Raw genomic sequence first — 55511 nt, forward strand, 5'->3', positions numbered from 1 at the left:
CGGTGTCCCCGAGGGCCGCCGGGACGATGTGGGGCAGTTTCTGGAACGTGACGCGTTCCTCGACGGCCGCACGCAGTGGTGTGAACAAGGTTTCCCCGGCTTCGGCGAGACCGCCACCGATGATGAGCGTGCCCGGGTCGAGGAGGGTGAGCGCGGTGACGAGGCCGGCGGCGAGCGCGTCGATCGCGTCCTGCCAGACCCGGACCGCCGCCGGGTCGCCGGACTCGACGGCCTTCGCGCAGTCCGCGGCGTCCGCCTCGGGGTCCCCGGAGGCGGCGGCCCAGGCCCGGGTCACCGCGGCGGCGGAGGCCAGCGTCTCCAGACAGCCGCGCTGGCCGCAGCTGCAGTCGGGGCCGTCCGGGCGGACCACGACATGGCCGATCTCGCCCGCGTCCCCGTGGGCGCCCGCCTCGATGGCGCCCGCGATGCCGATGGCGCCGGCGATCCCGGTGCCCAGCGGGACGAACAGGAAGCGGTCCGTGCCCCGCCCGGCCCCGATCCGTCCCTCGGCGAGCCCGCCGGTGCGGACGTCGTGGCCGAGGGCCACCGGGACGCCGAGGCGCTCGCCCAGCAGGGCGCGCAGCGGTACGTCGCGCCAGCCCAGGTTCGCGGCGTACACCGCGACGCCCTTCTCGGCGTCGACGATGCCGGGCACGGCGACCCCGGCGGCGACGGCGCTCTCGCCCAGGTGCTCCTCGCCGTAGGCGCGCAGATCCGCCGCGAACGCGAGGATCGACTCGACGACCGCGTCGGCGCCGCGCTCCCGGCCGGTGGCCCGCCGCGCCTCGTGGAGGAGCGTGCCGTCGGTCCCGACCAGTGCGGCCTTCATTCCGGTGCCGCCCACATCGAGGGCGATGACATGTCTCACGGGAGACAGTTTCGCCCGCCGACCCCCAATAGGTCTAGTCCACTAGCGTGGTTTGTTGCGCACGCATACAAAATGAGGAACGCGTGAAGGTGGGTGCTTTTGTGATGGAAAGCGACTAATGGGGAGCCTGGATCTGCGGAATCCGGACCAAAGGTCTGGACCAAGATACGGGCTGGAGGCCCCGACTGTCAGTATCCGCACGCCAGTTGTGGCCCCCGGGACCCCCATACGTTGCCGAAGCGATACGCCGGTGGTGTAGACCGCTGGTTCTGCAATGGGGGAAAATCGCAGTTCGTCCGGATGGTGTCGGACAGGGGGCGGTGCCGCGGCCGGACAGGAGGCCGGGGGCACGCCGACGCACACCGTTCGTGAGATGGCTGGATCAATGAGGATGGGCGAGGCTGTGCAGCGGCGCTTTTTGGGTCTGACCGCGGTGGTGGCCGCGCTGGGAATGACGGCAACGTTGTCGGGCTGCGGCGGTGAGACCGGTTCGGGCGACGTCACGCTCAAGCTGGTGGCCGCCGACTACGGCACGGGTCCGGCCAACAGCTCCGAGAAGTACTGGAGCGGGGTCGCGGCGGGCTTCGAGAAGGAGCACCCGGACATCAAGGTCGATGTGACCGTCCTGTCCTGGAAGGACGTCGACCGCGAGGTCGCCGAGATGGTCAAGACCGGTGACGCCCCGGACATCGCCCAGATCGGCGCGTACGCGGACTACGCCAAGGCGGGCAAGCTCTACACCGCCGACGAGACGCTCGCGATCCGCACCGCGGCGAACTTCCTCCCCTCGCTCACCGACGCGGGCAAGGTCGGCGGCACCCTCTACGGGCTGCCCTTCGTCGCCAGCACCCGGCTGCTCTTCTACAACCAGACGCTCTTCGACCAGGCCGGCCTGGACGCCCCCGAGACATGGGACGACATCCGGAGCGACGCCACCGCGCTCAAGGCGAAGGGGGTCGACTACCCCTTCGCCCTGCCGCTCGGCGAGGAGGAGGCCCAGGCCGAGACCCTGATGTGGCTCCTCAGTGGTGGCGGCGGCTACACGGACGACGTCGGCGCGTACGACATCGACTCGGCCGAGAACGTCGCCACGTTCCGCTGGCTGCGGGACAACCTCGTCGGCAAGGGCCTCACCGGCCCGGTCGCGCCGGGCAAGCTGGACCGGGCCAAGGCGTTCGAGGCGTTCGCCGCGGGCAAGGTCGGCATGCTCAACGGCCACCCCACGCTGATGGACGAGGCCGAGGCCAAGGGGGTCAAGGTCGGCATGGTGCCGCTGCCCGGCGCCGACGGCCCGACCACGGGCTCCATGGGCGTCGCCGACTGGATGATGGGCTTCAAGGAGAACGGCAACCGCCGGGCGATCGGCAAGTTCTTCGACTACGCGTACTCCGACGAGAACGTGCTGGAGTTCGCCGAGGAGTACGACCTGCTCCCGGTGACCGGCAGCGCCTCCGCCGCGATGGAGTCCGACAAGAAGCAGAAGAAGCTGCACGAGTTCCTGGCCGCGCTGCCCAACTCGACGCTGCCCCCGTTCGGCAAGACGTCCTGGGCCACGGTCAGCGACGCGATCAAGAAGAACATCGGGAGCGCGGTCGCGCCGGGCAGCAACCCCGAGAGCATCCTCGGGGGGATAGCCGCCGAGGCGACCCGGGCCGAGGCCGCCGAGTAGCGGCAGCGGGCCACGGACGCGGTGTCGGGGGTGGGCATTAGGTTGGTTGATATGACCGCCCCCGACCGAGGCTCCGCCCCCGACCACGGCTCCGCGTCCGACGATCCCGCCCCCGCCGACCCCGCGCCGGACCGGACCGTCGGGCTGTCCGTACGGGACCGGGCGCTGCTGGCCCTGGAGCGGCGGCCCTGGGCGGGGCCCGGGGCGAAGGAGCGGGCGATCCGCGAGCAGCTCGGGATCTCGCCGGTCCGCTACTACCAACTGCTGAACGCGCTGATCGAGGACGAGCGGGCGCTGCGCGAGGACCCGGTCACGGTGAACCGGCTGCGGCGGGTCCGGGCCGCCAAGCGCGGGCGGCGCTGAGCGCGGGGCGCTCAGGACGGGGAGCAGCCGATCACCAGCTCCACCGCCCGGTCCAGACAGCCCCGTTCGGGTTCGGTGAGGTGCGGGTTGGCCCGCTGGCGGGTGCGGGCGAGGGCCAGATCGGCGACCGACGCCCCGCCGTCGTCGGAGAGTTCCGACAGGAGCGCCGCCAGCAGGGGCCGTACGTCGCCCCCGGCCGGGAACGCCGGGTCGAGCGCGATCCGGGCCAGCGTCAGCGCCGACATCGCCCGGTCGAGACCGGGCGGGCCCTCCGCCGCGGTGGACCAGTCGATCACCACCGCGCCCCCCTCCGTCAGCATCACGTTCTCCGGATGCAGGTCCAGATGGAGCACGCAGTCCTCCGGGTTCGCCGAGACCCGGGGCGGTATGGCGTGGAGCTCGCGCAGCAGACGGGCGAGCAGCGCGCCCGCCTCGGCCGCCCCCAGCCGCCCCGCCAGCAGGGCCTCGGCCAGCGTCGGGCCGGTCAGCCGCTGGAGCACCAGGTCCGTGGGGCGGGCCCCGTCGGCGGGCGGGCCGATGCGCGGCACGGGAAACCCGAAGGCGCCGACGTACGACATCACGGCCAGCTCCTCCGTGGTGTCGGTGCCGTCCCGGTAGCGGCGAAGGACCCAGGAGCCGTCGAGTGCGTACACGTCGGCGGTGCGTCCCGAGCCCAGAAGTTGCCCTGTGTGCATGGGGCCGAACCTACCCGGGCGCCCCGCCGAAAGGGAGACGGCTTCCGGCTTCGCGCGGCCGGCCCGCGAAAACGGCCCCGCGCCCACCGCGCCGCGCCGCCGGAGCGCCTGCCGACGGGGCCCCATAACGCGGAGGGAGGGGGTGAACGGGATCTCCTGTGCGGGGCGTCGCCGCCGCTACGGTTTCGGCAATTCCCTGGTCCGGACCAACCCCCGCCGGACCCGGACACCCCCCTGAACCAAGGAGACCCCCGTGGAGAGAACCACGCTCCGCAGACGCGCCCTCGTCGCCGGCACCGCCACGGTGGCCGTGGGTGCGCTCGCCCTCGCCGGGCTGACCGGTGTGGCGTCCGCGGACCCCGCCGCCGGCGCACCGCCGGTGTCCGCCGACAGCCTGTCGCCCGGACTGCTGGCCGCCATGGAGCGCGACCTCGGCCTGGACGCGGACGACGCCCGGAGCCGGATAGCCAACGAGTACCGCGCCGCCGCCGTCGCCGCCGGGCTGGAGAAGTCCCTCGGCGCCGGTTTCGCCGGAGCCCGGGTCAGCGGTGCGAAGGCGGCCCTGACCGTCTCCACCACCGACGCCTCCCAGACCGCCCGGATCACCGAAGCCGGGGCGAAGGCCGAGGTCGTCGCCCACAGCCTGGACCGGCTCGAAGGCGTCAAGGAGGCCCTCGACCGGGCCGCGTTGGGCAGGGCCCCCAAGGACGTGCCCGTCTGGTACGTCGACGTCGCGGCCAACCGGGTCGTCGTGAACGCCGCGAGCACCGCCGCCGGAACGGCGTTCCTCAAGGCTGCCGGGGTCGACAGCGGCCTGGTCACCGTCGCCCGGTCCGCCGAGAAGCCCCGCACCCTCGCCGACCTCCGGGGCGGCGACGCCTACTACATGAACGGCTCCGGCCGCTGTTCCATCGGCTTCCCGGTGAAGCGCGGCACCCAGAACGGCTTCGCCACGGCGGGCCACTGCGGCCGGGTCGGCACGACCACCAACGGCTTCAACCAGCAGGCCCAGGGCACCTTCCAGGGCTCGACCTTCCCCGGCCGCGACTACGCCTGGGTCGCCACCAACGCCAACTGGACGCCGCGTCCGCTGGTGAACGGCTACGGGCGGGGCGACGTCACCGTCGCCGGCTCCACCGCGTCCGTCGTCGGCGCCTCGGTCTGCCGCTCCGGCTCCACCACCGGCTGGCACTGCGGCACCATCCAGCAGCTGAACACCAGCGTCACCTACCCGGAGGGCACCATCTCGGGGGTGACCCGTACCAGCGTCTGCGCGGAGCCGGGCGACTCCGGCGGCTCGTACATCTCCGGCAGCCAGGCGCAGGGCGTCACCTCCGGCGGCTCGGGCAACTGCTCGTCGGGCGGTACGACGTACTTCCAGCCGCTCAACCCGCTGCTCCAGGCGTACGGGCTGACCCTGGTCACCAGCGGTACGCCGACGGACCCGCCCACCACGCCGCCGACCGACCCGCCCACCGACCCGCCGGGCGGCACCTGGGCGGCCGGCACCGTGTACGCCGCCGGAGCCACGGTGACGTACGGCGGAGCGACCTACCGCTGCCTCCAGGGCCACACCGCCCAGTCCGGCTGGACCCCCGCCGCCGTCCCGGCGCTCTGGCAGCGGGTCTGACCCCGCCCCGGCCCGTGCCCGCGGCTTCGGCCGTCCGGCGTCACCGAACCTCCTGAACCTCTCCGCCTCCCCGCACCGAGGACTCCGAGGAAACCGTCATGACCCCACCCATGGACCACACAACCCCCCACGACCCGAACGCGTCCGACGAGGCGTCCGGGGACCGGCGGCGGATCAGCCGCAAAGGTCTCCTGAAGGCCGCGTTCGTCGCGAGCGCCGCGCCCCTGCTCGCCGGAGGGGGCGTCGCGCTCGCCCGGGACGCCGTCTCCACCGGGAACGGGACCCTGGCCCCCACCCCGGAGTGCGACGACGGCGACGACACGACCCCGCCGCAGATGGAGGGGCCGTACTTCAAGCCCAACTCACCGCACCGCACCAGCCTGGTGACCCCGGGCACCCCCGGCGTACCGCTCACCGTGAGCGGCTATGTCTTCGGCCGGGCCTGCCGGCCCGTTCCCGGGGCGCTGCTCGACTTCTGGCAGGCCGACACCAACGGGGCCTACGACATGGCCCGGTTCGCCTTCCGGGGGCATCAGTTCACCGGCACGGACGGGTCGTTCAGCCTCACCACGATCGTGCCGGGCCTCTACCCCGGCCGCACGCGCCACCTCCATGTGAAGGCGCAGGCGCCCGGCGGCCGCGTCCTCACCACCCAGCTGTACTTCCCGGACGAGCCGCGCAACAACACCGACGCCCTGTTCGACCCGGAGCTGCTGATGAACGTCCGCGGCGTCGGCAACGGACGGCAGGGCACCTTCGACTTCGTCCTGGACGTCGCCCAGACGCCCGGCCCGACCGATCCGCCCACCGATCCGCCCACCGAGCCGGGGACCAGCTGGTCCTCCGGCGCCTCCTACCGCGCGGGTGACCGCGTGACGTACGGCGGGGTCGTCTACCGCTGTCTGCAGGCGCACCTGTCCCGGTCGGGCTGGGAGCCGCCGCAGGTCCCCGCGTTGTGGGAACGCGGGTAGACCGCGGAGACAGCGAGCGCGCACCACCGCCCGCGCCCCGTCCACGCCGTCCGGCGCGTGGACGGGGCGCTTTCCCGCTCTCCCCGCCCCGCTCCCCGCCCCTCTCTCCCTCCCGTCTCTCCCTCCCGTCTCTCCCTCCCGAAAAAGTATTCGCGGATCGTCCGAAACATTTACCCCGCCCCGTCGCGTCGTACAGGGGAAGGGCGGAACGGATGGACGGACGGGGGAGGGTATGAAGGCGTCGCGCGCCGAGGAGTTCAAAGAATTCGCGGCCGGACGGGCCGGCCATCTGTTCCGCTCGGCATGCCTGCTGACCAGTGGCGATGTGCACCTCGCCGAGGACCTGGTGCAGGAGACGCTGAGCCGGATGTACGTCCTCTGGGGCCGGGCCCGCCGGATCGACAACCCGGCGGCGTACGCGCAGACCGTGCTCGTGCGGACCTTCCTGACCCACCGGCGGCGGCGTTCCGCGAGCGAACGCCCGCTGGCCGAACTGCCCGAGGCCGCACCCGCCGACCCCGACGACCCGGCGCTGCGGATGACGCTGCTGCGGGCGCTCTCCCAACTGGCGCCCAAGGACCGCGCGGTCGTGGTCCTCCGGTACTGGGAGGACCGGAGCATCGAGGAGACCGCCGCCGCCCTCCAGGCCACCCCCGCCGCCGTACGGACCCGCTGTGTGCGGGCGCTCGGACGGCTGCGTGAACTACTGGGCGGCAGCATCGCGGAGTTCGCCGCCCGCTGACTTCCGGGCGCCTGCCCACCCGGCCCTTGCGGGCCGCCGACTGTCGAGCATCCAGAACGAGAAGTGGTGGTTCCCCATGCCCTTTGAAGACGAACTCAGCGAGGAGCTCCGCCGGACCGGGGAGACCTTCGACCTGACCGGCCGCAGCGCGGTGGTGGACGGCGCGCTGGAGCACGGGCGGCGCACGCTCCGCCGCCGCCGCATCACCGCCGTGGCGGGCAGTGTGCTGGCCCTGGCCCTGATCGGGGGCGGCGGCGCCGTCGCGGCCGGGATGCTGGGCGGCCCCGGCGACGTGGCGAACGTCGCGGACAGCGGCCCGGTCACGCCGCCGGCCACCGCCACGCCCACACCGACGGCCGCGCCCACGGACGCCGCGACGGACGCCCCCACGGCCGAGCCCTCGGACGCGCCCCCGCCCACGGGCGGGCCGACGGCCCCCGCCAAGGACGCACCGCGCACCGAAGACCCCTCCCCGGACCCGTCGTCGCCCGAGTCGCAGGACCCCGGGGAGCCGGCGCCCGCGCTCGACTACACGCTGCTGATGCCCACCTTCCGCGCCCTGCTGCCCCAGGGGCTGACCGTGGGGGAGGAGACGGACAGCGGCGGCGAGTTCGCCTCGGTCGTCGTCGACGACGGCAAGGGCCGGACCCTCGTGCAGATCAATGTGCAGCCCGACATGCGGGACGCCGCCGAGGATCTGTACCGCGAGGCGACCACCCTGCCCGACGGCACCCTGCTCGCCACCTCGAAGGTGCCCGGCGAGAAGGGCGGGGCCGGAGTCGTCTGGTGGACGGCCGACACGATGCGGCCGGACGGCATGCGGGTCGTCGTCTCGGCCTTCAACTCCGGTGAGCAGTCGACGCCCGCCACCCGTCCGGAGCCCGCGCTCACCATGGACCAGCTGGTCGCACTCGCCACCAGCCCGCAGTGGCTGAAGCTCCAGCAGTAGCCCCTTCGCCGGTCCGCCCGGTCACTTCGCGTCGGCATACCGCTCCACCACCGCCGTCGTGAACGGAAACCGCACCGGCGTCTCCCCGAAGGCGGTCCGCCCGGCCAGCTCGCCCGCCGCGCGGATCGCCTCGGCGACGGCGGCGCTCTCCCCGGCCGGGCAGTGCACGATCACCTCGTCGTGCTGGAAGAACACCAGCTGCGCCCGCAGCCCCTGTGCGAAGAGCGACCGGCGCAGCGCGGCCAGGAGCAGCAGCGCCCAGTCGGCCGCGCTGCCCTGCACCACGAAGTTGCGGGTGAAGCGCCCCCGGGCCCGCGCCGGACCGCCGTCGGGCGCGGCCCCGGGGCCCTCGGGACCTTCCTGGGGGAGGCCCGCCTCCTCGTCCTGGCCCGCCAGCGTGACCGGCGGGCTGGTCCGGCCCAGCCAGGTCCGCACCACGCGCCCCTCCTCGCCGGCCCGCGCCGCGTCGTCGACATAGGCGACGGCGAGCGGGAAGCGGCGGCGCAGGGCGGCCAGGTTCTTCAGCCCGTCGCCGGACGTCTGGCCGTAGATCGCACCGAGCAGCGCCAGCTTGGCGTGCTCGCGGTCGCCCTGGAACGCCCGGTCGGACAGGGCCTTGTAGAGGTCGCCGTCGTGACCGGCCACCTCCATCAGGCCCCGGTCGCGGGAGATCGCCGCCAGCACCCGGGGCTCCATCTGGTCGGCGTCCGCGACGACCAGGCGCCACCCCTCGTCGGCGACGACGGCCTGCCGTATCACCTTGGGGATCTGGAGGGCCCCGCCGCCGTTGGTCGTCCAGCGGCCGCTGACCGTGCCGCCCGGCTGGTACTCCGGGCGGAAGCGGCCCTCGCGCACCCAGTCCTGGAGCCAGGACCAGCCGTGCGCCGTCCAGATCCGGTACAGCTTCTTGTACGCGATCAGCGGCTCGACCGCCGGATGGGCCAGCTCCTCCAGCTCCCACCGCCGGGTCGACTTCACCGGGATCCCGGCCTGCGCGAACGCCTTGACCACATCGGCGGGCAGATCGGGGCGGACCCTCCGGCCGAACGCGGCCGACACCTCGTCCGCCAGCTCGGCGAGTCTGCGGGGCTCGCCGCCGCCCGCGTACCGCTCGCCCAGCAGTCCGTCCAGCACCTCCCGGTGGACGTCGGCGCGCCAGGGCACCCCGGCCCGGTGCATCTCGGCGGCCACGAGCATCCCCGCCGACTCCGACGCGGTCAGCAGCCGCATCCGGTCCGGGTGCTCCGCCGCGTCGTGCCGGCGCAGCTGGTCCGCGTAGACCCGCAGGAGCCCCTCGAAGGGCACCCCGGGGCCCGACGAGGGCTCGAAGAGGGAGGACTGCGCGCCCGGTTCGGCGGACCGGGCGGGCGGGTCCGGCGGGACGGGGGCATGGTCCAGCCGGGCCAGCGCGGCGGCCGCGGACCGGGGCTCGCCGAGCCGCCCGGCGTGCCCGAGCAGCAGCAGCTCGGCGCACTCGATGTCGTAGCACCGCTCGACCCGGACCCCGGCGGCCAGCAGCCGGGGGTAGACCTCGGCGGTCGACCGCCACACCCAGCGCACCACATCGGGCCGGGAGCGGACCGCCTCGGCGAGGTCGGGCTCGGCCACGACGGGACCGGCGGGCGCGCCGTCCCGGGCCAGCGGCACGAGCAGCGCGCCGCCTCCCTCCGCCGTGGCCAGCGCCCACCGTTCGGTCATGGATGCGAGTCTGGCACCCGCCACTGACAGCGCCCCGGACCCGCGGCCCGGCCCGCCCCGCGAGCCGTGCCCGCCGAGTGGCCGGACCTCCCGGGGGCGACGAGGATCAGCCCATGGAAGCGATCGCGTACGAGGAGTTCGGCGGCCCCGGCGTCCTGCACCTGGTCCGCCGGGACCAGCCGCGCCCCGGCCCCGGCCAGGTCCGGGTCGCGGTGCGGGCGGCCGGGGTGAACCCGCTCGACCACAAGATCAGGAACGGCTGGATGGAGGGCGCCTTCCCCACGCCGCTGCCCGCCACGCCCGGCGCCGAGTTCGCCGGAGTGGTCCAGGAGGCGGGGGAGGGCGTCACCGCGTTCGCCCCCGGCGACGAGGTCCTCGGCTGGAGCGCCACCGGCTCCTACGCCACCGAGGCGCTGGCCGAGGCCGCCGCCCTCGCCCGCAAGCCGGAGGGGCTCTCCTGGGAGGAGGCCGCGGCGCTGCCGGTCGCGACCGACACCGCGTCCCGGGTTCTGGACGAACTGGCCCTGGCCGAGGGCGAGACGCTGCTCCTGCACGGCGCGGGCGGCGGCGTCGGCTCCGTCGCCGTACAGCTCGCGGTGGCCCGCGGCGCGACCGTCATCGGCACCGCTTCCCCGGCCAACCACGACTATCTGCGGGTGCTGGGCGCGGTCCCGGTGGCGTACGGGGACGGGCTGGTCGAGCGGGTGCGGGAGCTGGCCCCCGAAGGCGTGGACGCGGTGTTCGACGCGTCGGGGCGCGGCGCGCTGCCCGCCTCCATCGAGCTGCGCGGCGGCACGACCGACCGGATCGTCACCATCGCGGACGGGGACGCCGCCGAACTGGGCGTGGCCTTCTCCGGCGGTGGCGGCGGGCCCTCGCCCGAACGCCTCGCGGCCAACGCCCGGCTGGCGGAGGCCGGCGAGCTGCGGGTGGAGATCGCCCAGGTCTTCCCGCTCGCCGACGCCGCGAGCGCGCACGCCCTGAGCGAGGGCGGCCACGTCCGGGGCAAGCTGGTGCTGCTGCCGTAAGGGGCCGTTCGGGGAGCCGGGCGGTCCGCCTACCCTTGGCCGGATGGAATCGGTGATCGACCGGGCGTGCGCGGCGGCCCTCTACGCGGAGGGCGACGCCGCCCTGGACACCGGGGCCTCCCTGCTCGCCGCCGCCCCGGAAGCCGACGACGAGGCGCACCGGCGCGGCGAGGAGTTCGTGCGCCGGGCGTGGGACCGGGGCTGGCACCCCGCCGACCTGGTCCGGTTCGTCCGCCGGGAGCTGGACGAGCGGCGGGCGGCGCTGGCCGGGACCCTGATCGCCGCCGAGACCGCCCGGTACGCGACGCTGCCGCCCCGCTGGCGGCAGCAGCTCACCGAGCTTCCCGACCCCGTACCGCGCAACCGCCCCGACCGCTTCGGTTACGCCGGTGACCTGCTGGAGCTGTACCGGCTGCTGCTGCGGCTGCCCGCCGTCGAGCCCGTGGGTCCGCCGCCCGGCACTGCCGCCGACCACCTCCACCGCCCGCCCGCCGCCGACGAGCCCCGCATGCTGACCCGGATCCGGGCCCTGCTGGCGAAGGCGGAGGCGACCGGCTTCCCGGAGGAGGCCGAGGCGCTGACCGGCAAGGCGCAGGAGCTGATGGCCCGGCACAGCATCGACGAGGCCCTCCTCGCCGCCCGGACGCAGAGCCGCGAGAGTCCGGGCGCCTGCCGGATCGGGGTGGAGCCCCCGTACGAGAGCGCCAAGGCGATCCTGCTCGACGCCGTCGCCTCCGCGAACCGCTGCCGGGCCGTGTGGAACGACGACCTCGGCTTCACCACGGTCGTCGGCTTCGAGCCGGACCTGGAGGCCGTCGAGCTGCTGTTCACCTCCCTGCTCGTCCAGGGCACGGCGGCGATGACCCGGGCGGAGGCCGGGCAGCGCGCCGGCGGCCGCAAGCGGACCAAGACCTTCCGGCAGGCGTTCCTGATGGGGTACGCGCAGCGGCTCGGCCGCCGGCTCGCCGCCGGCGCCGAACGGGTCACGGCGGCCGCCGACGCCGAGGCCGGTACCGGAAGCGCACCCGGCGGCGGGCTGCTGCCGGTGCTGGCCGCCCGGGACGTCGCGGTCACCGACACCGCCGGGCGGATGTTCCCGAGGACCACGACCACCCGGGTCCGCGGCGTCAGCGACCTGGACGGCTGGACGCACGGCACCGAGGCCGCCGACCGGGCCCGGATGGGCGGCCCGGCCCGGGGGCCCGAGGGCGAGATCACGGCGTAGCGCCCGGCTGCGCTCCCGCTCTCACCTCCCGCCGCATCCCGTCTCGCCGGTCGTCGGTCGGGTCAAGCCCGGCTTGTCCGGAATTGCGGCTAGGCTCGGCCCATGAGCTGGCTCCGGGCGCTGAAGGAGACCGCCCGCTCGGGGCTGGAGATCGAGCGGCAGAGACTGGAACCCCTCATCGCCCTTCGCGGTGCGGCCGGCCTCGCCCTCGTCGTCGGAGCCGGCCTCGTGCTGTTCGGGCCGGAGATCGCGGCGAGCTCCGCGTTCGGCGCGTTCCAGGCGGCCATCGCCACCTTCCAGCGCAGCTGGCGACCGCGCCCCGTCCTCGCCCTGGTCTCCGGCGTGAGCCTCGCCGTCTCGACGTTCGTCGGCTATGTCAGCGGCGCGCACGTCGTGCTCTTCCTGTGCCTGCTCGGAGCCTGGACCTTCCTCGCCGGTCTCGCCTGGGCGGCGGGCCCCACGGGCGGCATCATCGCCTCGTCCAACGTCGCGATCATGCTGGTGACGATCACCCTGCCCACCTCGGTCGTGGACGCCGCCGCCCACGCGGGGATGATCGCCGTCGGCGGCTTCGTGCAGGCCGCGCTGATCGTCCTCTTCCCGGTCCGCCGATGGGGCGCGCAGCGCGACGCGCTCGCCGACGCGCTCGCCGCCGAGGCCGACTACGCCCGGCGGCTGCGCCACGACCCGGTCGCCCCCTTCGACCCGCTGCCCCTGATGACCGCCCGCAGCGCCGCGGCCGTCACCCCCCGCCAGGCCCGCCGCCGCCCCGCCGAACTGCACGGGGCCCGGGGCGTCGCCGAGCGGCTGCGCCCGGTGCTCGCCTCGCTCGCGGACCCGGCGATGGGAGCGCCGGGCGAGGGCCTGGAGCGGCTCTGGGTGAACGAGCTGCTGGGCGCGGCCGGATCGGTCCTGGACGCCGCCGCGCGAGCCGTCCGGCACGGCGAACCCGTCCACCTCTCCGCCACCGACCTGGGCGTCCTGAAGACCCCCGACAACGACGTGATCCTCGTCGGCCCCGCCCGCCGCGCCGCCGACCGGCTCGCGGCGCTGCTCGACGACGTCCTGGAGATCGCGGAGGGCACCGGGACCGACAGCGGGGTGCCCTCCGACCTCGCCCCCGACACCCGTCACCGGCCCACCCTGCTGAAACTGGTGCCGGTGGTGCTGGCCTCGATGCGCCGCGAGCTGCACCACGGCTCACCGATCATGCGGCACGCCATCCGGGTCGCGGTGGTCGCCGTCTGCGGGTACTTCGTGGGCGAGGCCGTGCCGCTCGGCCACGGCTACTGGGCGCCGATGACCGCCGTCATGGTGATGCGGCCCGAGTTCTCGCAGACATACGCCCGTTCCGTGGCCCGCTTCGGCGGCACCCTGGTCGGCGTCGGGCTCGCCACCGCCGTCGTGCAGACCGCCCACCCCGACGCCCGGCTCTCCGCGCTTCTCGCGGTGATCTGCGCCGGGCTGATGTACCTGCTGATGCGCACCGGCTACGCGGTCGGCCAGGTCTGCGTCGCCGCGTACGTCGTCTTCCTGCTCGGTATGGCCGGCGACGACTGGTCCCAGACCGTCACCGAACGCATCGTGCTGACGCTCGTCGGCGGACTCCTCGCGATGGTCTCGTACGCCGTCTACCCGGCCTGGGAGACCCCGCGGCTGCGCAACCGGCTGGCCGACTGGCTGGTGGCGGACGGGCGGTACGCGGCCACGGTGGTCGACCGCTACGCGGACCCCGCCTCGCGGGACGCCGAGGACGTCCGGGACGCCCTGATCGCCACCCGGGAGGCCCGTGTGGCGTGGCAGGAGGCGCTGGCGACCGCCCAGCACGAACCCGTACGCCACCGGGGCATCTCCCGGGCCGCCGCCACCGATGCCCAGCACGCGCTGGCCCAGCTGGGCCGGTCCGCGATGGTTCTGGAGGCCCATCTGCCGGCACGGTCGGCCGACCCGGTGCCCGGCGCCGCCCAGTTGGCCGAGGCGTTGCGCCGGGCCACCGAGAAGGGCGCCAAGGCGGTACGGGAGCGGCGGCTCCCCGACTGGCAGCCGGTGGTCGACGCGGTGGCCCACTGGGACATGCCCACGCCGACGGAGGACGGCACGACACCGGTCGGCGACCCGGTCGTGCGCCGGGGCGCGGCGCTGCTCCTGGACGCGCTGGAGGAGTTCACCCGCGCCCTGGACGAGCGCGGCGGCTCCACCCGGGTCAGCAGCACCCTCGCCGAGAGCTGAGCGGCCCCCGGCGGCCGGGCCTCAGGGCGCGGGCACGTCGGGCAGGTCCGGGAGCGAGGGCATGCCGGTCGGCAGCTTGCCCGGGTCGGCCTTGGTGAGGGTGTCCTTCACCCCGCCGTCCCACGAGAGGACCAGCTCGGTGCCGTCGTTCGACTCGATCGCGCCCATCGTGCGGTCGGTGCCCCCGCCGGTGCACTTCAGCGCCAGCATCGGCTCGCCGCCCATGTCCTTCACATCGCCCTGGCACACCGACTGGTCCGCGACGAGGGCGACCTTGCGCGCGGCGACGGACACGGTGACGTTCTTGCCGTCCGTCAGCCCCACCCAGGTGCCCTCCAGCGCCGCGGCGTCCGTGCCGGCGGACTCTCCGGAGCCCTCGTCACCGCCGCCCCCGGGTGTCGCGCCCGCCGTGGAGTCCGGGGCGGAATCCTTGCCCCCGTCCTCGTCGCTGCCGCACGCGGTCAGCGCCAGTGAGACGGCGAGACCGGCGACAACGACGGCGCCGGTGCGTATATACCTGGTCACGTGGAGTTCCCCCTAGCTGTTTTCCGGTCGAAAGACCGCGCCACGTTACCAAGGTCCGTACGGTTCAACTCCGGTAAGCGGGAGCGAAATAGGCGTGCCGTTCGTCTCTCTTCCTGGGAGGGTGCGGCCGGGGGCGTAAAGCCTGTAATCAAAGGAACACCCCGTGTGCACGTGCATCTGCTCATGCATTGGCATATGAACAGAGCTATGATCCGAGCTAGTTGAGACTTGCACCTTGCAACTCGGGGAGCGTCCGTGCACCACGTGTACAACGGCATGGCGGCCACAGAGCTTCGCGGAGTCGTCTGGCAGAAGAGCAGGCACAGCAACTCCCAGGGATCCTGCGTGGAGTTCGCGCGACTGCCCGGAGGGAATGTGGCGATGCGGAACTCCCGTCACCCCGACGGGCCCGCCCTCGTCTATACGCCCGCGGAGATCGAGGCGTTGCTGCTCGGCGTCAAGGACGGCGAGTTCGACCACCTGGCCACCGGCGCCTGACACCGGGCCCGGCTGGCGAGGGGCCAGGGCGCTACGAACTCGTTTTCGTGTTTTCCGAGAGCCGGAAAAGGGCCCAGACGACCTTGCCGTGCAGCTGGCCGCACGGCGGTTCTCCCAACGGAGCGGGGGAGGGGTGCCAGCCCCAGCTGTCGCTGACGCATTCCACCAGGAACAGTCCGCGGCCGGATTCGGCCGAATCCGCCGCCTCGCCGGCCACCGGGCTCTCCCGGCTGGGATCGCGCACCGCGCACACCAGTCGGGAGGTCCAGCGCATCAGATGCAGGCGCACCGGCGGGTCCTGGAACTCCCGCGGCGGATCGCCGGGCAGTGCGTGGCGCAGCGCGTTGGTGACGAGTTCGGACACCACCAGGGAGACATCGTCGAAACGGTCCCCCAACTCCCATCGCTCCAGCGTGGACCGGGTGAACTTCCGTGCCCCGCCGACCGCTTCGTAGCGTGCCGGCAGAGCGCAGGACGCCGATCCGGCCACCCCCGAGGGGTCGGTGGGGGGAAGCCCCTGCCGTAACGGCTCGAGCATCGTCGATCCATTCGTCCCCATACGAGGCACTCCCGGGATTCGCGGCTGTAGCGGCACTGCCTGTAGCGGTACTGCGGGGGGTACAGCGGCACAACACGAGCACGCAGGTGCGCGAGGACCATGGTTCCGAATGCGCAGGGCAGATGCAAGGGCAGATGCACGTGCACGCGCCGGACCTGCCCGATACCGTGGTGGTTCTTGGGCATTTCTTCCCGGGGTCAGTTTCGGAGCTTTCTGGACGTCTTCTCATTTCCGTAATCGAATGAGTACGGGCTGAAGCGTTTTGGTGGCAGAATCCGGCACTCGGGGTTCCGGTCCGGGGGGCTCCGGTGCCAGCGAGAGTGATGGGGAAGGTCGGACCAGTGTCGGCAGGCGAGTCGAGTGGATCGGTGGTGCGGCGCATACTCCTGGGCTCTCAGCTCAGGAGACTGCGGGAGTCGCGCGGAATCACCCGTGAGGCGGCCGGCTACTCGATCCGGGCCTCCGAATCGAAGATCAGCCGCATGGAGTTGGGACGGGTGAGCTTCAAGGCCAGGGACGTCGAGGATCTGCTCACGCTCTACGGAGTCGCGGACGAGGCGGAGCGGGACTCGCTCCTGGGCCTGGCCCGCGAGGCCAATGTGGCGGGCTGGTGGCACAGTTACGGAGATGTGCTGCCTGGCTGGTTCCAGACGTACATCGGTCTGGAGGGCGCGGCCTCCCTCATCCGTATCTACGAAGTCCAGTTCGTGCACGGGCTGTTGCAGACCGAGGCGTATGCGCACGCCGTCGTCTCGCGCGGCATGCGCGGCGGCTCGGCCGCCGAGATCGACCGCCGGGTGGCCCTGCGCCTGGAGCGCCAGAAGGCCCTCGTCTCCGAGCGTGCCCCGACGTTCCACGCCGTCCTCGACGAGGCGGCGCTGCGCCGCCCCTACGGCGAACGCGACGTCATGCGTGCCCAATTGCGGCATCTGATCGATATGTCGGAGCAGTCGAACATCACGCTCCAGGTCATGCCCTTCAGCCACGGCGGCCATGCCGGCGAGAGCGGCTCCTTCACGATGCTGCGTTTCCCGGAATCCGATCTGTCCGACATTGTCTATTTGGAGCAGCTGACGAGCGCGCTCTATCTGGACAAGCCCGAGGAAGTCGCGCAGTACGAAAAGGCCATGACGGGCCTCGCCGAGGACAGTCCGGCGCCGGAAGAGAGCCGGGATCTTCTGCGCGGGCTACTCCAACTGACTTAATTTCTCAGTACGATGACGTCGCATCAGGAGTCTGCGAACGCCTGCAGTAAGGGATTGCATGTCCTTCTTCCATGAACTGGCCCACCAGTACATCGACGGCGAGTGGCTGACCGGTAGCGGCTCGTGGGACATCATCGATTTCAATCCCTACAACGGCGAGAAACTGGCCGCTGTCACCGTGGCCACCGCGCTGGAGGTCGACCGGGCCTACCGGGCCGCCGAGCGGGCGCAGCAGGAGTGGGCCGCCGTCAATCCGTACGAGCGGCGTGCCGTCCTCGAACGCGCGCTCCGCATCACCTTCGACCGCGCCGAGGAGATCGCCGAGGCGATCATCGACGAACTGGGCGGCACCCGGCTCCGGGCGCAGTACGAGGTCCGGGGCGCGGCGGAGTTCCTGCGCGAGGCGATCGGCCAGGCGCTGCGGCCCACCGGGCGGCTGCTGCCCGCCGTGGGCGACGGCCGCGAGAACCGGCTCTACCGGCTGCCCGTCGGCGTCGTGGGCGTCATCAGCGCCTTCAACTTCCCCTTCCTGGTGACGATGAAGTCCGTCGCGCCCGCCCTGGCGCTCGGCAACGCGGTCGTCGTGAAGCCCCATCAGAACGCGCCCGTCGTGGGCGGCGGTCTGATAGCGAGGATATTCGAGGACGCGGGGCTGCCGGCCGGGCTGCTCAACGTGGTGATCACCGACAGCGCCGAGATCGGCGACGCGTTCATCGAGCACCCGGTGCCCAAGGTGATCTCGTTCACCGGCTCCGACCGGGTCGGCCGGCATGTCGCCGCCACCGCGGCGGGCGCCTTCAAGCGGACCATCCTCGAACTCAGCGGGAACAGCGCCCTGGTGGTGCTGGAGGACGCCGACGTCGACTACGCGGCCCGCGCGGCCGTCTTCAGCCGCTTCCTGCACCAGGGGCAGGTCAGCATGGCGGCCAACCGGATCCTGGTGGACCGGTCGGTGGCCGAGGAGTTCACCGAGCTGTTCGTCGCCGAGGTGGCCGCCCTCAAGACCGGCGACCCGAGGGATCCGGAGACCCGGATCGGGCCGGTCATCAACGCCTTCCAGGCCGATGCGCTGGACGCCCTGGTCGACCGGGCGGTCGCCGACGGCGCGACGGCGCTCGTCCGGGGCCGGACCGTCGGCAACGTCGTCGGACCGACCGTCCTCACCGACCTCGCGGAGGACTCCCCGCTGCTCGATCAGGAGATCCTCGGCCCGGTGGCCCTGCTGCTGACCTTCGACGGCGAGGAGGAGGCCGTGCGGATCGTCAACGACAGCCCGTACGGCCTGAGCGGCGCGGTGCACACCCGGGACGCGGAGCGCGGGGTGAAGTTCGCGCAGCGCATCGTCAGCGGGATGTTCCATGTCAACGACTCCACCGTGCAGGACGATCCGCTGGTCGCCTTCGGCGGCGAGAAGACGTCCGGGGTGGGACGGCTGAACGGCGATGCCGTGGTGGAGGCGTTCACCACGCAGAAGTGGATGTCGATCCAGCACGGTCGCTCGGTCTTCCCGTTCTGACGGGCGCTTCTTCCCCGCTCCGGTCCCCGGGCCCCCGGAACGTGGTGCGGTAGGCGCTCGGCGAGACGCCCAGCGCCGCGTGGAAGTGGTGGCGCAGGTTGGCCGCCGTGCCGAGCCCGGCGCGCGCGGCCACCTGTTCGACGGGGACGTCCGACTCCTCCAGCAACTCCCGCGCCAGTTCGATCCGTTGCCCGGTCAGCCAGTTCATCGGCGTCAGGCCGACCTCGTCGCGGAACCGCCGGGTGAAGTGCCGCACGCTCATCGACTCCCTGGCCGCCAGCTGCCCCAGCGTGATCGGGTCCTGGAGCCGCCGCAGCGCCCACGCGCGGGCGGCCGCGGTCCCCGGCGACGACCGGCCGGGCACCGGCCGCCGGATGTACTGGACCTGGCCGCCCTCGCGGTGGGGCGGCACGACCGTGCGCCGGGCCACGTCGTTCGCGACGGCCGTCCCGTGGTCGCGCCGGATCATGTGCAGGCACAGATCGATCCCGGAGGCGCAGCCCGCCGAGGTCAGGACGGAACCCCCGTCGGTGTAGAGGACGTCCGGGTCCAGGGCGACCTGCGGGAAGAGCCGGGCGAAGAGCTCCGTGTACCGCCAGTGGGTGGTGGCCGTGTGCCCGTCGAGCAGACCGGCCGAGGCCAGCACGAACGCCCCGGTGCAGATCGAGGCCACCCGGGCGTCGGGCCGGATCAGCGCGAAGGCCTCCGCGAGCGGGGCGGGGAGCACCGGGGTGTCCTGGACGTAGTCCTCGTACGACGACAGGACGATCACCGTGTCGGCCTCGGCCAGCGCCTCGGGGCCGTGCCGGACGGCCACGGTGAAGTCGCCGTCCGTGCGGACGTCCCCGGGCGCCAGGGAGCAGGTGGCGACCTCGTACAGCGGCTCGCCGTCCGCCGACGCCCCGTCTCTGGCCTGGCCGAAGAGCTGGTGCACGCTGCCCAGCTCGATGGGGAGCAGGACCGCGCGGGCGAGCACGGCGACGCGGTGCCGCCCGGGGTGGGTGAAGACCGTCATGGCCATATCCTTGCGCACCTGGTCCATCAGGACACTCGTGGGTCCGGGCCCCGCTCGCCAGGCTGCCCGTATGGCCCCTTCGACCCCGACCCCGCCCCCGACGCCCACCCCCACTTCTCCCTCCCGCCGGTCCTGTGCCCACCGCGCCTGGCTGATGGCCGCCGTCGCGGGCGCGGCGATCGTCACGGCCGGCGCGTTCACCACCGTGCCGGGCCTGCTGGTGACGCCCCTGCACGAGGAGTACGCCTGGGAGCGCGGGCAGATCGCGCTTGCGGCCTCGGTGAACATGGTGCTCTTCGGCCTCACCGCACCGTTCGCGGCGGCGCTGATGGACCGGATCGGGGCCCGCCGGGTGGTCATGGGCGCCCTGCTGCTGGTCGCGGCGGGGGCGCTGCTCACCGGCGTGATGACGCGGCCGTGGCAGCTGGTCGCGTACTGGGGCGTGCTGATCGGCCTCGGCAGCGGCTGCCTGACCATGACGTTCGCCGCCGGGGTGACCTCCCGCTGGTTCGTCCGGCGGCGCGGCCTGGTGACCGGTGCGCTCAGCTCCTCCAGCCACCTGGGCCAGCTGCTCTTCCTGCCCCTGCTGGCCTGGTCCGTCGGCCGCTTCGGCTGGCGTCCGCCGGTGGTGACGCTGGCGCTCGCGGCCCTGGCGGTCGCCGCCCTGGTGTTCCTGCTGCTGCGCGACCACCCCGCCGACGCGGGCGTCGAGCCGTACGGGGCGACGGAGTCCGTCCCCCGGCCGCCCCCGGCTCCCGGGGCGGCGGCCCGGACGCTGAAGGTGCTCCTGCGCGCGGCGCGTACCGGCCCGTTCTGGCTGCTGGCCGGGATGTTCGCCCTCTGCGGGGCGTCCACCAACGGCATCATGTGGTCCAACTGGGCCCCGGCCGCGCACGATCACGGCATGCGGGCCACGGCGGCGGCGTCGCTGCTGTCCCTCGTCGGGGTCTTCTCCGCCCTCGGCGCGCTCCTGTCCGGCTGGCTGACGGACCGCTTCGACCCGCGCCGCCTGCTGACCGTCTGCTTCGCCGTCCGCGCGCTCACCCTGCTCGCCCTGCCGCTGGTGTTCAGCTCCGCGGTCACGGCCCCGATGCTCCTGTTCGTGGTGGTCTACGGGCTCGTCGACGTCGCGACCGTGCCGCCCGTCATCGAACTCGCCCGCCGGGTGTACGGGGAGGACGGCCCCGTCGTCTTCGGCTGGACGAACGCGGCCCACCAACTGGGGGCGGGCGCCTCGGCCTTCCTCGGCGCCACCGCGCGGGACGCGTTCGGCGCGTACGACGTGGTGTGGGCCGCGCTGGCGGCCGGGTGCCTGGTCGCGGCGCTGCTGGCCCCGGCCGTCCGCGTGAGGGCACACCGCGGGCCCGCCGGCAAGCGCGCGGGCTACCCTAGTCAAAGTTGAATAGGAAGGTGGGTGTCATGTCCGCGATCCGGCTGCTCGTTCTCGGCGCCGTGCGCATGCACGGCCGGGCGCACGGCTATCAGGTCCGCAACGACCTGGAGTACTGGGGCGCGCACGAGTGGTCCAACGCCAAGCCCGGGTCGATCTACCACGCCCTGAAGCAGATGGCGAAGCAGGGACTGCTCCTCGCGCACGAGACGGCCCCCTCCACGGCGGGCGGCCCGCCGCGCACCGAGTACGAGGTCACGGACGAGGGGCTGGCGGAGTACCGCACCCTGCTGCGCGACGCCATCCGCGCCTACGACCAGAGCACGGACGTCCTCTCGGCGGCGATCGGGTTCATCGTCGACCTGCCCCGCGAGGAGGCGGTCGGGCTGCTCAGGGAGCGGATCGAGGGCATCGCGGGGTGGCGGGAATCGGTCACCGAGTACTACACGCCCGAGGACGGCCCCGAATCCCTCGGCCACATCGGCGAGATCATGAACCTGTGGGTGCACTCGGCCGACAGCGGCGCGGAGTGGACCCGCGGCCTGATCGCCCGCATCGAGGGCGGCGCGTACACCTTCGCGGGCGAGGGCGACCCGTTCGTCGGAGTGCTCGCCGCGGGCGAGGAGAACCCCTACGCCACCGGTGTCCCCGATCCCGGGGACCGCGACTAATCAAGTTTGACGAATGCCGGAACGGGGTTTACCTTCGAGCTGCTAGTCAAGTTTGACTACAGGAGGGTGCGGTAATCGTGACCGAAGCGATCGTCATGGACGGTGTGCACAAGCGGTACGGGGAGAAGCGCGCCCTGGACGGACTGGACCTGGCCGTCGGCAGCGGCACCGTGCACGGAGTCCTCGGCCCCAACGGGGCGGGCAAGACCACCGCCGTACGGATCATGTCGACGCTGCTGCGCCACGACGCGGGCCGGGTGACCGTGGCCGGCCTCGACGTCCGCGAGCGGGCGGGCGAGGTGAGGCGCAGGATCGGGCTGCTCGGGCAGCACGCGGCGGTGGACGAGCAGCTCGGCGGGCGGCAGAACCTGGAGATGTTCGGGCGGCTGTACCACCTGGGCGCACGCCGGGCGGGCAGCCGGGCGGACGAGCTGCTGGAGCGGTTCGGCCTCGCGGACACCGGGCGCAAGGCCGTCAAGCAGTACAGCGGCGGCATGCGCAGGCGGCTGGACCTGGCGGCGTCGCTGATCACCGATCCGGACGTGCTGTTCCTGGACGAGCCGACGACCGGCCTCGACCCGCGCGGCCGGGCCGAGGTGTGGGAGGCGGTGCGGTCCCTGGTCGGCGGGGGCGCCACGGTGCTGCTGACCACGCAGTATCTGGACGAGGCGGACCAGCTGGCCGACCGGATCTCCCTGATCGACGGCGGCCGGGCGGTCGCCGAGGGCACCCCCGACGAGCTGAAGGCCCTCGTCGGCGGCGACCGGATCGACATCGTCCTGCGCGACGCCTCCCGGCTGGTGGAGGCGGCCGCCCTGCTCGGCGGCGCGGACCTGGTGCTGGACGCCGACCGACGGCTGATCGGCGCGCCCGCCCCGGACCGGATGGCGGCGCTGACCCGGACGGTGCGGCTGCTGGAGGAGGCGGGCATCGAGGCGGAGGACATCGCGGTGCGCCGCCCGACCCTGGACGAGGTGTTCCTGTCCCTCACCGGCCGGCCCGCCGGCGAACGGACCGTACAGCAGACGGAGAAGGCGGAGGCGACGGCATGAGCGCGACGACGACGACGGCGGTCCCCGGACCGGGCGGGGCCTCCTCCCGCCTCGGCTGGGCGCTGGCCGACTCCTGGACGATGACCCGCCGCGAACTGGCGCACTGGGCCCGGCAGCCCGTCGCGGTCCTCGTCAACCTGGTCTTCCCGGTGATGCTGCTCCTGATGTTCACGTACCTGGTCGGCGGCGGCCGGGGCGTCGAGGGCGACCCCACCGAGTTCCTGGTCCCCGGGATGCTCGCGCTGACGATGGCCTTCGGCCTGGAGAGCACGATGCTCGCGGTCACCCAGGACCTCGGCAAGGGCGTCATCGACCGCTTCCGCTCGATGCCGATGGTCCCGGGGGCCGTTCTGGTCGGCCGCAGCGCCGCGGACATGCTCCAGTCGACGGCCGCGCTCGCGGTGATGACGGGGGTCGGGTACGCGGTCGGCTGGCGCTGGCACAACGGGGCCGCCGCCGCGCTGGGGGCGGTGGGGCTGCTGCTCCTGCTGCGGTTCGCGATGCTCTGGGTCGGCATCCAGCTCGCCATGGTGGCGGGGCGGCCGGAGATGGTCGCGGCGGTCCAGATCCTGGTCTGGCCGGTCGGCTTCCTCTCCAACGTGTTCGCCACCCCCGACTCGATGCCGGGCTGGCTGGGCGCGGCGGTCGAGTGGAACCCGATGTCGGCGACGGCCACCGCCGTGCGGGACCTGTTCGGCAACCCCGGTGGGGCGACCGGTTCCTGGGCCGCCGAGCACGCTCAACTCCTGGCGGTGCTCTGGCCGGTGGCCATCGTCGCGGTGTTCTTCCCGCTGGCGGTGGGCAGGTTCGCCCGCCTCAGCCGGTAGGGGGCCGGGGCGTCAGTGGTGGAAGGCCGTCGCGGTCGGCCGGTCGTGACTCAACGGGTGCTTCTGCGACCGCAGTTCGGGCAGCAGTAGCTTCAGGTCCTCGATCAGCAGCTCGGCCAGGTCGGAGGAGAACCCGTTGCGGCACACCACCCGCAGCACCGACAGGTCCTGCCGGTTGGCGGGGAAGGTGTAGGCGGGTACCAGCCAGCCGTGCTCCCGCAGCCGGCGCGAGACGTCGAACACGTCGTACGCGTGGACGTCCTCGTTCGTCGTGAAGGTGAACACCGGCAGCTCGTCGCCCCGGGTGAGCAGCCGGAAGTCGCCGAGGTCCGCCACCGCACGGGCCAGGCCGCGGGCCACGTCCCGGGAGGCCTGCTGGACCGCCCGGTAGCCGTCGTGCCCGAGGCGCAGGAACGTGTAGTACTGCGCGACCACCTGCGCCCCGGGCCGGGAGAAGTTCAGCGCGAAGGTCGGCATGTCGCCGCCCAGGTAGTTGACCCGGAAGACCAGCTCCTCCGGCAGCGCGTCCGCCGTACGCCACAGCGCCCAGCCGACCCCGGGGTAGACGAGGCCGTACTTGTGGCCCGAGGTGTTGATCGAGGACACCCGCGGCAGCCGGAAGTCCCACACCAGGTCCGGGTCGAGGAACGGCGCCACCATCGCGCCGGACGCCCCGTCCACATGGACCGGGATGTCGAGGCCGGTGCGCTCCTGAAGGGCGTCCAGGGCCGCGCACAGCTCGGCGATCGGCTCGTAGGACCCGTCGAAGGTGGAGCCGAGGATCCCGACGACCCCGATGGTGTTCTCGTCGCAGAGCTCGGCGGCGGCCGCCGGGTCCAGGTGGAACCGCTCGCCCTCCATCGGGACCAGCCGGGCCTCCACCTCCCAGAAGGCGCAGAACTTCTCCCAGCAGACCTGCACGTTGACGCCCATCACCAGATTGGGCCGCGCCGTCGCCGGATAGCGGTCCGCGTTCCGCTTCGCCCAGCGCCGCTTCAGGGCGAGCCCCGCGAGCATGCACGCCTCGCTGGACCCGGTGGTCGAACACCCCACGGTCGCCCTCGGATCGGGGGCGTTCCACAGGTCGGCGAGCATCGCCACACAGCGCCGCTCCAGCTCGGCGGTGCGCGGGTACTCATCCTTGTCGATCATGTTCTTGTCCCGGCACTCGGCCATCAGGACGCCGGCCTGCGGCTCCATCCACGTGGTGACGAACGTGGCCAGGTTGAGCCGGGAGTTGCCGTCGAGCATCAGCTCGTCGTGGACCAGCCGGTACGCCGTCAGCGGCGGCAGCGGCCCGTCGGGCAGCCGGTGCCGGGGCGGTGCGGTGTTCATCGCGGCCGTCGGGTCCGCCTCGCCGAAGAAGGGGTTCAGGGCGAGCCGGCGCCGCTCGTCGGAGGGTTCGTCCTGTTCCGGGTGGGCGCCTCGGTGGAGCGGCATGGGGGAGTCCTTCTCTCGGCTCGCTCGGCTTCGTGTCGCGTACGGCGTCCGGCCGCTCAGCCCTCGGCGGCCAGGCCCGCCTTGATGGCCCGGGTGAACTTCACGACCCGCTCGGCCTGCACGCGTGCGGCGGTGCGCGTCTGCTCGCCGACCGGGATGTCGCCCTGCCCGGCGACGTGGGAGGTGCCGTACGGGTTGCCGTCCACGAACTTCGTGGGGTCGGTGTACCCGGGGGCGACGAGGATGCCGCCGAAGTGGTGGATCGTGTTGTAGAGCGCGAGCAGCGTGGACTCCTGGCCGCCGTGGGCGGTGGCGCTGGAGGTGAAGCCGCTGTAGACCTTGTCGGCGAGCTGCCCGGCCTGCCACATGGAGCCGAGCGTGTCGATGAACTGCTTCAGCTGGGCGGTGATGTTCCCGTACCGGGTCGGCGAACCGAAGATCACCGCGTCCGCCCACGCCATGTCGTCCGCCGACACCTCGGGGATGTCCGCGGTCGCGGCGACGTTCGCGGCCCACGCGGGATTGGAGTCGATGGCCGACTGCGGGGCGAGCTCCGCCGCCCGGCGCAGCCGCACCTGTGCCCCGGCCCGCTCCGCGTCCTCGGCGATGGCCTTCGCGATCGTGGCGACGGTGCCGGTGGACGAGTAGTAGACGACGGCGACGTTGACGGGCGTGGGCATGCGGGGACCTCCGTCGAAGCAGCATCAGTGCAAAGCGGCGTAAAAGCGCACGAGATCGACGATACGGAGGTTCAGCGTGTCCGGCGCGCCGGACGGAGCCTTCGCCGTGACCGCGCGCGCCGCCGCCTCACCGCAGGGGCTTTCCGTCCCCGTCCAGCTGCATCTGGGCCCGCCCGGTGACCAGCAGCCAGGCGGGCAGGGTGGCCGCGCACAGCAGCGGCAGCACGGACGCGTCGCTGACCAGCACCGCCGCGGTGAACAGGCTCACCCAGCCCTGCCGGGTGACGGCGAGCAGGACGCCCAGCACCGCGCAGGACACCGCGAGCGCCGCCGGGACCGCGTCGACGAGCGCGTGGGCGCAGAGCCCGAGCGACACCCCGGCGAAGACCGCGGGGAAGATCCGGCCGCCCCGGAAGCCGCAGGTGGCCGCGATCACGAGGGCGGCCATCTTCACCACCGCCATCCCCGCGAACGCCCCGGCCGACCAGCCGTCCGGGTCCCCGGCCAGCTCCTTCACCTCGTCGAGCCCCTTGAACAGGGTGAGGTGGCCGCCCAGCGCGCCGAGCAGTCCCAGCACCAGTCCGCCCACCGTCAGGGCGAGCACCGGATGCCGCAGGGCCATGAAGAACCGGTGCGCGACCGGGAAGGCGTACACCGCCAGCAGGCCGAGGAGCGCGCCCGCCGAGGCGATCAGCAGGGCGGAGAGCAGATCGCCCCAGTGCGCTCCGGAGTACGCCGGGAGGGACAGGTCGAAGCTGGGGTGCGCGAGCAGCGACATGGTCAGCGCGCCGGCCGTGCCGGCCGCGAGCGGGGCGAACAGCCGGTCCCAGAACGCCCCCGGCCCCGGCTGCGAGGCCAGCGTCTCGGAGAGGATCAGCGCGGCGGCGATCGGCGTGCCGAAGAGGGCCCCGATCGTCCCGGCCGCGGCCAGGGACACCCACAGCTCGCCCGGCGCGCCGGGCGCGAACCGCCGGCCGAGCCAGAAGGCCAGCGCGATGTTGGCCGCGGTGATCGGGTTCTCCGGACCGAGGCTGACCCCGCCCGCCAGCGCCAGGACCGTCACCAGGAGCAGTCCGGGCACGATGCCGGGCCGCATCGGGGCGTCGACCAGCCCGGTGGTGGCCGGATCGGGGCCGCCGTGACCGGGCACGCCCCGCAGGACGAGGCCCACCGCGAGGCCGGTCGCGGTGAGCATCACGATCATCCACAGCGAGGAGAACCGCCCCACCCCGAGGGCGTCGGGCAGGGTCTCCCACAGCACGTCCTGGAGCCCCTCCGCCAGCAGGCTCACCCCGAGGAGGATCAGCGCGCAGACGACGCCGACGGCGATCGCGGGCAGGACGAGCGGCAGGAGCCGCCGGGCCGGGGCGGCCGGGGGGCGCGGCGGAGCGGGGGATTCTGGGGCCACCGACTCACCATAGGGTGACGAAACGGATAAAACGCCTCAATGGTGGCCCCAGCTGTGCCGCGTCACCCCTTGCTGATCACCGCCGCCGTCCCGTACGCGCAGACCTCCGTGCCGACGTCCGCCGCCTCGGTGACGTCGAAGCGCATCATCAGGACCGCGTTGGCGCCCCGGGCCCTCGCCTGCTCCACGAGTCGTTCCATCGCCTGGTTGCGGGTCTCCACCAGCGTCTTGGTCAGCCCCTTCAGCTCGCCGCCGATCATCGACTTCAGCCCGGCGCCGATCTGGCTGCCGAGGTGACGCGACCTCACGGTCAGTCCGAAGACCTCGCCGATGACCTGGGTCACCTGATAGCCGGGTACGTCGTTCGTGGTGACGACCAGCACGTCCGCCTGGGCGGCCTGGCCGCCGCCGAATTCCTCAATGCCCATGTTTGTGGCACCTCCTGTGATCACCTTCGGGCTGCTTCCCAGGATGCGCATTCCCGCCGTGCGCCACTGGAACCAAGGGCGTCCATCGGGCGTTGATAGCTTGGGGCGGCCACGCAGCCGCCATCGCACACATCCTGGAGCCCGGACCCTTGAATACGCTTGCGCTCGGACCGAGCTGGCTGGACCCGGACTATCTGCTCAACACGTTCGGACTCCCCGGCCTCCTCCTCATCGTCTTCGCCGAGTCCGGCCTCCTGATCGGCTTCTTCCTGCCCGGCGACTCGCTGCTGTTCACCACGGGGCTGCTGGTGACCACGGGGCAGCTGAAGTACCCGCTCTGGCTGGTCTGCACGCTGGTCGCCGTCGCCGCGATCGTCGGCGACCAGGTGGGCTATCTCTTCGGCCGCAAGGTCGGCCCGGCCCTCTTCCGGCGCCCCGACTCCCGCCTCTTCAAGCAGGAGAACGTGGAGAAGGCCCACGAGTTCTTCGAGAAGCACGGCCCGAAGTCCCTGGTCCTGGCGCGCTTCGTGCCCATCGTGCGCACCTTCACGCCGATCATCGCCGGCGTCAGCCGGATGAACTACCGCTCCTTCATCACGTACAACGTCGTCGGCGCGATCCTCTGGGGCGTCGGCGTCACCGTGCTCGGGGCGATGCTCGGCAAGATCGACTTCGTGCACGAGCACATCGAGATGATCCTCATCCTGATCGTGCTCATCTCCGTGGTGCCGATCGTGATCGAGGTGCTGCGGGCCCGCAGCCAGAACAAGAAGGCCGCCGCGGCCGAGGCGGCGGACGGCGACGACGGCTCCGGCCGCCCCCCGGCCGGCGGCAACGGCCCCTCCGGCCAGCGCGGCCGGCACGCCAAGCGCTGACCCCCGAGTACGGACGCGAAGAAGGCGCCCCTCCCGCAGATCTGCGGGAGGGGCGCCTTCTTCGCGTACACGACGCCCGGCGGGCTCAGAACCCGCGGGTCCGCTTCGCCGCCCGGCGGCTCGCCCCGCCGACCGCGCCCGGCACCCCCATGAACAACCGCGAGATCTCACTCCCCAGGTTCACCCCGATCGCGATGGCCAGCGCCGTCGCGACCGCCGTCGACAGCGAGGTCAGACCCCGGGTCACATCGTTCTGGGCCACGCCGAGCAGACCGAAGTACGTCGCCGAACCCGGCAGCAGCGGCCCGATCGCCGCCGTGATGTACGGCAGCGACGAGGTGAACCGGTAGCGCGAGAACAACTGGCCGAACAGGCCCACCAGGCCGGCCGCCACCGCCGTCGCCGCGACCGGCGAGATCTTCCCCGTCTGGGCCATCGCCCCGAAGACGATCCAGGCCACGCCGCCGTTGAGGGTGACCGCCAGCACCGTCGACCGCTCCTGCTGGAGCAGCACCGCGAAGGCCAGACTCAGCGACATCGACACCAGGATCTGGATCACCGGCCGGTCGTGGCCCACGAGCTGGGCCTCGGGATTGAGCTCGGCCCCCAGCTGCACCCCCAGGTACAGGATGATCAGCACACCCGCGACGATCCCGATGAAGAAGTACATGACCTCCAGCAGCCGGGCCGACGCGGTGATGTAGTAGCCGGTCAGCCCGTCCTGCACCCCCGCCACCAGCGCCCGCCCCGGCAGCAGAGCGAACAGCCCACCGGTGATCACCGCCGAGGGCCGGATGTCCGTCGAATGGGTCAGCGTCAGCGCCACCCCCATCGCGGCGGGAGGCATCGCGGCCACCGTGAACTGGTAGAACTCCGGCAGCCCGCGCCCGGCGCACAGCCACGCCAGCCGGTCGCCGAGCATCGCGCCCGCCGCCGCCACGATGAACACCAGCGCCCCACCGCCGACCAGCACGGAAGCCGAACCGGCCAGCAGCCCGGCCGCCGCCGTCAGCACCCAGCCCGGGTACGGGTGCCGATTACGGCGGATCTCCGCGAGCCGCCGGTAGGCCTCCTCCAGCGAGACATCGGCATCGGTGCTCGTGATGTCGTCGACCAGCCGGAACACGGCCGCCAGACGCGTGTAGTCGGTACCCCGGCGGCGCACCGTGCGACTCGCCGTCACCGGGTCGTCGACCAGCGACGGCTGGTGCGAGATGGACAGCAGCGTGAACGTCACCGTCGGCTCGCTGCGGTCGAGACCGTAGGACCGGGTCACCGCGAACATCGCCGCCTCGACGTCCTCGGCGCCCTCGCCGCCCGCCAGCAGCAGCTCCCCGATACGCAGCGTCAGGTCGAGCACACGCGGCACGGCGGGCCCCGTGTCGTCATCGGTGCGCTGGATCGCCTCCGGGGCCGGGCGCTCGGTCACCGGCATCCGCAGCATCGTGCGCATCCGGTCCTGCCAGGGCGCTTCCTTGGTCAGCTTGACCATCGGAATGCCCTGCGCCGGAGTGAACGCGGGCGGTGCGTGCTGGGCGTTGTACGCGCTCGGCGGGGTGAAAGCGGAACTCAGCGTGTCGGAGTTCCCACCGCCACCGGGGCCGCTGCCCGAGGGGGCAGGACCGCTCGCGTCCTGGTGCACGCCGGTCGGCAGCGCGAACTCCGACGTCGGATGGTCCTCCTCGGGCGGCGACGCCGGCTGACTCGTCCCCGCGGGCGGGGAGAAAGCACTGCGTGCCTCGTCGGACTGGGGCTTCTGGTCCTCCGGACCGCCCGATTCCGCCACCACTCGACCTCGCTCCTCCTCGGCTGCACACCCTTCGGCCGCACGTGTGCCCAGTATGGCCACCGTCATGGGCCCCGCACACGCGGTGACCGCGGACAGCGAAACGGGCGGCACACCCGCGAGGGTGTACCGCCCGTTCCGAGACGGCCGTCCGGCTCACAAACGGAACCGGAAGAGGGACGTCAGTGCGCGCCGCCCTGCGCCTCGAGACGCTTGTACGAGGCCTCGATCTCGGCCTCCGCCTCGGTACGGCCGACCCAGTCGGCGCCCTCGACGGACTTGCCCGGCTCCAGGTCCTTGTAGACCTCGAAGAAGTGCTGGATCTCCAGGCGGTCGAACTCCGACACGTGGTGGATGTCACGCAGGTGCTCCACCCGCGGGTCGGACGCCGGGACGCAGAGCAGCTTGTCGTCGCCGCCCGCCTCGTCGGTCATCCGGAACATGCCGATGGCACGGCACTTGATGAGGCAACCGGGGAAGGTCGGCTCGTCCAGAATGACCAGCGCGTCCAGCGGGTCGCCGTCCTCGCCGAGGGTGTTCTCGACGAAGCCGTAGTCGGCCGGGTAACTGGTCGAGGTGAAGAGTCGACGGTCCAGGCGGATCCGACCGGTCTCGTGGTCCACCTCGTACTTGTTCCGCGAACCCTTCGGGATCTCGATGGTGACGTCGAACTCCACGGGTGGCTCCTCCATGATCAACACATACGACTGGTGATTAAGTGTCCCTCACGCAGAAGAGTGCTCGCGAAAGGGGCTGGTCAACGGTGGCCGAGCCGGTGGAAAGACCGTCGATGCGCCCGTCGGACCCATGGGGCAGGCTGAAGATCCTTAAGGGCGGACCCCACGGGCTCCACACCTGGCAGGTCATCGCAGGCTCCGCAACGCTCGGCCTGGTCGTCGCCGCCGGTGCCGTCCTCGCCACCGGCCCCTGGGACAACGGTCAGCGTAAGGCCGAGCGGGAGCTGGCAGTCGCCGCGGACCGGACAGGTGGCGCACATCACGGACGCCCGACGCCCGACGGCCCCCGCCCGGCCCCCAGCGCCCCGCCCGTCCTGCCCGCCCTCGGCACCACCGTCCACGACGCCCCCCAGGACCCCGCCGGACTCCGCGACATCCTCGCCCCGCTCATCGGCGCGCCCGAACTCGGCACCAAGGTCGCCGCGTCCGTCGTCGACACCGCCACCGGCAAGCAGCTGTACGGACACGGCGCCACCGCTCCGATGACGCCGGCCTCCACCATCAAGATCGCCACCACCACCGCCGCGCTCTCCGTCCTGGGCCCCGACCACCGCATCGCCACCACGGCCGCGCTCTCCCCCGACTCCCGCACCCTCACCCTCGTCGGCGGCGGCGACCCCACCCTGAGCGCCGCCGCCCTGCGCACGATGGCCGCCGACGCCGCCGACGCCCTGCGCGAGGACGACCGGGCCTCGGTGCGGCTCGCCTACGACACCTCCCGCTACACCGGCCCCGTGCTCCACCCGATCAGCCCCAACGAGAACATCGCGCCCGTCACCGCCCTGATGGTCGACGAGGGCCGCCTCGACGACACGGACCGCGGCCCCGCCGACCGCACCGACGACCCCGCGGGCGACGCCGCCCGAGCCTTCGCCGCCGAGCTCAGGAAGGCCGGCGTCAAGGTCACGGGAACCCCCCGCGAGGCCCGCCCGGCCGCCGAGTCCCGCACCGTCGCCACCCACCGCTCGGCCCCGCTCTCCGCCCTCGTCGAGCGCACCCTCACCAACAGCGACAACGACATCGCCGAGGCCCTCGCCCGGCAGACCGCCATCGCCAAGGGCGAGAGCGCCGACTTCGCCGGAGTCCGCCGCGCCGTCACCAACGAACTGAAGAAGCTCCACATCCCGCTGGCCGGCGCCCACCTCGCCGACGGCAGCGGCCTGGACCGCGAGGACCGGGTCACCCCCGCCCTCCTCACCGCTCTCCTCGCCCGCGCCGCCGACCCCGAACGTCCCGGGCTGCGCCCGGTCCTCACCGGCCTCCCGATCGCCGGATTCAGCGGCACCCTCGACGACCGCTACCGGCAGGACTCCGAAGGCACCGGCCTGATCCGCGCCAAGACCGGCACCCTCAACGGCGTCAACTCCCTCGCCGGAACCGTCGTCGACTCCCGGGGCCGACTGCTCGCCTTCGCCTTCCTCGCCTCCGGCAGCCGGTCCGCGACCGAGGCCGAACCCGCCCTCGACGCCCTGGCCACCGCACTGGCCGGCCCGGCCTGACCGGCAGGACGCCCGCAAGACCCCACCACCGGACGACGGGCTCACGTACGGTTGACGCATGACGAGCATCGGTGGTGCCGAGATGGTCGACTGGAATCTCGCGGTGGCGACCGCGACCCGGCTCGTGCGGCCTGGGCCCGACATCAGCCGTGAGGAGGCCCGCGCCGTCGTCGCGGAGCTCCGGCGACACGCCAAGGCCTCGGAGGAGCACGTCCGGCTCTTCACCCGGATGATCCCCGAAGGGACCGAACCCGAGGACACCCCCGTCCTCGTCGTCGACCGGGCCGGCTGGATCAAGGCCAACGTCGCCGGCTTCCGCGAACTGCTGCGCCCCCTCCTCGCCAAGATGGAGAGCCGCCGCTCCGCCGGACCCGGCGGAGCCGTCCTCGGCGCGGTCGGCGGCAAGGTCACCGGCGTCGAGCTGGGCATGCTGCTCTCGTTCCTCGCCTCCCGGGTCCTCGGCCAATACGAGACCTTCGCCCCGGCCACCCGGGAGCTGCCCGCCTCCGCGAACGGCGGCGGCCGGCTGCTCCTCGTCGCCCCCAACATCGTCCACGTCGAACGCGAGCTGGACGTCGACCCGCACGACTTCCGGCTCTGGGTCGCCCTCCACGAGGAGACCCACCGCACCCAGTTCACCGGCGTGCCCTGGCTCCGCGACCACCTCCAGGGCGAGATCCAGACGTTCCTCGACGAGACCGACGTCGACCCGATGACCTTCGTGGAGCGCCTGCGCGAGGCCGCCCAGTCCCTCTCCGGCGCCGGACGGCCCGAGGGCGAACAGGGCGAGGACGGCGGCCGCAGCCTCGTCGACATCGTCCAGACCCCCGCCCAGCGCGAGGTGCTCGGCCGCCTCACCGCCGTCATGTCCCTCCTGGAGGGACACGCGGACTTCGTGATGGACGGCGTGGGCCCCGAGGTCGTCGGCTCCGTCACCGAGATCCGCGAGAAGTTCCAGCAGCGCCGGGCCCAGGGCGCGGGCCGCCTCGACCAGGCCCTGCGCAAGCTCCTCGGCCTGGACGCCAAGCTCCGGCAGTACAAGGACGGCGAGAAGTTCGTACGATCGGTCGTCGAAGAGGTCGGCATGGACGGCTTCAACCGCGTCTGGACCTCACCGAACACCCTCCCGACCAAGGCCGAGATCGCCAAGCCCGCCGACTGGGTCGCGCGGGTGCACCGTAAGGCCGAATCCTGACCATCAGGCCGCCCGCGGACGGAAATTGGCCCTCCAATCACCCATCCGAGGGACCATAGGGGCATGGGAAGGCGTGCAATGCTCGATGAACAGCTTGCCTCTGTCACCATCGACGCACTCTGAGTGACGGGACTCACGCGTTCCGGCGCTCGACGCTCCTCCCGAACTCCACGAAGGGCACCGGACATGGGTCCCCATCCTGCGGTCGCGGCGATACGCCTGGCGGTCCGCCGCGTACTCCACGACGTACTCACCGAATTCCACCGGCACGCCGACCACGACCGGCCCGCCGAAGCGGCGAGGCGCCCGGCGCACGCCGCCTGCTCCCCCTACGCCGAGGCCGGCGCCGCGGGCAGGCCGACTCTCCCCGAACGACCCGCACGGCCCGACACCCCGCTCGTGCTCGTCGCCTGCTCCGGCGGCGCCGACTCCATGGCGCTCGCCTCCGCCCTCGCGTTCGAGGCCCGCAAACTCGCCGTCCGGGCCGGCGGCATCACCGTCGACCACAACCTCCAGCCGGGATCCGGGCTCCGCGCCGCCGAGGTCGTCACCCGGCTCACCGCCATGGACCTCGACCCCGTCGAGGCCGTCGCCGTGCACGTCGGACGCGAGGGTGGCCCCGAGGCCGCCGCCCGCGACGCCCGCTACGCAGCGCTGGACGCCGCCGCCGAACGCCACGGCGCCGCCGCCGTCCTGCTCGGCCACACCCGCGACGACCAGGCCGAGACCGTCCTCCTCGGCCTGGCCCGCGGCTCCGGCATCCGCTCCCTCTCCGGCATGGCCGCCGCCTCCGGGCCGGCCGGCCGCTACCGCCGCCCCTTCCTCCAGCTCGACCGGCAGACCGCCCGCAAGGCCTGCCTGGTCCAGTCCCTGCCCGTCTGGGACGACCCGCACAACATCGACCCCGCCTACACCCGCTCCCGGCTCCGCCACGAAGGCCTGCCCGCCCTGGAGAAGGCGCTCGGCAAAGGCGTCGTCGAAGCCCTCGCCCGTACCGCCCAGCTCTCCCGTGACGACGCCGACGCCCTGGACACCTGGGCCGCCGAGGCCGAGCTGTCCGTACGCGACGACACCGGCCGCCTGGAGTGCGCCAAGCTCTACGTCCTGCCGCCCGCGGTACGCCGCCGGGTGCTGCGCCGCGCCCTGATCGAGGCCGGGGCGCCCGCCGGCTCCCTCTTCGCCCGGCACCTCGAAGAAGTCGACCGTCTGATCACCGGCTGGCGCGGCCAGCGGGCCATCAACCTGCCCGGCCGCGTCGAGGCGATGCGGCAGGGTGGCAGACTGGTCATTCGGCAGAGCTGACGCGCAAGCGGCTGAAGTGCAGGCGAACAGCCGGCCCGGCCCGGGGCGCGCCCCGGGCCGGCAGGCAGAGAAAGAGACGTGGGTGAACGAGAAGGACATGGGTACCGACCTTCAGTCGGTGCTCCTCACCAAGGAAGAGATCGACGCGAAGCTCGTCGAGCTGGCCGCGAAGATCGACGCGGAGTACGCGGGCAGGGACCTGCTCATCGTCGGCGTCCTCAAGGGCGCGGTGATGGTCATGGCGGACCTGGCGCGCGCGCTGTCCACCCCCGTCACGATGGACTGGATGGCCGTCTCCTCGTACGGAGCGGGCACCCAGTCCTCCGGCGTCGTCCGGATCCTCAAGGACCTGGACACCGACATCAAGGGCAAGCACGTCCTGATCGTCGAGGACATCATCGACTCCGGTCTGACGCTGTCCTGGCTGCTGTCCAACCTGGGCTCCCGGGAGCCGGCCTCGCTGGAGGTCTGCACCCTGCTGCGCAAGCCGGATGCCGCAAAGGTCGCGATCGATGTGAAATGGATCGGTTTCGACATCCCCAACGAGTTCGTCGTCGGCTACGGGCTGGACTACGCGGAGAAGTACCGCAACCTGCCCTTCGTCGGCACGCTCGCCCCGCACGTCTACGGCGGCTGACCCCGGCCGACCCGCTGGGGAACCCTCACTGCCTTCGGGCCGTTGGAGCTTCGAAAGCAGGTTTCTCCGCCGTACCCCGCAGTCGCGGGTGACGATGCTGGGGTACCGTCCGAAGAACACTCTTTTCAAACAGCAGCATTTACCTACGGGCAGGAGGGACGGGGCATCTTCGCTCCGTATGGATGGACGTGAAGCGATACTTCCGTGGGCCCGTCATGTGGATCGTGCTGGCCGTCCTCGCCGTGGTCGTGTTGATGCAGGTCGTCGGCTCGTCGGGTGGCCACAAGACCGTGGACACCGGCAAGGTGATCCAGGCGATCAGCAAGGACCAGGTGGAGCAGGCCAAGCTGACCACCGGTGACGAACAAATCCTCAAGATCGAGCTGAAGAAGGGCCAGAAGCTCGAAGGCGAGTCCGGCAGCAAGTTCCAGGCGAGCTACATCGGCAACCAGGGCGTCGAGCTCGCCGACACGTTGCAGCAGAAGTTCGAGAACGGTGACATCGAGAAGGGTTACACCGTCTCGCCGTCGAAGCAGTCCCCGTTCGTCTCGATCCTCCTCTCGCTGCTGCCCTTCGTCCTCATCGTGGTCGTCTTCCTGTTTCTGATGAACCAGATGCAGGGCGGCGGATCCAAGGTCATGCAGTTCGGCAAGTCCAAGGCCAAGCTGATCACCAAGGACACCCCCAAGACGACCTTCTCCGACGTGGCGGGATCCGACGAGGCGGTCGAGGAACTCCACGAGATCAAGGAGTTCCTCCAGGAGCCGGCGAAGTTCCAGGCCGTCGGCGCCAAGATCCCCAAGGGCGTCCTGCTCTACGGGCCGCCCGGTACGGGCAAGACGCTGCTCGCACGCGCCGTCGCCGGCGAAGCGGGCGTGCCGTTCTACTCGATCTCCGGTTCCGACTTCGTCGAGATGTTCGTCGGCGTCGGCGCCTCCCGGGTGCGCGACCTCTTCGAGCAGGCCAAGGCGAACGCCCCGGCGATCGTCTTCGTCGACGAGATCGACGCCGTCGGCCGCCATCGCGGCGCCGGCATGGGCGGCGGTCACGACGAGCGCGAGCAGACGCTCAACCAGCTGCTCGTCGAGATGGACGGGTTCGACGTGAAGGGCGGCGTCATCCTGATCGCCGCCACGAACCGCCCCGACATCCTCGACCCGGCGCTGCTGCGCCCGGGACGCTTCGACCGGCAGATCGCGGTCGACCGCCCGGACATGCAGGGCCGGCTCGAGATCCTCAAGGTGCACCAGAAGGGCAAGCCCGTGGCGGAGGGCGTCGACCTCGGCGCCGTCGCCCGACGCACGCCCGGCTTCACCGGCGCCGACCTGTCGAACGTGCTCAACGAGGCCGCGCTCCTGACGGCGCGCGGCAACAAGAAGCTCATCGACAACGAGAGCCTCGACGAGGCCATCGACCGCGTCGTGGCGGGCCCGCAGAAGCGGACCCGGATCATGTCCGAGAAGGAAAAGAAGATCACCGCGTACCACGAGGGCGGACACGCCCTGGTCGCGGCGGCCTCCCCCCAGTCGGACCCGGTCCACAAGATCACGATCCTCTCCCGCGGCCGCGCCCTCGGTTACACGATGGTGCTCCCGGAGGAGGACAAGTACTCCACGACCCGCAACGAGATGCTCGACCAGCTGGCGTACATGCTGGGCGGGCGTGCGGCCGAGGAGCTGGTCTTCCACGACCCGACCACCGGCGCGGCGAACGACATCGAGAAGGCCACGGCAACGGCCCGCGCGATGGTCACGCAGTACGGCATGACGGAGCGGCTCGGCGCGATCAAGTTCGGCGGCGACAACTCGGAGCCCTTCCTGGGCCGCGAGATGGGCCACCAGCGCGACTACTCGGAAGAGGTCGCGGCACTGGTCGACGAGGAGGTCAAGAAGCTCATCGAGACCGCCCACAACGACGCGTGGGAGATCCTCGTCGAGAACCGCGACATCCTCGACGCCCTGGTGCTCGAACTGCTGGAGAAGGAGACGCTGGGCAAGGGCGAGATCGCGGAGATCTTCGCCCCGCTCGTCCGGCGCCCCGCCCGCCCGGCATGGACCGGATCCGCCCGACGCACCCCGTCGACGCGGCCCCCGGTGCTCTCTCCCAAGGAGCTGGCCCTCACCAACGGCGCCTCGATCGCCAACGGTTCGGCCACCCCGCCGGAGATCGCCCCGACGGACCTGACGAAGGACATCGCCCCGTCCACCGAGGCGATCCCCGAGGAGCGTCCCGAGAGCTGAAGCCGGACCCGGACCGACTCCGGTGAGACCCCCGTCACGGGGGCCGACCCGGTCCCGGAATGGAAGCCGCGCCCCCCAGGTTTTAGCCTGTGGGGGCGCGGCTTTTCCGTATGCCCGCGATGTCCGATCGCGAACCCGCGCACGGGACAGCACAGAGGAACGAGGCACAGATGACCGACCCGGTGACGCTGGACGGCCAGGGTTCGATCGGCGAATTCGACGAGAAGCGGGCCGAGGCGGCCGTACGCGAACTGCTGATCGCCGTCGGAGAGGACCCGGACCGCGAGGGCCTGCGGGAGACGCCGGGGCGGGTGGCGCGGGCGTACAAGGAGATATTCGCGGGCCTGTACCAGCAGCCCGAGGACGTTCTGACGACCACGTTCGACCTGGGTCACGACGAGATGGTGCTGGTCAAGGACATCGAGGTGTTCAGTACATGTGAACACCACCTGGTGCCGTTCAGGGGTGTCGCCCACGTCGGTTACATCCCGGCCTCCACCGGCAAGATCACCGGCCTGTCCAAGCTGGCCCGGCTCGTGGACGTCTATGCCCGACGCCCCCAGGTCCAGGAGCGGCTGACGACCCAGATCGCCGAGTCCCTCATGTCGATCCTGGAGCCGCGCGGCGTCATCGTCGTCGTCGAGTGCGAGCACATGTGCATGTCCATGCGGGGGATCCGCAAGCCCGGCGCGAAGACCATCACCTCCGCGGTGCGCGGCCAGCTCCGCGACCCCGCGACCCGCGCCGAGGCGATGAGCCTCATCATGGCGCGCTGACGCCCCGAGACGCGCTGTACGGGCCGGCGACCGCGTCTACGCGGCCGCCGCGCCCGTGCCGTCGTGGTCGTTGCCGTCCTCCGGGAGGCGGCAGACGCGCTCCAGGAAGAGGGCGGCCGCGATGACCGCGATGCCGGCGACCACCGCCGCGCCCGCGTAGATGGCCTGGTCGCGGCGGGGCGGGATGTCGAGGTAGCTCAGGAGGAAGACGCCGGCGCCGCCGTACATTCCGGCGACCAGAGCGGTGACCAGGGCGCTCGCCTGGCCGAAGACGACCGCGCGGGCCGCGAACAGGGGCTCGACGCCCTTGGCTCCGGGGCGGCGTTCGCGTTGGGCGCGGAGGCGGGCGCGGGTGGAGAGCGCGGTCGCGAGCAGGATCGCCGCGATCACGGCGAGGACGATCGACGCGGCCAGCGGGACGCTCGGCAGGGTGCCGAGGGAGTCCCAGAGGCGGGCCCCGCCCCAGGAGAGGACCCCGGCGGCGGCGAAGAGGCCCGCCAGTACCCCGAGCCGTAGTTGCTTCACCGAGTGAGCCGCCCTTCGTGCCGCCTGTGCCCGGTCCGGCCGTGCGCCGGACCACCGTCCGTCGAGCCTAACGATTACTCCGGCAGGCGCAGTTCCAGGTCGGCGCGGGGCAGGACGCTGTCGCGGCCGACCTCGGTGAGCAGCTGGGCCACCGGCCCGGCGCCGGGCAGCTGGGCCTCGGGGTCCACGTCGTGCCAGGGGGCGAGGACGAAGGCCCGCTCGTGGGCGCGCGGGTGGGGGAGCGTGAGCACCGGGTCGTCGGAGAGGACATCGGCGTACGCCACGATGTCGACGTCGATGGTGCGCGGGCCCCAGCGCTCCTCGCGGACCCGGTCGAAGGCCTCCTCGACGGCCTGGCCGCGCTCCAGCAGGGAGGCGGGGGGCAGCGTCGTCTTCACGAGGATGACCGCGTTGAAGTACGAGGGCTGGGAGTTCGCCTCGACGCCCCAGGGTTCCGTCTCGTACACCGGGGAGACGGCCTTGACCCGGAGGCCCGGGGTGTCCTCGAGGGCGTCGACGGCCCCCTGGAGGGTCTCCAGCCGGTTGCCCAGGTTGGAGCCGAGGGAGATCACGGCCATCTTGGGGTTGGAGAGCGTGATGTCCGCGGCGTCCACCTGCCGGACGACGGCGGTCGGAACCGGCTGTACGGTCGGGTCGCTCTGCCCTTCGGTGGAAAATGCAGTCATGCTCGGCTCCGGGTGATGGTGATGGTCACGTCGTCGAAGGGGACGGTGATCGGCGCGTCCGGCTTGTGCACCACGACCTCGACCTCCTGGACACCCTCGTGCTTCAGGCACTGCTGGGCGATGCGCTCGGCGAGCGTCTCGATCAGATCGACCGGCTCGCCCGTCACCACGTCGACGACCTCCTCGGCCACCACGCCGTAGTGCACGGTGCGGGCCAGGTCGTCGGTGGCTGCCGCGGGGCGGGTGTCGAGGCCGAGCACCAGGTCGACGATGAAGGTCTGGCCCTCTTCCCGTTCCCGGGGGAAGACGCCATGGTGCCCACGGGCCTTGAGGCCGCGCAGCGCGACACGATCCACGCGAATCACTCCTGCTGTTGTTGGTCGAGAGGCACCCGGCCGCGTGCGGGCGGCGAGGTGCCGTCTGGTGAATCTACCTGCGAGCACCGACGGCGCTCGCCCGTGGGGGCCGCGGACGGGGCCGCACCGGGCTGGTAGCCGCCCCTACCCGGCGGTCATGGGTTCCAATCCCTACCCGTCCCGTACCCACTCATGAGGGTGTTTCCTCGTCGTCGTCCTCGTCGGATTCCGCCAGGACGGGCGACCCGTGGTGGGACCAGAGCTTCCAGCCGTCGGCGGTGCGCCGGAACACGTTCGTGGCGACGACCAGCTGCCCGACGAGCGGGCCCAGCGCGTTGCCGTCCTCGGCCGGGCCGCCGCTGAGGATGTTCTCGGTGCAGGTGACCAGGGCGGTGTCGCCCGTCATCGAGACGTTGACGTCGGTGAGGAAGAACTGGATGTACTCGGTGTTCGCCATGATCAGGGCGTAGCTGCGCAGCACCTCGCTGCGGCCCGTGAGCACCGGCCAGCCGGGGTGGACGCAGGAGACGGTGAGGTCCTCGCCCGGCAGCCAGCGCTCGGAGAGCTCCTCGTGGTCACCGCGTTCCATGGCCTCGTAGAAGGCGGTGTTGGCCGTCTCGACCTCCGCGATGTCGGCGGCGGCCCGTGCGTGCTCCTCGTTCACGCGGCTCCCTCGACCGCGCGGGCGACGCGGACCGCGTCGGCGGTGGCGCGTACCTCGTGGACCCGGACCGCCCAGGCGCCGGCCTGCGCGGCGAGCGCGGAGACGGCCGCGGTGGCCGCGTCGCGTTCGCGGGCGGGCGGTGGGGCGGAGCCCGGACCGGCCAGGACGTGCCCGAGGAAGCGTTTGCGGGAGGCGGCCACCAGCAGCGGGCGGCCCAGCGCGTGCAGCTCGGCCAGGTGGGCCACGAGCGTCAGGTCGTGGGCGGCGTCCTTCGCGAAGCCGAGGCCGGGGTCGATCACGACGCGTTCGGGGGCGACGCCGCCCGCGATCACCGCGTCCATCCGCTGCCGCAGCTCGTCGAGGACCTCGGCGACCACGTCCCCGTACACCGCGCGGCTGTTCATGGACTCGCTGAAGCCGCGCCAGTGCATCACGACGAACGGGACCCCGGCGGCGGCGACGGCCGGGATCATGTCCGGGTCGGCGAGGCCGCCGCTGACGTCGTTGACCAGGACGGCCCCGGCGGAGACGGCCCGCTCGGCGACGCGGGCGCGCATGGTGTCCACGGAGACGGTGACGCCCTCGGAGGCCAGCCCCTTCACGACCGGGACGACCCGGCGCAGTTCCTCGGCCTCGTCCACCCGGCTGGCGCCCGGACGGGTAGATTCCCCGCCCACGTCCACCAGGTCCGCGCCCTCGGACACCAGGTGCAGACCGTGCTTGACCGCGGCCGTGGTGTCGAACCAGCGGCCGCCGTCGGAGAAGGAGTCGGGCGTCACGTTGACGACGCCCATGACCGCGCAGCGGTCCCACTCCGGCAGCCCTCGGACCGTGCCCCGTGTGCGTGACGTACTCATACGACCAGACTAGGACCTGCCGTGGGCCCCGTACGACGCCGCTACGCCGCGCTCACCTCGTGCTCCGGCGGCGTACGCACGCTGTGACCGCACGGGCGCGCGCCCCGGGAGCGGAACGGGCGGGGCAGCGAGAGGTTCACGAAGCCCTCCGCCCGCATCGCCGCGATCCCGATGCGGGGCAGGTCGCGGCTGGTGCGGAAGACCACGAAGCGGGGCTCCCAGCGAGGCTTGAACTTGGCGTTGAACTTGTACAGCGACTCGATCTGGAACCAGCGGGAAAGGAAGATCAGCAGGCTTCGCCAGCAGCGCAGCACCGGCCCCGCGCCGAGCCGCTCGCCGCGGGCCAGCGCGGAGCGGAACATCGCGAAGTTCAGCGAGACCCGGGCGACGCCCAGCTTCTCGGCGGCCTGGAGGGAGGCGACGATCAGGAGTTCGTTCATGCCGGGATCGGCGGAGCGGTCGCGGCGCATCAGCTCCAGGGACATCCCGTCGCGCCCCCAGGGGACGAAGTGGATGACCGCCTTGAGGTCGCCGTGCGCGGAGTCCTCCGTACCGGAGCCGGGCAGGTGTGCGGTGGCGATCACGCAGTCGCCGTCGGCCGGGTCGCCGATCCGGCCCAGCGCCATGGAGAAGCCGCGCTCGGTGTCGGTGCCGCGCCAGTCGGCGGCGGCCCGGCGGATGCGGTCCAGTTCGGTGTCGCCGATGTCACGTGCCCGCCGGACCCGGGTCTCGTAGCCATGGCGTTCGATGCGCTTGACCATCTGGCGCACGTTCCGCATGGCCCGTCCGGCGAGGGAGAAATCCGCCGCGTCCACCACCGCCTCGTCGCCCAGTTCCAGGGCGGAGAGTCCGGTCTCGCGGGTCCAGACCTGGCCGCCCGTCTCGCTGCACCCCATGACGGCGGGGGTCCAGGAGTGCGCCTTCGCCTCGTCCATGAAGCGCTCGATCGCGCCGGGCCAGGCCTCCACGTCGCCGATGGGGTCGCCGCTGGCCAGCATCACGCCGGAGACGACCCGGTAGCAGACGGCCGCCTTGCCGCTGGGCGAGAAGACGACGCCCTTGTCGCGGCGGAGCGCGAAGTGGCCGAGCGAGTCGCGGCCGCCGTGCGTCTCCAGCAGCGCCCGCAGCCGGCTCTCGTCGTCCTCGGTGAGGCGGGCGGCCGGGTGTTCGGGGCGGAAGGCGAAGTAGATGGTGGTGATGGCGGTCAGCAGGCCGAGCGCGCCGAGCGAGTAGGCCACCGTCCAGGTGGTGCGCCCGGCGTAGTCGACGGGCCCTTCCACGCCGAACAGGCCGTACAGCACGTGCTGGAGCCGGTCGGCGATGGACGGGTCGCCGACGACCCGGCCGCGGTGGACGCTGACGATGATCAGCCCGAGCCCCAGCGAGCCGGCTCCGAGCAGGACGAAGTTGGCGAGCGCGCGCCAGCGGCTGCGGGGGCCCGGCAACGCCCGGAACTGGTCCCGGTGGCGCACCAGCAGCCAGCAGAGCGTCAGGGAGACCAGGACGCCGACGATCGAGTGCCGGTACGCGAACTGGGCCGCGGCCCCCGCGGGCAGCAGGACCACCGCCGCCCGCCAGGCCCGCCGCTTGTGCCGTTTCAGCCCGTGCGCGAGGAGCAGCAGCAGCACGCCCGCGCTCAGCGAGAGCGCGGCGGCGAACGGGCCGAGCGCGCCGGGGAGCACTTCGGCGACGGTGTGCATCCGGCTGTGCCGGAAGCGGGGGAAGACCCCGGCGGCGACGTCGATCAGCCCGACGACGGTGCAGGCGGTACCGACGACGGTCGGTACGGATTCGGGGCGAGGCCCGCGGAGCAACCGGCGAACGCGCTGCGGAACCGACACCGAATTATCCCCATCTAGCGTGACAGACATCGCTTCCCGTGGCTTCGCGAGAGATTCGTTGAGTCCGCCGGCCGGAGCCCCTGCGGACGATGTGCGCCCTCTAGGACGCGGGTTGTGGAGCGCGGGTTCACCCACATTCCGGAAATTTCCCGCATCCGAGCCGGTACGGAATCGCAGAGAAAGCTCACTCATGGGTCTCACCAGCACAGCAGTTCTGGCGGTCGTGGCGGCGTTGGCCGTCGCGCTCTTCGCCGCCACGGTCGGTCTCTGGCCGCGCCTGGCCCGGCGCGGCGCCGCCGCGGTGTCGGGCCGGGTCGGGCTGTTGCTGGCGACCCAGGTGACGTTGTTCGCCGCGGTGGGGCTGGCGGCCAACAACGCCTTCCTCTTCTACGGTTCCTGGGCCGACCTCTTCGGCCGGCAGCAGGAGCTCGGTGTGGTCACCGACCACGCGGGGAACGGGTCCGGCTCGCGGCACATGACGCGGACCGGCACCCAGCACCCGGACGTGCCGGGCGGGCGGGTGCCCTCCGTCGGCGGGCGGATCGACAAGGTGGTCGTCGCCGGGCGGACCTCGGGCATCACGTCCCCGGCGTACGTCTATCTGCCGCCGGAGTACTTCCAGGCGGCGTACGCCGGGCGGAGTTTCCCGGCGGTCGTGGTCCTCACCGGCTACCCGGGCACGGCGGAGAACCTGCTGAAGGGGCTGCGCTACCCGCAGACCGCGCAGGAGCGGGTGAAGGCGGGGAAGGCCCGGCCGATGATCCTGGTGATGCTGCGGCCGACGGTCGCGCCGCCCCGGGACACCGAGTGCGTGGACATCCCGAAGGGTCCGCAGACCGAGACGTTCTTCGCGAAGGACCTTCCCGAGGCGATCGCGCAGTCCTACCGGGTCGGGGAGCAGGCCCGTAACTGGGGCATCATCGGCAACTCGACGGGCGGCTACTGCGCGTTGAAGATCGGGATGCACCACCCCGGCCGGTACGCGGCGAGCGCCGGGCTGTCCGCGTACTACAAGGCCGCCGAGGACCCGACGACGGGCGACCTGTTCCACGGGAAGCAGGAGCTGCGGGACCGCGCCGACCTGATGTGGACCCTGGAGAACCGGCCGCCGTCCGGCGGCTCGTTCCTGGTGACGACGTCCCGGGAGGGCGAGGGGAACCTCGGGAGCACGATGAAGTTCATCGAGAGGGTGAAGGCTCCGGCCGAGGTGTCGTCGATCGTGCTCGACAGCGGCGGGCACAACTTCACGACCTGGCGGCGGGAGATTCCGCCGGCCCTGGAGTGGATGAGCGCCCGGCTCAGCGAGAACTGAGCCGGGGAGCGCGCCCGGTCCACCGGGGACGACGGGGCGGCCTCAGGGCGTGGCGATCGTCGCCACCGTCTCCACGGCGACCTCGGCGCGCGGTACGTCGTGGGCGTCGGCGTCGATCGAGCGGCGCAGGGCCTCGTGCAGCCGGGCGGGGGTCAGTACGCCGAGGAAGCGGCCCTCGCTCTCCTTGTCGATGACCGCGATCCAGCCCGCGTCGTGCTGGAGCATGGAGGCGAACGCCTGCTTGAGGGGGGCGCCGAGCGGGAGCCAGGCCTCCATCCGGCGGGCGTGTTCGCGGACGGTGCCCTTGGCGGTGGCCGTCGCGTCGGCGGGGATCCAGCCGTGGAGGTTGTCGCGGCCGTCCAGGACGACCGCCCAGCGTGCGCCCTGGGACCTGAGCCGTTCGGTGGCCGTGGCCAGCGAGTCGTCCAGGTGGACGACCGGCGGCTGGTCGAGGTCGCTCTCCTCGATGGGCGTCACCGAGAGCCGCTTCAGTCCGCGGTCGGCTCCGACGAAGTCGGCCACGTACGGGGTCGCGGGGGCCCCGAGCACGGTGGCGGGGGAGTCGAACTGCTCGATGCGGCCCTGCCCGTAGACGGCGATCCGGTCGCCGAGGCGGACGGCCTCCTCGATGTCGTGCGTGACGAACAGCACGGTCTTGCGGACCTGGGCCTGGAGTTTCAGGAATTCGTTCTGGAGGCGTTCGCGGACGACGGGGTCGACCGCCCCGAAAGGCTCGTCCATCAGGAGAACGGGCGGGTCGGCGGCCAATGCGCGGGCCACGCCGACGCGTTGGCGCTGGCCGCCGGAAAGCTGTTCCGGATAGCGGTCGCCATAAACGGAAGGGTCGAGTCCGACGAGGTCGAGGAGTTCGGCGGCGCGTTCGCGTCCCTTTCCGCGCTTCCAGCCCAGCAGATGGGGAACGGTCGCGGTGTTCTCCAGCACGGTCTTGTGCGGGAAGAGCCCGACCTGCTGGATCACATAGCCGATTCGGCGGCGCAGCCGGACGGGATCGATGGTGGATATGTCCTCCCCCTCGAGGAATATCCCGCCCTCGGTCGGTTCGATCAGCCGGTTCACCATCTTCATGGTGGTCGTCTTGCCGCATCCGGAAGGTCCGACGAGCGTGACCAGTTCACCCTCGGCGACCTCGAAGGAAAGGTCGTCGACGGCGGTGGTGCCATCGGCGTACCGCTTGGTGACGTGCTCGAAACGGATCATGGTTCCCCATTGTGGAGGGCGTTCTGTGAAGGGCATGTTGCCGGAATGCGACAGCCTCCGCGATTGTCAGTGGTCGAGGATAGGCTCGCCAGTCATCAGTTCGATCCGGGGGCGATCCGGGGCGACGAGGGAAAGCAGGAGGTGGGGGCGGATGGCCGAGCAGAGCTGCCTGGTGACGAACGACTGGATCTGCGGGGAGTATCTCCGCTCCCGCAGCCAGGAGTTGACCGATGCGGCCGTGCAGCACGTCGGGATCACGGTGGTGTCGGTGCTGATCGGGCTCGCGGTGGCCTTTCCGCTGGCGCTGCTCGCCCGCCGGGGGCGGCGCTTCGCCGCACCGGTGCTCGGGCTGACGACCGTGCTCTACACCGTGCCCTCGCTGGCGATGTTCTCGCTGCTGCTGCCCCTGTTCGGGCTGTCGGCCGCCCTCGTCGTGACGGGCCTGGTCCTCTATTCGCTGACCATCCTCGTACGCAACATCCTGGCCGGGCTCGAAGCGGTGCCGCAGGAGGCCCGGGACGCCGCCCGGGGCATGGGATACGGGCCGGGGCGGCTGCTGTGGGAGGTGGAGCTTCCGCTGGCGCTGCCCGCGGTGATGGCGGGACTGCGGATAGCCACCGTGTCGACGGTCGCGCTGACCACGGTCGGCTCGCTCGTCGGCAAGGGGGGCCTCGGCAATCTCATCGAGGACGCGCTGCCCAGCTTCTTCAAGGCCCAGGTGCTCACCGCCTCGGTGCTGTGCGTGCTGCTCGCGGTGACGGCGGACCTGCTGCTGCTCGGCCTCCAGCGGCTGCTGACGCCCTGGACCCGGATATCCGGCACGGACCGCGGATCCAGGGCGACCGGCGACCGGCGGACGGACCCGGACGGACCGGGCGGAGCGGCGGGCCCGCCCGCCCCGGCGAAGGTGGAGGCGGGCTGACCCGTGGGAGTCATCGGCGATGCCTGGACCTGGCTGACCACCGGGGCCAACTGGTCGGGGGACGGCGGGGCCGCGCACCGGCTCGGCGAGCATCTGTACGTGAGCGGGGTCGCCCTCGTGGTGGCCTGCGCGATAGCCCTGCCGCTCGCCCTGTATCTGGGGCACATCGGCAAGGGGGGCGCCCTCGCGATCAACGTGTCCAACGTGGGCCGGGCCATTCCGGTCTTCGCGGTGCTGGCCCTGTTCATGGTCACGCCCCTGCGCAACTCGGGGTACTGGCCCACGATCATCGCGCTGGTGCTGTTCGCGGTGCCGCCGCTGCTCACCAACGCCTATGTCGGCATGCGGGAGGTGGACCGGTCCGTGGTGGAGGCCGCGCGCGGCATGGGGATGTCGGGCGGACAGCTCTTCGTCCGGGTCGAGCTGCCGCTCGCCTACCCGATGATCATGACCGGGCTGCGGTCCGCCGCGGTCCAGGTCGTGGCCACCGCGTCGATCGCCGCCATGGTCGGCCTCGGCGGGCTGGGCCGGATCATCACCGCCGGGTTCAACACCTACGACACCGCTCAGGTCTTCGCGGGCGCCGTTCTGGTCGCCGGTCTGGCCCTGCTGGTGGAAGGGGTGCTGGTGGGCCTGGACCGGCTGCTGTCACCGCTGCGCCGCCGCCGGCCCGCGTGAGCACACAACTTTCTTTCGGTCATCTTTCTTGAGTTCGGACGGAGAACAACATGAGCAGGACCTCGCGGATAGCCGGTGCGGTCGTCGGCATGGTGGCGCTGGCCGGGTCGCTCGCGGCCTGCGGCGGCGACAGCCTGGAGAAGGAGAAGGGCGGTTCCGGCTCCTCGGCGGGCGACGGCAAGAAGGGCTCCCTGGTCGTCGGCTCGGCCTCGTTCACCGAGTCCAAGGTGCTCGCCGAGCTGTACGCCCAGATCCTGGGCGACGCCGGATACACCACCTCGATCACCACGGTGAAGAACCGTGAGCTGTACGAGCCCTCGCTGGAGAAGGGCGAGATCGACGTCGTACCGGAGTACGCCGCCACCATCGCCGAATTCCTCAACGCCAAGGTCAACGGGGCGAAGGCGGCCCAGTCCAAGCCCGTGGCCTCCGGGGACGCCGCCGCCACGGTCGCCGCCCTGGAGAAGCTCGCCGGGCCGCTCGGCCTCAAGGTCCTCCCGCCCGGTAAGGCCGTCGACCAGAACGCCTTCGCGGTCTCGAAGGAATTCGCCGAGAAGAACAGCCTGAAGACGCTTTCCGATCTGGGGAAGTCGAAGATCAAGGTCAAGATCGCGGCGGGCGACGAGTGCGAGGTGCGGCCGTTCTGCGCACCGGGTCTGAAGAAGACGTACGGCATCGACGTCACCGGTATCGACCCCAAGGGCGTCGGCACCCCGCAGTCCAAGCAGGCCGTCCGCGACGGCAAGGTCCAGCTGGTCCTGACGACCACCACGGACGCGGTGCTGGACGGGCTGGTGTTCCTGGAGGACGACAAGAAGCTCCAGAACGCGGACAACGTCCTTCCCGTTCTGCACGCCAAGGACGCGGGTGCGCCGGAGATCGCGGACGCCCTCGGCAAGCTCACCTCCGCGCTCACCACGGAGGATCTCGCCGAGCTGAACCGGAAGGTCGACGCGGAGCGGGCCAAGCCGGCCGACGTGGCCAAGGAGTATCTGGAGTCGAAGGGTCTGATCAAGAAGTAGCGCTTGGTCGGGAAGCTGATCAAGAGGCTGATCAAGACGCTGATCGAGATGTCGATCAAGGCGCCGGTCAAGGCGCCGATCGGGAAGTAAAGCCCCGGGTGGAGAGAGTTTGGGGGGCCGCGAGGTAACCGGCGGGGAACAGATTGCCGGGCGGCCCCCCAAGTGTCGCGCACACACGGTAAATTTCAGGCCATGCCACGTGGACGCCACCGCCATTCGCCGCCCCTCCACAGAATCCTGCCCCCCTCCGTGGTGGCGGGAGTGTCGGTCGCCGGTGCCGCCGGCGCCTGGCTGCTGGCCGAACCCCTGGTCCTGCGCGGCCTGGTGGCCGCCGTGGCGGCCGCGGCCGTCACCGGCGCCTGTCTGATGCGCAGCTGGGACCGGGCGGCGGGGCTGCGGGTCGCCGAGCTGACGCGGGCCCGCGCCCGTGACGAGTGGCGGGCCGAGGAGCGGATAGCCGAGCTGGAGCAGGACCTGGAGGAGTCGCGCGAGCTGCGCACCCGTCTGGAGACCAAGCTCCGCCGCAAGCGCGTGGACCTCGCCGGGCTGCGCGGGGAGCACGCCGGACTGCTCCGCCGCTACGCCAACGCCGAGACCGAGCGGGCCAGCGCGCTGGAGGGCCGCAGGCAGCTCGCGATCGAGGCCGCGGCCCCCAAGGAGCTCCTGCCCGCGCGGTCCACGCCGACCCCCGAGTCGTACCGGCGCGCGGACGAGGCCCTGTTGAACCTCACACGCAACGCGGCGCTCCAGGAGACCCGCCGCACGGTGGAGGCCGCCCGGCAGCGCGCTCAGGCGCGGGAGCCGGAGGCGGAGGGCCCGAAGGGGAAGCACGCGGCGGTCACCGGGGCGGGCGAGCACCTGGACCACCAGCACCGCCGCCCCCCGACCGCCCCGCCCGCCCCGGCCCCGGACCAGCGGAACGCGAAGGCCCCGGCGCAGGCCGCCCGGAACGCGAACGCCCCCACGCAGAGCGCCCCGACGCAGAGCGCCCGGAACGCGAAGGCCCCGGCCGCCATCGCGCCGGTGCGCGTGCCGCGCGCGATCCCGGCCGCCTCGGCCGTCGCCCCGTACGCCACCGCGCGCCGTCACCTGGCCCCCCAGGGCAACTTCGACTTCTTCGGCGCCCAGAACGCCCACAAGGCGAGCGCCGCGATCGAGTCCGTGCAGAACGAGGACCTCGCGGACGTCGTCGGCGAGGAGGTGCTCGCCGCCCACCGCACGGGAGCCGTCGACAACCGCGCCGTCGGCAAGGTCATCGACCTCACCGAGCACGACGAGACCGAGCAGATCGACGTGGCGCAACTGCGCGGCGCCGTCTCCTGAGCGAGGACCCGCCCGCTACTTGTCGATGTCGCCGACGACGAAGAACAGCGAGCCCAGGATCGCCACCATGTCGGCGACCAGGGTGCCCGGCAACAGCTCGGTGAGGGCCTGGATGTTGTTGAACGAGGCGGAGCGCAGCTTCAGCCGGTAGGGCGTCTTCTCGCCCTTGGAGACCAGGTAGTAGCCGTTGACGCCGAGCGGATTCTCCGTCCAGGCGTAGGTGTGGCCCTCCGGCGCCTTGAGCACCTTGGGCAGCCGCTGGTTGATCGGCCCCGGCGCCAGGTGGGCCATCCGGTCCAGACAGGCGTCCGCCAGGTCCAGGGCGTTGAGCGTCTGCTCCAGCAGGCATTCGAAGCGGGCCAGGCAGTCGCCCTCGGTCCGGGTGACGACCTTCAGGGTGTCCTGGAGCTCCCCGTACGCCAGATACGGCTCGTCGCGCCGCAGGTCGAAGTCGACGCCCGAGGCGCGGGCGATGGGCCCCGACACCCCGTACGCGTGCACCGCCGCGGCGGACAGCACGCCCACGTCGCGCGTACGGAGCCGGAAGATCTCGTTGCCGAGGACGAGGTTCTCGTACACGTCCATGCGGGAGCGGACGGAGGCGACGGCCTCGCGGACCCGGCCGGCCCAGCCCGCCGGAACGTCCTCCTTGAGCCCGCCGACCCGGTTGAACATGTAGTGCATCCGCCCCCCGGAGACCTCCTCCATCACCGCCTGGAGCTCCTCGCGCTCCCGGAAGGCGTGGAAGACCGGGGTGATGCCGCCGAGTTCGAGGGGGTAGGAGCCGAGGAACATCAGGTGGTTGAGGACCCGGTTCAGCTCGGCGAGCAGCGTCCGCGTCCACACCGCGCGCTCGGGGACCTCCATGCCGAGCATCCGCTCGACGGCCATCACCACGCCCAGCTCGTTCGAGAACGCGGACAGCCAGTCGTGGCGGTTGGCGAGCATGACGATCTGCCGGTAGTCGCGCGCCTCGAAGAGTTTCTCCGCGCCCCGGTGCATATAGCCGATGACCGGCTCGGCGTGCTGGATCCGCTCGCCGTCCAGCACGATCCGCAGCCGGAGCACCCCGTGCGTGGAGGGGTGCTGGGGACCGATGTTCAGCACCATGTCGGTGCTCTCCGCCGCTCCGCCGATGCCGATCGTCGTCTCCGTCATGCGGGACAGTATTGCCTGCCCCCGCCGGGCCGTGGCGGTCACCCGCGATCCGGCCCCACCCGGTGCAGCAGCCAGCCGAAGTCGCCGAGGCCGCCGCGGGCGGTCAGCTCCGCCGCCTCGCCCGCCGCCGCCAGCGCCCGTACGTAGCCCGCCGGATCGGTGGCGGCCAGGCTCAGCGGCGGCCGGTCGCCGCCGACGCCCAGCCGGTGCAGCACCGTTCGCTGGTCGGTGAGGACCGGGCGGGCCCCGGTCCCGGACCCCGCCACCGCCGCCGCGCAGGCGTCCAGCGCCACATGCGCCGTCAGGTCGCAGGAGCCGTCCGGCACCGGACGCACCTCGCGTCCGCCCCGGAAGCCGGTCAGCGTCCCGAAGGGCGGCCGGGCGCCCCGCACATGCGCGTAGTCCACCGCCACCGCGAGCCCGGCGGTCAGGGAGCCGACGGCTCGCGCCCAGGCCGCGTCGCGGGGGCGGCCGATCTCCGCCCGCTCGCCCGGCGCGGACAGCGGCCACCAGCGCTCCAGCCACGCCGCGTCCGCCCCGCCCACCACATCGCCGAGGCGCTCCGCGCCGTCCGAGGCGCGCACCTGGACGTAGCGGGGGACGCCGTCCGCGTCCGCCTCCGCCACCTCGGCCGGGACGTTGTCCAGCCACTCGTTGGCGAACAGCAGCCCGGTGACCCCCGCGGGCGGTTCGGCGCACCACTCGATCCGGGGATCCAGGCCCGGGGGCCGGGCGGCGACCTCGACGGCGTACGGGGTCACGGCGAGGCCCTCGGGGAGCGCCGCCAGCACTCCGGTCAACAGCTCGCCCCGCCCCGCCCCGATATCGACCAGGGCGAATGTGCCGGTGTCCAGCTCCTGTGCCGTTCCGGTCAGCAGCCGGGCCACCGCCGCCGCGAAGAGCGGCGAGGTGTGGACCGACGTACGGAAGTGGCCCGCCGGCCCCTCCGGGCTCCGCAGCGGGCTGCGATAAAAGCCCTCATCCCCGTACAGAGCGGCCTGAGCCGCCTCCCGCCAACCGCGCCACTCGTCCGTCACGTAGGCAAGTCTCCACCTTGGGGAGTACGGTCCCAGGACCTGGATCGACCCTTCGGCTGACCCGGGCACCGATCTGCTGTCCCTACGCTGGGTTACGTGCAGCGCCTCTACGATTTCATCCGCAGACACCCGACGGGCGTCGACGTCTTCTGGGCCGTCTTCCTCCTCGGGCTCTCCGGCATGTCGATGGTGTCGGGCATGTACGACGCGGGGCGCGAGGAGATCGTCGCCGTGCCGGTCGCGCTGGGGCTCTCCACGGTGGTGGCGCTGCGCCGCAGGGCTCCGGAGAAGATGCTGCTGCTCGGCATCCTGGTGGGCGTCGTGCAGTTGGTGTTCGACGTCCGGCCCGGCATCGGGGACTTCGCGATGCTGGTGATCACCTACACCGTCGCCACGGTCGGGGAACGCTGGGCGTCCCGGCTCGCCCTGGTCTGCAGCCTGAGCGCGGCGGCCCTGTCCCAGCTGCGGTGGGAGGCCGAGCCCGGGGGATCCTGGGCCCAGGTGGTCTTCGTGACGATCATCATGACCGTGCCGTTCGTGCTGGCCTGGGTGCTCGGGGACTCGCTGCGGACCCGGCGCGCCTACTTCGACCAGTTGGAGGAGCGTGCCGCCCGTCTGGAGCGGGAACGCGAGGCGCAGTCCAAGGTCGCGGTGGCCGCGGAGCGGGCCCGGATCGCCCGCGAGCTGCACGACGTCGTCGCGCACAACGTCTCCGTGATGGTCGTCCAGGCCGACGGCGCCGCCTATGTGATGGACGCGGCTCCCGACCAGGCCCGCCAGGCCCTGGAGACCATCTCCAGCACCGGCCGCCAGGCGCTCGCCGAGATGCGCCGGCTGCTCGGGGTGCTGCGGACCGGTGACGCCCCGGAGAGCGGGGAGTACGTTCCCCAGCCGGACGTCGAGCAGATCGAGGACCTGGTCGCACAGGTCCGCCAGACCGGCCTGGCGGTCGACTTCAAGGTCGAGGGCACCCCGCGCCCGCTGCCCAGCGGCGTGGAGCTGACCGCCTACCGCGTCGTGCAGGAAGCCCTGACGAACACCCGCAAGCACGGCGGACCCGACGCCGGGGCCAGCGTCCGGCTGGTCTACTTCGACGACGGCCTCGGGCTGCTGATCGAGGACGACGGCCGGGGCGCGGCGCACGAGCTGTACGAGGACGGCGGCGCGGACGGCGCCGGGCACGGGATGATCGGTATGCGGGAGCGGGTCGGCATGGTGGGAGGCACCCTGGACGCCGGGCCCCGGCCCGGCGGCGGATTCCGGATCAGCGCCCTGCTGCCGCTCAAACCCTCGGGCTGACCGCGCTCCACGACCTCGCCGGCCCCACCCCATGACCTCCTTGACCACCACGACCCCAGGACAGGACACGATTCCCATGGCCTTGGCCATCCGCGTCATGCTCGTCGACGATCAGGTTCTGCTGCGGACCGGCTTCCGGATGGTGCTCGCCGCCCAGCCCGACATGGAAGTCGTCGCCGAGGCCGGGGACGGGGCGGAGGCGATCGAGATCCTGCGGTCCACCGCCGTCGACGTGGTCCTGATGGACGTCCGGATGCCCCGGCTGGACGGCGTCGAGGCGACCAGCCGCATCTGCGCGCAGCAGGACCCGCCCAAGGTGCTCATCCTGACCACCTTCGACCTCGACGAGTACGCCTTCTCCGGGCTGAAGGCCGGGGCCAGCGGCTTCATGCTCAAGGACGTGCCGCCCGCCGAGCTGCTCGCCGCGATCCGCTCGGTGCACAGCGGCGACGCGGTCGTCGCCCCGTCCACCACCCGCCGGCTGCTCGACCGCTTCTCGCCGCTGCTGCCCAGCGGTCAGAAGGAGCCGAAGAACAAGCACATCGGCAAGCTCACCGAACGCGAACGGGAAGTCATGCTCCTGGTCGCCCAGGGCCTGTCGAACGGGGAGATCGCGGCCCGCCTCGTGCTCTCCGAGGCGACGGTCAAGACGCACGTCGGCCGCATCCTCACCAAGCTGAACCTCCGCGACCGGGTCCAGGTCGTCGTCCTCGCCTACGAGACGGGCCTGGTCCGGGCCGGCGGCGGCGCGGGCTGAGCGGCGCGCGCTCAGCGCAGGACGCCCTCCAGGAAGTCGCTGCCGAGCCGGGCCACGACGGTCAGGTCCAGCTGGTGCAGGACGTAGCGGCCACGGCGGCGCGTCGTGACCAGGCCCGCCTTCTTGAGCACCGAGAGGTGACGGGAGACCTCGGGGGAGGTGATGCCGTTGGAGTCGGCCAGCTCGCCGGTGGTGTACGGGGAGCGGGCCAGGTTCCGGCAGAGCCGCATCCGCATCGGGTGGGCCAGGGCCTCCAGGCGCAGCTGGAGCAGTTCCACGGAGGCGGGCGCCGGCAGGTCGGGCAGATGGACCGGGTAGTGGATCACCGGCCGCCAGCCGGGGGCGTGCAGCACCATCAGGTGCGGCCAGCCGAAGCTGGTCGGGATGAGCGTCAGGCCCCGGCCGACGCCCGCGTCGACGGCGGTGGTCCGGCCCGCGGACAGCTTGTCGACGTTGATCCGGCCCGCGTCCTCGTCCAGCGTCACGGCGGCGGACACCGCCCCGATCGCTTCGGCCAGCCCCTTGCGCCGCAGCAGCTCCGTCTTGTGCCGGGCGTCGGCGACCAGCTGCACGGAGACCCGGCGCCAGGTGTCGGCGAAGAACGCCTGGTCGCAGTCCTCGAAGAGCCGCCGGATCCAGCCGCGCACGGAGGCGGGGTCGGCCAGCAGCCGGCGGGTGAAGTCCAGCTGCTGCGGGCCGCGCGCCGCCGCCAGGTCCAGGGCGCGGCCCCGCATCCCCGCGTCGTCCAGCGGTGACGGGGTCCCGGCCCCGTAATGGCTGGCGCAGGTGAACTCCAGGGCGGCGGCGACGAACCGCTCGTCGTCCAGCTTGTCCAGCAGGTCCAGGTCCTCGGCGAGCGTCGCGCCGGTCCTGCCGTCGCCGCCGCGGACCCCGGAGAACGGCATGAACACATCGGAGAAGGTGTTCCGCCAGAGGAACTCCGCCTCCAGCATCCGGTCCGCGAGGTCGGGCTCCAGCGCGGTCGCGGTCGCGGTGGCCCAGCCGTGCAGCCCCGGATGGTGGCCGGGCTCGGAGAGGGCGTGCAGGGCGAGGCCCAGTTCGGCGAGGGGGGAAGTCGCGAATACGACGCGGTCGGCGGGCAGACCCGCGATGTCTATGTGCACGCTCACCCCTCCATAGTGGGGGTACGCGGGTGGGCCGTCGCTCCATTTGACGGTGGGCGTCAATCAGCGGGCGTCGCCGCCGTGGCCCGCAGCAGGCTGGGCCGCATGAACGCCACCCAGCAGCACCTGCTCGACCTCCACCGCGCGGCCCGCCTGTCGCAGCCGGCGCCCCCGCCGCCGGGCCGCCACGACCGCTCGGTCCTGCGCGACCTGTACCGGCACTGGCTGACCCACCCGCCGACGCGCCGGACCGGCGATCAGGGCGAGCCCGGCACCCCCAGCGAGCCCGGCACCCTCAGCCCGTCCGGCACTCCCAGCGAGCCTGGCACTCCCAGCCCGTCCGGCGTTTGAGGACGGAACCCCCGGGCCGGGGCCCGGCCACTCGACCAGGCCCCGGGGCCGGG

Annotated in this window: 53 protein-coding genes (1 of these 53 running past the window's edge); 31 read left to right on the plus strand and 22 right to left on the minus strand. The window is 72.4% G+C overall.

The genetic code is table 11. The features are described from left to right. Positions 1 to 829, minus strand: partial view of an ROK family protein gene (locus tag ACH4UK_RS33780; RefSeq protein WP_398362729.1) — the 5' portion only. 62 nt of this gene lie to the left of the window's left edge; only the first 829 of its 891 coding nucleotides appear in the window; the start codon lies at positions 827 to 829; its stop codon lies off the left edge, out of view. Between the two features lie 430 nt (positions 830 to 1259). On the opposite strand from ACH4UK_RS33780, the gene ACH4UK_RS33785 reads away from it, so the two are divergent. Then, positions 1260 to 2537: an ABC transporter substrate-binding protein gene (locus tag ACH4UK_RS33785; protein WP_398362589.1), complete on the plus strand. Its 1278-nt coding sequence runs from the start codon at positions 1260 to 1262 to the stop codon at positions 2535 to 2537. Positions 2538 to 2588: 51 nt separating this feature from the next. Beyond that, positions 2589 to 2900: a DUF3263 domain-containing protein gene (locus ACH4UK_RS33790; RefSeq protein WP_398362591.1), complete on the plus strand. Its 312-nt coding sequence runs from the start codon at positions 2589 to 2591 to the stop codon at positions 2898 to 2900. An 11-nt stretch (positions 2901 to 2911) separates the two neighbouring features. On the opposite strand, the gene ACH4UK_RS33795 is transcribed toward ACH4UK_RS33790, so the two are convergent. After that, positions 2912 to 3595 (minus strand): phosphotransferase, encoded by a 684-nt coding sequence (locus tag ACH4UK_RS33795; protein WP_398362593.1) that lies wholly within the window; start codon positions 3593 to 3595, stop codon positions 2912 to 2914. Positions 3596 to 3848: 253 nt separating this feature from the next. Between ACH4UK_RS33795 and ACH4UK_RS33800 the strand changes: the two genes are divergently transcribed. The 4 genes from ACH4UK_RS33800 to ACH4UK_RS33815 all read left to right on the plus strand — a co-directional run bounded on the left by ACH4UK_RS33800 (position 3849) and on the right by ACH4UK_RS33815 (position 7887). After that, the gene (locus tag ACH4UK_RS33800) at positions 3849 to 5225 is read left to right on the plus strand and encodes an alpha-lytic protease prodomain-containing protein (RefSeq protein WP_398362595.1); all 1377 of its coding nucleotides are present in this window, start codon (positions 3849 to 3851) and stop codon (positions 5223 to 5225) included. A 110-nt stretch (positions 5226 to 5335) separates the two neighbouring features. Beyond that, positions 5336 to 6196, plus strand: coding sequence for a carbohydrate-binding protein (locus ACH4UK_RS33805; RefSeq protein ID WP_398362730.1), 861 nt, complete (start codon positions 5336 to 5338; stop codon positions 6194 to 6196). Positions 6197 to 6428: 232 nt separating this feature from the next. After that, positions 6429 to 6938: a SigE family RNA polymerase sigma factor gene (locus ACH4UK_RS33810; RefSeq protein WP_398362596.1), complete on the plus strand. Its 510-nt coding sequence runs from the start codon at positions 6429 to 6431 to the stop codon at positions 6936 to 6938. Between the two features lie 76 nt (positions 6939 to 7014). Continuing rightward, positions 7015 to 7887, plus strand: a complete 873-nt coding sequence (locus ACH4UK_RS33815; RefSeq protein ID WP_398362598.1) for a hypothetical protein — start codon at positions 7015 to 7017, stop codon at positions 7885 to 7887. A 21-nt stretch (positions 7888 to 7908) separates the two neighbouring features. On the opposite strand, the gene ACH4UK_RS33820 is transcribed toward ACH4UK_RS33815, so the two are convergent. Further along, entirely contained in the window at positions 7909 to 9585 is a 1677-nt protein-coding gene (locus tag ACH4UK_RS33820) for a bifunctional 3'-5' exonuclease/DNA polymerase (RefSeq protein WP_398362599.1), read from the minus strand. 113 nt (positions 9586 to 9698) lie between these two features. Between ACH4UK_RS33820 and ACH4UK_RS33825 the strand changes: the two genes are divergently transcribed. The 3 genes from ACH4UK_RS33825 to ACH4UK_RS33835 all read left to right on the plus strand — a co-directional run bounded on the left by ACH4UK_RS33825 (position 9699) and on the right by ACH4UK_RS33835 (position 14067). Further along, complete coding sequence (locus ACH4UK_RS33825; RefSeq protein ID WP_398362601.1) at positions 9699 to 10613, plus strand: NADP-dependent oxidoreductase; 915 nt, start codon at positions 9699 to 9701, stop codon at positions 10611 to 10613. A 43-nt stretch (positions 10614 to 10656) separates the two neighbouring features. Next, positions 10657 to 11838, plus strand: coding sequence for a DUF2786 domain-containing protein (locus ACH4UK_RS33830; RefSeq protein ID WP_398362603.1), 1182 nt, complete (start codon positions 10657 to 10659; stop codon positions 11836 to 11838). Between the two features lie 102 nt (positions 11839 to 11940). Beyond that, positions 11941 to 14067 (plus strand): FUSC family protein, encoded by a 2127-nt coding sequence (locus ACH4UK_RS33835; protein ID WP_398362605.1) that lies wholly within the window; start codon positions 11941 to 11943, stop codon positions 14065 to 14067. Between the two features lie 21 nt (positions 14068 to 14088). On the opposite strand, the gene ACH4UK_RS33840 is transcribed toward ACH4UK_RS33835, so the two are convergent. Then, complete coding sequence (locus tag ACH4UK_RS33840) at positions 14089 to 14592, minus strand: hypothetical protein (protein ID WP_398362606.1); 504 nt, start codon at positions 14590 to 14592, stop codon at positions 14089 to 14091. A gap of 255 nt (positions 14593 to 14847) precedes the next feature. On the opposite strand from ACH4UK_RS33840, the gene ACH4UK_RS33845 reads away from it, so the two are divergent. Next, the gene (locus ACH4UK_RS33845; protein WP_073225869.1) at positions 14848 to 15090 is read left to right on the plus strand and encodes a DUF397 domain-containing protein; all 243 of its coding nucleotides are present in this window, start codon (positions 14848 to 14850) and stop codon (positions 15088 to 15090) included. Between the two features lie 31 nt (positions 15091 to 15121). On the opposite strand, the gene ACH4UK_RS33850 is transcribed toward ACH4UK_RS33845, so the two are convergent. Further along, positions 15122 to 15628: an ATP-binding protein gene (locus tag ACH4UK_RS33850; RefSeq protein ID WP_398362607.1), complete on the minus strand. Its 507-nt coding sequence runs from the start codon at positions 15626 to 15628 to the stop codon at positions 15122 to 15124. A 362-nt stretch (positions 15629 to 15990) separates the two neighbouring features. Here ACH4UK_RS33850 and ACH4UK_RS33855 point away from each other — a divergent pair, with 362 nt between their 5' ends. Then, positions 15991 to 16854 carry a helix-turn-helix domain-containing protein gene (locus ACH4UK_RS33855; RefSeq protein ID WP_398362608.1) on the plus strand — a complete coding sequence of 288 codons (864 nt, stop codon included), beginning with the start codon at positions 15991 to 15993 and terminating at the stop codon, positions 16852 to 16854. A 58-nt stretch (positions 16855 to 16912) separates the two neighbouring features. Continuing rightward, positions 16913 to 18370 carry an aldehyde dehydrogenase family protein gene (locus tag ACH4UK_RS33860; RefSeq protein WP_398362609.1) on the plus strand — a complete coding sequence of 486 codons (1458 nt, stop codon included), beginning with the start codon at positions 16913 to 16915 and terminating at the stop codon, positions 18368 to 18370. Here ACH4UK_RS33860 and ACH4UK_RS33865 read toward each other — a convergent pair. Beyond that, positions 18315 to 19391, minus strand: coding sequence for a GlxA family transcriptional regulator (locus ACH4UK_RS33865; RefSeq protein ID WP_398362732.1), 1077 nt, complete (start codon positions 19389 to 19391; stop codon positions 18315 to 18317). The genes ACH4UK_RS33860 and ACH4UK_RS33865 overlap by 56 nt on opposite strands. A 64-nt stretch (positions 19392 to 19455) precedes the next feature. Between ACH4UK_RS33865 and ACH4UK_RS33870 the strand changes: the two genes are divergently transcribed. From ACH4UK_RS33870 to ACH4UK_RS33885, 4 genes are all read left to right on the plus strand, one after another. Next, positions 19456 to 20787: an MFS transporter gene (locus tag ACH4UK_RS33870; RefSeq protein WP_398362610.1), complete on the plus strand. Its 1332-nt coding sequence runs from the start codon at positions 19456 to 19458 to the stop codon at positions 20785 to 20787. A 17-nt stretch (positions 20788 to 20804) separates the two neighbouring features. Beyond that, a complete protein-coding gene (locus ACH4UK_RS33875) occupies positions 20805 to 21446 on the plus strand; it encodes a PadR family transcriptional regulator (protein WP_398362611.1) in 642 nt (213 codons plus the stop codon). A gap of 77 nt (positions 21447 to 21523) precedes the next feature. After that, the gene (locus ACH4UK_RS33880; protein WP_398362613.1) at positions 21524 to 22498 is read left to right on the plus strand and encodes an ATP-binding cassette domain-containing protein; all 975 of its coding nucleotides are present in this window, start codon (positions 21524 to 21526) and stop codon (positions 22496 to 22498) included. Then, positions 22495 to 23325, plus strand: a complete 831-nt coding sequence (locus ACH4UK_RS33885) for an ABC transporter permease (protein ID WP_398362614.1) — start codon at positions 22495 to 22497, stop codon at positions 23323 to 23325. The genes ACH4UK_RS33880 and ACH4UK_RS33885 overlap by 4 nt, the downstream gene beginning before the upstream one ends. A 12-nt stretch (positions 23326 to 23337) precedes the next feature. Here ACH4UK_RS33885 and ACH4UK_RS33890 read toward each other — a convergent pair whose 3' ends face one another. The 4 genes from ACH4UK_RS33890 to ACH4UK_RS33905 form a co-directional block, all read right to left on the minus strand. Beyond that, positions 23338 to 24765 carry a glutamate decarboxylase gene (locus ACH4UK_RS33890; RefSeq protein WP_398362616.1) on the minus strand — a complete coding sequence of 476 codons (1428 nt, stop codon included), beginning with the start codon at positions 24763 to 24765 and terminating at the stop codon, positions 23338 to 23340. Between the two features lie 56 nt (positions 24766 to 24821). Beyond that, on the minus strand, positions 24822 to 25445 hold the full coding sequence (gene wrbA / locus ACH4UK_RS33895) for an NAD(P)H:quinone oxidoreductase (RefSeq protein WP_398362618.1): 624 nt from the start codon (positions 25443 to 25445) through the stop codon (positions 24822 to 24824). Positions 25446 to 25572: 127 nt separating this feature from the next. Beyond that, complete coding sequence (locus ACH4UK_RS33900; RefSeq protein ID WP_398362620.1) at positions 25573 to 26853, minus strand: ion channel protein; 1281 nt, start codon at positions 26851 to 26853, stop codon at positions 25573 to 25575. A 62-nt stretch (positions 26854 to 26915) separates the two neighbouring features. Further along, complete coding sequence (locus ACH4UK_RS33905) at positions 26916 to 27281, minus strand: YbjQ family protein (protein ID WP_030331636.1); 366 nt, start codon at positions 27279 to 27281, stop codon at positions 26916 to 26918. A gap of 149 nt (positions 27282 to 27430) precedes the next feature. Here ACH4UK_RS33905 and ACH4UK_RS33910 point away from each other — a divergent pair, with 149 nt between their 5' ends. Continuing rightward, a complete protein-coding gene (locus ACH4UK_RS33910) occupies positions 27431 to 28156 on the plus strand; it encodes a DedA family protein (protein WP_398362622.1) in 726 nt (241 codons plus the stop codon). Between the two features lie 85 nt (positions 28157 to 28241). Here ACH4UK_RS33910 and ACH4UK_RS33915 read toward each other — a convergent pair whose 3' ends face one another. Beyond that, positions 28242 to 29945: a threonine/serine exporter ThrE family protein gene (locus ACH4UK_RS33915; protein ID WP_398362624.1), complete on the minus strand. Its 1704-nt coding sequence runs from the start codon at positions 29943 to 29945 to the stop codon at positions 28242 to 28244. A 179-nt stretch (positions 29946 to 30124) separates the two neighbouring features. After that, positions 30125 to 30619, minus strand: a complete 495-nt coding sequence (locus ACH4UK_RS33920; RefSeq protein WP_018959738.1) for an inorganic diphosphatase — start codon at positions 30617 to 30619, stop codon at positions 30125 to 30127. 113 nt (positions 30620 to 30732) lie between these two features. Between ACH4UK_RS33920 and dacB the strand changes: the two genes are divergently transcribed. The 6 genes from dacB to folE all read left to right on the plus strand — a co-directional run bounded on the left by dacB (position 30733) and on the right by folE (position 38328). Continuing rightward, positions 30733 to 32178 (plus strand): D-alanyl-D-alanine carboxypeptidase/D-alanyl-D-alanine-endopeptidase, encoded by a 1446-nt coding sequence (gene dacB, locus ACH4UK_RS33925; RefSeq protein WP_398362626.1) that lies wholly within the window; start codon positions 30733 to 30735, stop codon positions 32176 to 32178. A 58-nt stretch (positions 32179 to 32236) separates the two neighbouring features. Further along, positions 32237 to 33373: a zinc-dependent metalloprotease gene (locus tag ACH4UK_RS33930; protein ID WP_398362628.1), complete on the plus strand. Its 1137-nt coding sequence runs from the start codon at positions 32237 to 32239 to the stop codon at positions 33371 to 33373. A gap of 186 nt (positions 33374 to 33559) precedes the next feature. Next, positions 33560 to 34675: a tRNA lysidine(34) synthetase TilS gene (gene tilS, locus ACH4UK_RS33935; protein WP_398362630.1), complete on the plus strand. Its 1116-nt coding sequence runs from the start codon at positions 33560 to 33562 to the stop codon at positions 34673 to 34675. A 97-nt stretch (positions 34676 to 34772) separates the two neighbouring features. Next, a complete protein-coding gene (hpt, locus tag ACH4UK_RS33940; RefSeq protein WP_069756216.1) occupies positions 34773 to 35312 on the plus strand; it encodes a hypoxanthine phosphoribosyltransferase in 540 nt (179 codons plus the stop codon). 182 nt (positions 35313 to 35494) lie between these two features. Beyond that, entirely contained in the window at positions 35495 to 37552 is a 2058-nt protein-coding gene (gene ftsH, locus ACH4UK_RS33945) for an ATP-dependent zinc metalloprotease FtsH (RefSeq protein WP_398362632.1), read from the plus strand. A 170-nt stretch (positions 37553 to 37722) separates the two neighbouring features. Continuing rightward, positions 37723 to 38328 (plus strand): GTP cyclohydrolase I FolE, encoded by a 606-nt coding sequence (gene folE, locus ACH4UK_RS33950; protein WP_398362634.1) that lies wholly within the window; start codon positions 37723 to 37725, stop codon positions 38326 to 38328. A gap of 36 nt (positions 38329 to 38364) precedes the next feature. On the opposite strand, the gene ACH4UK_RS33955 is transcribed toward folE, so the two are convergent. From ACH4UK_RS33955 to ACH4UK_RS33980, 6 genes are all read right to left on the minus strand, one after another. Next, positions 38365 to 38853, minus strand: a complete 489-nt coding sequence (locus ACH4UK_RS33955; protein ID WP_398362636.1) for a DUF3180 domain-containing protein — start codon at positions 38851 to 38853, stop codon at positions 38365 to 38367. 74 nt (positions 38854 to 38927) lie between these two features. Continuing rightward, positions 38928 to 39539, minus strand: coding sequence for a 2-amino-4-hydroxy-6-hydroxymethyldihydropteridine diphosphokinase (gene folK / locus ACH4UK_RS33960; protein WP_398362637.1), 612 nt, complete (start codon positions 39537 to 39539; stop codon positions 38928 to 38930). After that, the gene (folB, locus tag ACH4UK_RS33965; protein WP_003968268.1) at positions 39536 to 39895 is read right to left on the minus strand and encodes a dihydroneopterin aldolase; all 360 of its coding nucleotides are present in this window, start codon (positions 39893 to 39895) and stop codon (positions 39536 to 39538) included. The genes folK and folB overlap by 4 nt, the downstream gene beginning before the upstream one ends. Before the next feature lie 190 nt (positions 39896 to 40085). Continuing rightward, on the minus strand, positions 40086 to 40559 hold the full coding sequence (locus tag ACH4UK_RS33970; protein ID WP_398362639.1) for a nuclear transport factor 2 family protein: 474 nt from the start codon (positions 40557 to 40559) through the stop codon (positions 40086 to 40088). Next, positions 40556 to 41353 (minus strand): dihydropteroate synthase, encoded by a 798-nt coding sequence (gene folP / locus ACH4UK_RS33975; RefSeq protein ID WP_398362734.1) that lies wholly within the window; start codon positions 41351 to 41353, stop codon positions 40556 to 40558. Before folP ends, ACH4UK_RS33970 begins: the two co-directional genes overlap by 4 nt. Positions 41354 to 41457: 104 nt before the next feature. Further along, complete coding sequence (locus tag ACH4UK_RS33980) at positions 41458 to 43287, minus strand: phosphatidylglycerol lysyltransferase domain-containing protein (protein WP_398362641.1); 1830 nt, start codon at positions 43285 to 43287, stop codon at positions 41458 to 41460. Positions 43288 to 43447: 160 nt separating this feature from the next. Here ACH4UK_RS33980 and ACH4UK_RS33985 point away from each other — a divergent pair, with 160 nt between their 5' ends. Then, entirely contained in the window at positions 43448 to 44569 is a 1122-nt protein-coding gene (locus ACH4UK_RS33985) for an alpha/beta hydrolase (protein ID WP_398362643.1), read from the plus strand. Positions 44570 to 44611: 42 nt separating this feature from the next. Here the strand turns inward: ACH4UK_RS33985 and ACH4UK_RS33990 are convergent, their stop codons facing one another. Continuing rightward, positions 44612 to 45787 carry an ABC transporter ATP-binding protein gene (locus ACH4UK_RS33990; protein WP_398362645.1) on the minus strand — a complete coding sequence of 392 codons (1176 nt, stop codon included), beginning with the start codon at positions 45785 to 45787 and terminating at the stop codon, positions 44612 to 44614. A gap of 151 nt (positions 45788 to 45938) precedes the next feature. On the opposite strand from ACH4UK_RS33990, the gene ACH4UK_RS33995 reads away from it, so the two are divergent. The 4 genes from ACH4UK_RS33995 (at position 45939) to ACH4UK_RS34010 (ending at position 49732) form a co-directional block, all read left to right on the plus strand. Further along, entirely contained in the window at positions 45939 to 46709 is a 771-nt protein-coding gene (locus ACH4UK_RS33995) for an ABC transporter permease (RefSeq protein WP_398362646.1), read from the plus strand. A 3-nt stretch (positions 46710 to 46712) separates the two neighbouring features. After that, positions 46713 to 47387 (plus strand): ABC transporter permease, encoded by a 675-nt coding sequence (locus ACH4UK_RS34000; protein WP_398362648.1) that lies wholly within the window; start codon positions 46713 to 46715, stop codon positions 47385 to 47387. Between the two features lie 50 nt (positions 47388 to 47437). After that, complete coding sequence (locus ACH4UK_RS34005; RefSeq protein ID WP_398362649.1) at positions 47438 to 48409, plus strand: ABC transporter substrate-binding protein; 972 nt, start codon at positions 47438 to 47440, stop codon at positions 48407 to 48409. A 192-nt stretch (positions 48410 to 48601) separates the two neighbouring features. Further along, complete coding sequence (locus ACH4UK_RS34010; RefSeq protein WP_398362651.1) at positions 48602 to 49732, plus strand: hypothetical protein; 1131 nt, start codon at positions 48602 to 48604, stop codon at positions 49730 to 49732. Between the two features lie 15 nt (positions 49733 to 49747). On the opposite strand, the gene ACH4UK_RS34015 is transcribed toward ACH4UK_RS34010, so the two are convergent. Beyond that, positions 49748 to 50890 (minus strand): NADH-quinone oxidoreductase subunit D, encoded by a 1143-nt coding sequence (locus tag ACH4UK_RS34015; protein WP_398362652.1) that lies wholly within the window; start codon positions 50888 to 50890, stop codon positions 49748 to 49750. Between the two features lie 38 nt (positions 50891 to 50928). Beyond that, positions 50929 to 51927 (minus strand): SAM-dependent methyltransferase, encoded by a 999-nt coding sequence (locus ACH4UK_RS34020; protein WP_398362654.1) that lies wholly within the window; start codon positions 51925 to 51927, stop codon positions 50929 to 50931. Between the two features lie 96 nt (positions 51928 to 52023). On the opposite strand from ACH4UK_RS34020, the gene ACH4UK_RS34025 reads away from it, so the two are divergent. Next, positions 52024 to 53226 (plus strand): sensor histidine kinase, encoded by a 1203-nt coding sequence (locus ACH4UK_RS34025; RefSeq protein WP_398362656.1) that lies wholly within the window; start codon positions 52024 to 52026, stop codon positions 53224 to 53226. 82 nt (positions 53227 to 53308) lie between these two features. Further along, on the plus strand, positions 53309 to 53983 hold the full coding sequence (locus ACH4UK_RS34030; protein ID WP_398362736.1) for a response regulator: 675 nt from the start codon (positions 53309 to 53311) through the stop codon (positions 53981 to 53983). Positions 53984 to 53994: 11 nt separating this feature from the next. Here ACH4UK_RS34030 and ACH4UK_RS34035 read toward each other — a convergent pair whose 3' ends face one another. After that, a complete protein-coding gene (locus ACH4UK_RS34035) occupies positions 53995 to 55107 on the minus strand; it encodes a DUF5937 family protein (RefSeq protein ID WP_398362737.1) in 1113 nt (370 codons plus the stop codon). A gap of 105 nt (positions 55108 to 55212) precedes the next feature. Here ACH4UK_RS34035 and ACH4UK_RS34040 point away from each other — a divergent pair, with 105 nt between their 5' ends. Beyond that, positions 55213 to 55458, plus strand: coding sequence for a hypothetical protein (locus ACH4UK_RS34040; protein WP_398362658.1), 246 nt, complete (start codon positions 55213 to 55215; stop codon positions 55456 to 55458). The last annotated feature ends 53 nt before the right edge of the window (positions 55459 to 55511 follow it).

The sequence above is a fragment of the Streptomyces sp. NPDC020884 genome, assembly GCF_044333935.1.
Classification (GTDB): Bacteria; Actinomycetota; Actinomycetes; order Streptomycetales; family Streptomycetaceae; genus Streptomyces.

Bases quoted from the DNA above. Each gene is read 5' to 3' on its own strand.
- ftsH (WP_398362632.1), top strand. From the start codon at position 35,495: ATGGACGTGAAGCGATACTTCCGTGGGCCCGTCATGTGGATCGTGCTG.
- wrbA (WP_398362618.1), bottom strand. From the start codon at position 25,445: ATGCCCACGCCCGTCAACGTCGCCGTCGTCTACTACTCGTCCACCGGC.
- tilS (WP_398362630.1), top strand. From the start codon at position 33,560: ATGGGTCCCCATCCTGCGGTCGCGGCGATACGCCTGGCGGTCCGCCGC.
- ACH4UK_RS33860 (WP_398362609.1), top strand. From the start codon at position 16,913: ATGTCCTTCTTCCATGAACTGGCCCACCAGTACATCGACGGCGAGTGG.
- ACH4UK_RS33820 (WP_398362599.1), bottom strand. From the start codon at position 9,585: ATGACCGAACGGTGGGCGCTGGCCACGGCGGAGGGAGGCGGCGCGCTG.
- ACH4UK_RS33870 (WP_398362610.1), top strand. From the start codon at position 19,456: ATGGCCCCTTCGACCCCGACCCCGCCCCCGACGCCCACCCCCACTTCT.
- ACH4UK_RS33885 (WP_398362614.1), top strand. From the start codon at position 22,495: ATGAGCGCGACGACGACGACGGCGGTCCCCGGACCGGGCGGGGCCTCC.
- ACH4UK_RS33980 (WP_398362641.1), bottom strand. From the start codon at position 43,287: ATGTCTGTCACGCTAGATGGGGATAATTCGGTGTCGGTTCCGCAGCGC.
- folE (WP_398362634.1), top strand. From the start codon at position 37,723: ATGACCGACCCGGTGACGCTGGACGGCCAGGGTTCGATCGGCGAATTC.
- ACH4UK_RS33790 (WP_398362591.1), top strand. From the start codon at position 2,589: ATGACCGCCCCCGACCGAGGCTCCGCCCCCGACCACGGCTCCGCGTCC.
- ACH4UK_RS34040 (WP_398362658.1), top strand. From the start codon at position 55,213: ATGAACGCCACCCAGCAGCACCTGCTCGACCTCCACCGCGCGGCCCGC.
- ACH4UK_RS33810 (WP_398362596.1), top strand. From the start codon at position 6,429: ATGAAGGCGTCGCGCGCCGAGGAGTTCAAAGAATTCGCGGCCGGACGG.
- ACH4UK_RS33815 (WP_398362598.1), top strand. From the start codon at position 7,015: ATGCCCTTTGAAGACGAACTCAGCGAGGAGCTCCGCCGGACCGGGGAG.
- ACH4UK_RS33990 (WP_398362645.1), bottom strand. From the start codon at position 45,787: ATGATCCGTTTCGAGCACGTCACCAAGCGGTACGCCGATGGCACCACC.
- ACH4UK_RS33930 (WP_398362628.1), top strand. From the start codon at position 32,237: ATGACGAGCATCGGTGGTGCCGAGATGGTCGACTGGAATCTCGCGGTG.
- ACH4UK_RS33785 (WP_398362589.1), top strand. From the start codon at position 1,260: ATGGGCGAGGCTGTGCAGCGGCGCTTTTTGGGTCTGACCGCGGTGGTG.
- ACH4UK_RS33835 (WP_398362605.1), top strand. From the start codon at position 11,941: ATGAGCTGGCTCCGGGCGCTGAAGGAGACCGCCCGCTCGGGGCTGGAG.
- ACH4UK_RS33865 (WP_398362732.1), bottom strand. From the start codon at position 19,391: ATGGCCATGACGGTCTTCACCCACCCCGGGCGGCACCGCGTCGCCGTG.
- ACH4UK_RS33850 (WP_398362607.1), bottom strand. From the start codon at position 15,628: ATGCTCGAGCCGTTACGGCAGGGGCTTCCCCCCACCGACCCCTCGGGG.
- ACH4UK_RS33995 (WP_398362646.1), top strand. From the start codon at position 45,939: ATGGCCGAGCAGAGCTGCCTGGTGACGAACGACTGGATCTGCGGGGAG.
- ACH4UK_RS34015 (WP_398362652.1), bottom strand. From the start codon at position 50,890: ATGACGGAGACGACGATCGGCATCGGCGGAGCGGCGGAGAGCACCGAC.
- ACH4UK_RS33905 (WP_030331636.1), bottom strand. From the start codon at position 27,281: ATGGGCATTGAGGAATTCGGCGGCGGCCAGGCCGCCCAGGCGGACGTG.
- folK (WP_398362637.1), bottom strand. From the start codon at position 39,539: ATGACTGCATTTTCCACCGAAGGGCAGAGCGACCCGACCGTACAGCCG.
- folP (WP_398362734.1), bottom strand. From the start codon at position 41,353: ATGGGCGTCGTCAACGTGACGCCCGACTCCTTCTCCGACGGCGGCCGC.
- ACH4UK_RS33825 (WP_398362601.1), top strand. From the start codon at position 9,699: ATGGAAGCGATCGCGTACGAGGAGTTCGGCGGCCCCGGCGTCCTGCAC.
- ACH4UK_RS33875 (WP_398362611.1), top strand. From the start codon at position 20,805: ATGTCCGCGATCCGGCTGCTCGTTCTCGGCGCCGTGCGCATGCACGGC.
- dacB (WP_398362626.1), top strand. From the start codon at position 30,733: ATGCGCCCGTCGGACCCATGGGGCAGGCTGAAGATCCTTAAGGGCGGA.
- hpt (WP_069756216.1), top strand. From the start codon at position 34,773: ATGGGTACCGACCTTCAGTCGGTGCTCCTCACCAAGGAAGAGATCGAC.
- ACH4UK_RS33985 (WP_398362643.1), top strand. From the start codon at position 43,448: ATGGGTCTCACCAGCACAGCAGTTCTGGCGGTCGTGGCGGCGTTGGCC.
- ACH4UK_RS34010 (WP_398362651.1), top strand. From the start codon at position 48,602: ATGCCACGTGGACGCCACCGCCATTCGCCGCCCCTCCACAGAATCCTG.
- ACH4UK_RS33805 (WP_398362730.1), top strand. From the start codon at position 5,336: ATGGACCACACAACCCCCCACGACCCGAACGCGTCCGACGAGGCGTCC.
- ACH4UK_RS33890 (WP_398362616.1), bottom strand. From the start codon at position 24,765: ATGCCGCTCCACCGAGGCGCCCACCCGGAACAGGACGAACCCTCCGAC.
- ACH4UK_RS34005 (WP_398362649.1), top strand. From the start codon at position 47,438: ATGAGCAGGACCTCGCGGATAGCCGGTGCGGTCGTCGGCATGGTGGCG.
- ACH4UK_RS33830 (WP_398362603.1), top strand. From the start codon at position 10,657: ATGGAATCGGTGATCGACCGGGCGTGCGCGGCGGCCCTCTACGCGGAG.
- ACH4UK_RS33795 (WP_398362593.1), bottom strand. From the start codon at position 3,595: ATGCACACAGGGCAACTTCTGGGCTCGGGACGCACCGCCGACGTGTAC.